Origin of the sequence: Robiginitalea sediminis (assembly GCF_002198115.1) — a bacterium.
Lineage (GTDB): Bacteria > Bacteroidota > Bacteroidia > Flavobacteriales > Flavobacteriaceae > Robiginitalea > Robiginitalea sediminis.
Window position 1 is genome coordinate 701,586 of the sequence record NZ_NGNR01000002.1, and the last position, 56,222, is coordinate 757,807.

Here is a 56,222-nt window from a genome sequence, read left to right on the forward strand (position 1 = left end):
CGAAGCTATTAGCGTTCTCATGGAATTTTTCGGTTTCGGGGCATTCCGATCGTTATCGACTAACGGCACGGAAAGAACGACAAAATACAAAATTTGGCCTGGCGCCGGCACCCCCGGGATGCGCTTCATAGAAATTAACAATTTTTTAACGTTTATAGTCGGATTTCCCCCTTTGACATGCTTTTTATCATTGTTTATTTTTGAAGGAATTTCTATTGCTATGATTTTGGAAAGAACCAATATTGAGTCCCATCTGCAAAAACTGCGGGAGCGCGACCTGAAGGACAACCCCCTCTTATCCCTCCTGGAAGCCCTCCACATAGAGGGAAGCAGGGAGGAAACCCCGGAAAACGCCTTTGAACTGGACCTGTTGGAACCGGGCAGGATTTACCATCTGAACCAGATCCGTGAAATCTGCGTGGATTTCCGGCTACGGTTCCTGGACCTGAAATACTTCAAGCCCCAGCTGCCTGAGGATGCCCGGGAAGCCATCCACCACCTGGAGGATGCCCATGGAATAACCCTGAAAGGGCTTAAAATAATGGCTCCCTCTCGGCTGTTTAAACTGGAAGACAAGGACGATCCCTTGCTGATGGCCCCCCTGGGCAATGGCTATTACTACCTAGTCCACAAGTGGGGTAACGACCTGCATCCGTTGCGCAAGTTGATGGTATGGCCTTTTCGGAATATCGGAAACCTGACGCTGGTAGTGCTTGCGGTGAGCTTCCTGCTTACTATGCTCATCCCGTCGGGCCTCTTTTCCAAGTCGGATTCGGCCGGGGAATTCTGGATGTTGTTCTTCTTTATGTTTAAGTCCCTGGCGGCCGTGGTGATTTTTTACGGCTTCGCCCTGGGGAAGAACTTCAACCCGGCTATCTGGGACAGTAAGTACTACAACGCCTAAGGGCAAAGCAGGACATGCCTTAACCCCGGGACTGTTAGGCCGGTACCCCGTAAAGTTTGTTGCGCTGCTCCCGGATGGAAGGATCTGTCATATAGTCGTCGAAGCTCAGGTACCTGTCCAAAGTATGGGTGGGGGTCAGTTCCACAACCCTGTTGGCAACGGTCTGCGCAAACTCATGGTCGTGAGTGGTGAAGATAACCGTCCCCTTAAACTGTTTCAGGGAGTTATTGAATGCCGTGATAGACTCCAGATCCAGGTGGTTGGTGGGTTCATCCAGCAGCAAGACATTAGCCCGTAACAGCATCATCCGGCTGGTCATACAGCGCACTTTCTCGCCCCCGGACAGCACCGTGCATTTTTTAAGGGCCTCTTCTCCGCTAAACAGCATTTTGCCCAGGAAGCCCCTGAGGTGCACCTCTTCCTTTTCCTCCTGGGTTTTGGCCCATTGCCGCAGCCACTCCACCAGGTTCAGGTCCTGGTTAAAGTATGAGCTGTTGTCCGAAGGCAGGTACGCCTGGTTGGTGGTTACTCCCCAGGAAAAAGTTCCCTCGTCGGCTTTGCGGTTACCCGCGAGGATCTCATAAAAAGCGGTTGTGGCTCTGGAGTCCCTGGAAATGAGGGCTACCTTATCCCCTTTGGCCAGGTTGAGTTCGCCCTTGCGGAAAAGCCAGTCCCCTTCTTCGCTCCGGGCGGCCAGCTGCTCCACATGTAAAATCTGGTCTCCGGCCTCGCGTTCCTGTTCGAAAATAATGGCTGGGTAACGCCGGCTGGAAGGTTTAATATCCTCCACCCGCAGTTTTTCGAGCATCTTTTTACGGGAAGTAGCCTGTTTGCTTTTGGCGACGTTGGCGCTGAAACGCTGGATAAACTCCTGCAACTCCTTGGCCTTCTCCTCGGCCTTGCGGTTCTGCTGGGCCCGCTGACGGGCGGCCAGTTGGCTGCTCTCGTACCAGAAGCTGTAATTGCCACTGTACAGGTTTATTTTTCCGAAATCTATGTCTGCAATACTGGTACATACGGCATCTAAAAAGTGCCTGTCGTGGGAAACCACAATAACCAGGTTCTCGTAGTCTGCCAGGAATTGCTCCAGCCACTGGATGGTATCGTAGTCCAGGTCGTTGGTAGGTTCGTCCATTACCAATACGTCAGGGTTTCCGAACAAGGCCTGGGCCAGAAGCACCCGAACTTTCATCTTGCCTTCCATCTCGGACATGGGCGTATAATGGTAATCTTCATGGATCCCGAGGGTAGAGAGCAGGGCAGCCGCATCGCTTTCCGCATTCCATCCGTTCATCTCCTCGAAGGCCACCTGCAATTCCCCTATCCTTTCCGCATTGGAATCGTCGTAATCCGCATAGAGGGCATCCATTTCCGTCTTGATTTCAAAAAGGGGTTGGTTGCCGCGCAGGACGGTTTCCAAAACCGGATAGGCGTCATAGGCGTTGTGGTTCTGCTCCAGTACAGACATCCGCTTGCCCGGCTCCAGGACCACTCTCCCCGAGGTGGGCTCTACATCCCCCGCGAGGATTTTCAAGAAAGTGGATTTCCCTGCCCCGTTGGCACCAATTACACCATAGCAATTGCCCTGGGTAAAGGTTACATTAACTTCGTCGAAGAGGACGCGCTTGCCAAACTGGACGGAAAGATTGGATACAGATAACATGCCGGGTCTTTTAAAATTTTGGCAAAAGTACGGTAAAGCGCCGGAATAGCCCGGATTCCAATAGTCGTATTTAAGGAAACCTTGGTCTATTTTAACGCCCTCTTAACAGCTGTGGCTACGGGGTTTCTTTAGTTTTGTTCCTATTCATGAGGTGCTGAATTTATGAGGAACTATTACTTCGGTAGTTTAGTACTCGCCCTGCTCTATGCCTGCGGGGGAGACCCACAACCCAAACATTCCTTTTACTTTGGCGGCGAAATTGTGAACCCGACGTCAGAGTATGTGGTCCTGTTTAAGGGGGAAACACCTGTGGATTCCGCAAAACTGGACGCATCCGGCCGTTTTGAACTCCGCCTGGATACCATCCAGAATGGGCTCTACCACTTCTTTCACCGCCCAGAGTACCAATATCTCTACCTGGAACCCGGGGACAGCCTTCAGATCCGCCTGAATACAGTAGCATTCGACGAATCTCTGGTCTATTCCGGACAGGGAGAGGCGGTAAACAACTTCCTGATGGACCTTTTCCTGGAGGCCGAGGGGGAGGATCCCATTATCCGGGATGGGTATACCCGTCTGGAGCCCGGGGTTTTCCGGCATCGCCTGGATTCCCTGCTGGGGCGCAAGCTCGGCAAGCTGGAGTCGCTTTCCGGAGAGGAACCCCTGTCTGAAGGGGCGCGGGAGGTGGCCTATTCCACTATCCTGTATAAAAATTACTTCTATCGAGAAAGTTACCCCTTCTGGCACCGCAAGTTCAGCGAGGACAAGACACTCCACCCCTTGCCCGGAGACTTTTACGACTACAGGAAGGAAATATCCTATAACGATCCGGATCTGGCTTTCCTGAGGCCTTATTACGACTTTATGAAATTCCATATCGCCAATATTGCGTATATGGGATGCCAGGAGGCCTGCGACGAAACGAAGCTAGGGCTTTCCAAGACGCTGCATTTTAACAGGCACCAATTATCCATTATAGACAGCCTGGTGAGCCAGGAGGAATTGCGGGACAACCTGTTCCGCACGGTCGCCTTCGATTATCTGTTGAAGAATGACACAGAAGCCCATTTTGAGATTTTCATGGAGGATTTTAAACTCCGAAGCGCCAATAACCGGCACCTAGGGGAAATCCAGGATCTCAGGGAAGGTATCCGCAACCTGCGGGCCAACAAACCCCTCCCACCGCTTTATGTGCGCAACCAGGAGGGGGATTCTCTGCTGTTGGGAGATCTTTCCTCAGGGACCGGAAGTACGGTATTCTATTTCTGGTCTGGGCCGGAGCCCCGCCACTTGCGCAATATTTCCCAAAAGGTACGGGAACTACAGGCATCCTATCCCCAGCACCGTTTTATCGGGATTTGCCTGCGCACCGAATGGGATCGGTGGAACGAACTGGTAGACACCTACGGGCTAAACCCGGAGCAACAATTCTGGGCACGGGACTTCGAAGAGTTTGCCCATACCTTGGTGGTGTATCACCCCTTTAAAAGTATCATTGTCCGGGACAACCGGATCATTGATGGTTTTGCCAACCTGAATACCTCCTTCTGAGAGGCCCTGCGGCCTTATCCGTTTCCTTTGCGGTAATCCTCCAGGAATTTTTGCAGTCCGATATCGGTTAGCGGGTGCTTAAGCAACCCCTCAATGGCCGAAAGCGGGCCGGTCATGACGTCTGCCCCGATTTTTGCGCACTCAATAACATGCATGGTATGGCGGATAGAGGCAGCCAGGATTTCAGTACCAAAGCCGTAGTTGTCGTAAATCTCGCGGATTTCAGAAATAAGGTTAAGCCCGTCGGTAGAGATGTCGTCCAGACGGCCGATAAAAGGCGAAACGTACGTGGCCCCGGCCTTGGCCGCCAGCAGGGCCTGGCCAGCCGAGAATACCAGGGTGCAGTTGGTCCGGATTCCCTTATCTGAGAAATACTTGAGGGCTTTCACCCCATCCCGGATCATGGGGACTTTCACTACAATCTGTTCATGGAGTTCGGCCAACTCCTCCCCTTCCCGAACCATGCCTTCAAAATCTGTGGCAATAACCTCAGCGGAAACATCCCCGCCCTCCACGATATCGCAGATGGCTACGTAGTGCTTCAGGATGTTGTTTTTGCCGGTAATGCCCTCTTTGGCCATCAGGGATGGATTGGTGGTTACCCCGTCCAGGACCCCTAGGGCCTGGGCTTCGCGAATCTGGTCCAGGTTGGCGGTATCGATAAAAAATTTCATTTTTCGGTAATGGGTTTGGGTGAATAGGTTCCGATTGGTTCGGTATAAAACTACAACTTATAATGATTCCGAAGGAGGCGTTCATACCAGGTGTCGGGCAACAACTGCTTCAGCCGGACAGAAAGCCGCTGCAGGGGGCTTCCCACGGTGTAGTGCACTTTCGGGTTGCGCGATGAAAGGATACGATATACAGCCCGGGCCACCTGGGTGGGGTCTCCCCCGTCCTTTACATGGGTATTCATCAATTCCAGGGACTTCCCATAACTCTCGTAATAGGCCGAACCCTCCCGCAACGGGCTGTGAAACCTCCCGGCAGCAATGTTGGTGGCATAGTCGCCCGGGGCCAGGGTGGTTACACAGATCCCAAAGGGCCTAACCTCCATCCGGTACGCCTCCGAGGCGATTTCCAGGGCACCTTTGCTGGCCGAATAGACCCCCCTGAAAGGCAGTCCCATATACCCGGCGATGGATGTGACATTCAGCACCATCCCGCTTCCTTGCTCGCGCATGGCCGGCAAAACCGCCTGCATAACCCGCAACGGACCGTGAAAATTTGTCTCCATGGCATTGCAAACGGCTTCATAAGGCGTTTCCTCCATGGGGCCGGTGATCCCTACCCCCGCGTTGTTGACCAATATGTCGATACGGCCTTCCCGGGAAAGCAGGGCATTTACGGCATGGGACACGGATTCCTCCTGCTGCACATCCATGGCCAGAAGCGGAAACGACTTGAAATCGGGATAGCGGGATGGGTTACGGGCCGTGCCATAGACCCGGTACCCCCGGGCTGCCAGGAATTCCCCTGTAGCCTTCCCCAGGCCGCTGGACGCCCCGGTAATGAGTACAACCTTTGGCTTATGCATGGCTGAAAATTACTGATTTTCCTGAATTCCAGGGTCTCCCGAATGGGTTTCCTCCTTAAATAGAAGGCATAAAAAAACGGCAAGCTACCTACATCGCACCGCTACGACCGCGTACCCTTGCTGCGTTCCCGCCCTGGGGGGTTCTGCAGGAGCTGGTCGTGTAGGACTTGCCGCGTGCAAATATACAACCTTTTCGCATTTGGGACAATGCCTGAGGGGCCTTACCTTAGCGGGAAGAACCCGGGCATCCGGGTAAGCCGAATCAAAAAAAGCGATAACGTCATGAGCTATTGGAAATTAGGGCTGGCAGGAATTTTTATGAGTATGTTCCTGGGGTGCGGGGAGGAAGATCTTTCCCGCATGCTGAGCCTGGAAACGGATGGGAGTTCCGGAAAGTGGCAGCTGGGTTCCGAAATAGGGATACGCGTAGAAAACAAATCCGGGCAGCCCATCGATTCCGTCCATTATTTCCTGGGGGATACACCCCTGGTGGTGCGAGATGGGAAAACCCGGATAGAAGGCAGCAGGCTCGGCAATATAGCATTGCGCGCCACGGTATTCCTCCAGGGCCGGGAGGTGCCCCTGACCAGGAATGTGGTGGTCCTGGCCAAGACGGCTCCTGAGGTCTATACCTATGAGATTGTCAATACCTATCCGCACGATATTGAGGCCTTTACCCAGGGCCTGGAATTCCGGGGGGATACCCTCTATGAAAGCACCGGCCAGAAAGGCGCTTCCAGTTTGCGCAAGGTCGATTTCCGCACTGGCGAAATATTGGAGCAAACCAATCTGGAACGGCAGTATTTCGGGGAAGGGATCACCCTGGTGGGAGATAATCTCTATATGCTGACCTGGCAAAGCAAGACCGGGTTTATCTACAACCCAGAAACCCTGGAGCGCAAGGGTCAGTTTTCCTACGGCCAGAGCCGCGAGGGCTGGGGTCTCACCAACGACGGCACCCGGATCTTCAAAAGCGACGGGAGCGAACGCATCTGGATCCTGGACCCTGAAACCCTCCAGGAAGTGGACTATATCGAAACGGTTACAGACAAGTCCGTGTTCAATAAGGCCAACGAACTGGAATACGTCAACGGGAAGCTGTATGCCAACGTATGGCAGAAACCCAGTATGATGATCATCGATGCCCAAAGCGGTGCTATTGAAGGCGTTGTGAATTTTGGTGGCCTGGAGAAACAGGTCACCCAGCACGAACGCCTGGATGTCCTGAACGGGGTGGCCTACCACCCGGCGCGGAACACATTTTTTGTAACCGGAAAACGGTGGGATAAACTCTTTGAAGTCCGCATTATCCCAAGGGGCGAATGAAGACTTATACCCTTCAAAAGACCGTAGCCCAGACCAACCTGGACGACCTGAACCACGTTAACAACGTCCAGTACCTGTACTGGGTTCAGGAAATGGCACAGCTGCACTGGGAATCGGTGTGTGAGCCGGAATGGGCAGAACGGTATATCTGGGTGGTGCGCAGCCACCATATCGAGTACTTCAAACCCGCAGTGTTGAGAGATGTCCTGGAACTGACCACCTATGTCCGGGAGTCCGCAGGGCCCATATCGGTCCGGATCGTTGAATTCCGAAAGGCGGGCAGCCCTGAAATCACCGTATCGTGTACAACGCGTTGGTGTCTGCTGGATGCTGACACTTTCAGGCCACTGCGCATCCCGGAGGACCTTGCCGAGCGGTTCCGCCCCTAATGCCTCCCTCCCTTTTTTGGTCGTTACAAGGTTTAAAAATGAAGGAGTTACGGTGTAAACCCTACAAAAACTATGGTTTTTATATAACGGTTATTTTAATGGGAGCCCTATTTTGTCCTCAAATACCGAAACGTGGAGTTCGCCTTCGGAATCATAGACCCGGATGCCGCCTCATACCTTCAGCTACAGCACTTCCTGGAGGAATTTGAGGGGTTTAACCCGGTATGGCATGAACTCGACACTTCGGGCGGACTCAACAGCATCCTGAAATTCAATACAGACCTGGTCTTTGTCAACCTTGGGGCCCTGGCAAACCCGGCCTTCGAAATGGTACGGGAATTGGGGCAGTACACAGACACCCAACCCCAGTTCATCGGGGTGGCCCCGTCTGAAAAGCACGCCTACCAGGCCCTTAAACACCAGTTTTTCGATTACTGGATCCAACCCTTTTCGGAATTGGAAATGCGCAAGACCCTGGGCAAGTTTCGGAAGCAGCACGCCAAACCGGTGCAATCCCCTACCCTTTGCCTGAAATCCTACAAGGATTACCACTACCTCAATACCGATGAGATCCTGTACCTGAAGGCAGACAACAATGCCACGGACTTTTTCCTGAGGGACGGCTCCTGCGTGAGTGCCTTTAAAACCCTTAAGAGTTTTGAAGACCAGCTTCCCGGCAATTTTGTGCGCATCCACCAGAGTTTTATCCTCAACCGCGATTACATTTCCCGCATCAATTACGGCAAAAGCCGCTGTACCCTGCGCTTCGGAAAGGCCGAACTCCCCTTCTCCCGCGGGTATAAACCCAATGTGGACGCCCTCAAAGAACTCCTGACCCAGGCATCTATCAGCGGCAGGTCCTGACCGGATTCTCGCAAATCTGCACCGGATACTTCCAAAACCTCACCGAATACTAATTGTAGGTCTTTTCGTATACGACGGGCCGTTCATCCCTGTAATTTGGCGGTAGAGAACAGAAAAACTTTTAACCCTTCTAACCTATATGATTATGAAAAAAGGACTGACACTATTGGCTCTTGGAATGTTTATGTTCGGACTGACCGCCTGCGAATCCGACACGGCTAGCGCAGAGGGGCTGTACGAAGCAGAATGCACCACCTGCGACGATATTGATATGGGGGATTCCGAATGCACCACCTGCGACGACATCGACATGGGGGACTCTGAATGTACCACCTGCGACGACATCGATATGGGAGGTAACTAGGTTTTGGATAAATTCTGAAGATAAGCCTTGCTTTGCGCGGGGCTTTTTTTTTATTTCAGGGTATTATGCCTCATAAGATGAACCCAAGAGTTGATTTTGGATTGCTGGCCATCCTGCTTGTACTTGCCCAGGCCTGTAATACCCCTGATGCCGGCAGCAACGCCTTAAGCGAGTCCCAAGAGCTGCAGGAGCGCATGGAGGAGGTACTGAATTCCGATCTGGACCCGGAGAATAAACTGGTTGGACTGGAGCCCCTACGCCAGTACTTACTGCAAAGTAATGACGACAGCGTGCAGCGGGACAATGTGATCGCCATGTTAAACGCCATTCAAAGCCTACCGGCAGAAAAGGCTTACAAGGAACTTATGGAAAATGCCCTGGCGGCCACTCGGCAAAGAGGAGACAGCTTGTCCCTAGCCTATCTGCATCAGGAATTGGGGGACTATTACTACCGCAAATCCGTAAGGGATAGCGCCTTTGCCCAATTCCAGACCGCTTACGAGCTTTTCAGGCGGATGGATTCGCTGTATCCCGCAGGAATAAATCGGTATAACATGGCCCGGGCACTATTCTTCAATCTGGATTTTGTAGGCGCCGAAAGTGCCCTGGTGGAGGCCATAGACCTGTTCGAGAGATCCGAACATCCGGATGCCACCTTGAGTATTGCCACTTGCTACCGCGTCATGGGCAGTATTTCCTCTAATCTCGAATTGTACGACAATGCTCTGGAATACCAGCAAAAAGCCATTGATTACATTAGTGAAACCCCCGAGAGTGATGGCAATATACTGAGCATATACAATAACATGGCCTCTGTCTTTATTTCAAAGGAAGATCATGGAAAAGCCATGGAATACCTGAATACTATTCTCAGGGATAGCGTCCAGGCTACAGAAATCACATTGACCTTGGCGTGGATGAATCTCGGACGTTCTTATCTGGGTCGTGGACAACTCGGCGAAGCCCGATTTGCCCTGGAGCAGGTGCTGAAACGGATTCAGGAATCAGGAAGGATGGAGAACAGGCTACCCCGGACCTACTATTACCTGGCCGAAACCTCCCTGAAGCAGCGGGATACCCCAAATGCCCTGCATTACATCAGCCAGGCCCGGCAAATGGCAGAGGCGTATCAGGAAACCGATGGGCTGCAGGACATCCTTATTCTGCAATCCAAAATCGACCCGGGAATGGCTCCGGGAAATATCGAAAGGCTGGACCACATACGGGACAGTATCTTGCTGGTGGAGCGTTTAAGCCGGAATAAAATTGCGCGGATAGAACTGGAAACCGACCAGTACATTGAACAGAACCGCCAGCTGGCGCGGCAGCAGGCCCTCTGGATCGGGGTGGCCGGGGGGGTGCTCTTACTGGGGGCCTCGGTCCTGATCATCATTACCCAACAGGTCCGCAACCAGAAGCTGCGGTTCCAGCAACAACAGCAGGAGGCCAACCAGGAAATCTTTAACCTCATGCTTTCCCAGAATGAAAAGGTGGAGGAAGGCAAGCACGAGGTGCAAAAGCGGATTTCCGAAGACCTCCACGACGGGGTGCTGGGGGCCATGAACGGGATACGGATGGTCCTGTTGGGGCTCAATGGGAAAAATGACCCGGACTCCGTGCGCCTGCGGGCCGATGCCCTGGAAAAACTAAAGGAATTGCAGGAAGAAATCCGCGGCATTTCCCACGAGCTCAGCGATGCCGCATACCAGAAATTCCATAACTTTATGTTGTCCATTGAGGATTTGGTGCAGACCTTCTGCCAATCGGCCCAGATGGAATGCAACCTGGAATACGACAAGGAGGTGGACTGGGACAGCCTGTCCGGGGAAGTCAAAATAAACCTGTACCGGATCATACAGGAATGCCTTCAGAACACCGCCAAACACGCCCGGGCAAGCCAGGTAGACGTCATCCTCGACATATCTGGAGAGGACTTGCTGGTGAGCATCCGGGACGATGGGGTTGGCTTCCCTTCGCGCAAGGGCAAGAAAGGGATCGGGCTGAAAAACATCGAATCCCGGATCAAAAAAGTAAATGGCCGGTGGGAACTCCAGTCGGCCCCGGGAGAAGGCACCCGGTGCCTCTTCCACATCCCGTACCATAGTACGCTGAAAAAGACAGCAAAAGGAGTAGGAGTACATGCAGTATAAATCAGAAAACACCTGTCTTATGGAAGACATCCAAACCATCAGGGTCCTCGCCGTGGACGACCACGAGATGACAACCCTGGGATATAAGTTTATCCTGGAAGATTACAGTTTCAACGGCTACCGGATCCACATGGATACCGCCAAGTCCTTTGAGGAGGCCGAAACTAAAATCCGGCAGTCCGTCACGGGGTTGCCCTACCATATTTTCCTGCTGGACATCCAGCTGTCCAGCGGGCGGGAAGGACCTGTGAAATCCGGGGAGGACCTGGGGATCCTGGCCCGGGAAATCTGCCCGGATGCCCGCGTGGTATTCATGTCATCCTTCAGCGACAACTACCGCATTAACAGCATTATGCAAAGCGTAGACCCGGACGGGTATATGGTGAAGACGGAAATTGACGAGGAATCGCTCCGCGCCATGGTGGAAACCGTCCTGCACAACCCGCCCTACTACACCCAAAAGGCCCTTATGGCCATCCGGAAAAAGATGGCCAACAGGATTGAACTGGACGATAACGATAAGCGGATCCTCTACCACCTTTCCATAGGTACCAAAACCAAGGATATGGTGAACCACATCTCCCTTTCACTGCCGAGTATCGAGAACCGCAAGCGCCATATCAAATCCCTCTTCGGTATTGAAAAACAAAATGACCAGGCCCTTATCTCCGAGGCCCGAAACCGCGGTTTTATCTAAAAAAGTGATGTAATTCGTTTAAATTGAAGGTTTTAGAAGAAAAACCATATAAACTTTATGGTTTTTCTATAACCCGGTGCGTGCATTTCTCAATAGTTTTACTTTGAGGAAAAGTATCCCCTAAGCGATTGAAATGATGATGAGACCGGAGAATTCTAATTACCTCACCTGCGCCATTAGCCAGAAAGCCATAATTTCCGGGCTTTCGGATTTTAAGAACGGACTGGAAAAACAATTCTTTGCAGCTGCCGAGGTGCGTTTCAGCCATGCGGTAAACGGGAAAGGACAACTGATCCTGGAGTTGCGCTGCCCCCTGCCATTTATAGAGGCACTCTACCATTTCAAACAAGGAACCTGGGGGGTATCCAGTACTCCTTGCACCCCCGCCTCCCTCAATACGGGCCTCTCCGCCTTGATGGAACAGCTCAATTCCCGAAATGAAGAAGCCTTTGAGATTTCGGAGATTACCCTGGAATTTACCGATATGCTCTTGGTACTCCAGCCCGCCGGACTGCAACCCCTGCATTCGGTCCTCCCGATAATCCTGGAACAGTTATCCCGCCACTACATTGCCCTGAGCCACGGGATGCAAACGCCTCCGGAAGAAATCTATATCCCTGTAGCCCCGTTTGCGTCGGACGCCGGGCAACCCACATGGCCGGATGCAGGCTCCCCCTACCGCTTTTGGGCCCTTTATTACGAAGATGCTGTAGAGGGCGAAGTATACGACAGCCTTACCGGAGAATGGATCCGCGGGGATATTTCCCTGATCTCCCCTACGGAGGCCTTACCGGAATAAGCCTCAGGCGGTAAATAAAGGCCGGTGACCCATAAGCTCTCGGACATCCTGGCGTACCGCTGCAGCCACCGATTCGGAATCCGGTTGTGAGATTACCCGGTCAATCAGGTCCACCACCTGCTCCATATCCCCTTCTTTGAGGCCTCGTGTTGTAATGGCCGCTGTACCAAAGCGAATCCCGGAAGTCACAAACGGAGATTTATCATCGAAGGGCACCATGTTCTTATTCGCCGTAATATCTGCACGCTCAAGGGCTTTTTCGGCATCCTTGCCGGTAATATCCTTATTGCGCAGGTCTATGAGCATCATATGGTTATCCGTACCCCCGGAAATGAGATGGTAGCCCCTGGCAACAAAGGCGGCTGCCATGGCCTGGGCGTTTTTCTGCACCTGCAGGGTGTAATACAAGAAGTCATCGGTCAGGGCTTCCCCAAAGGCCACGGCCTTTGCGGCGATAATATGTTCGAGAGGACCGCCCTGGTTCCCGGGGAAAACCGCCAGGTCTATCAGGGAAGACATGCTGCGCAGATTACCGTTTTTCAGCTTCAGCCCGAACGGGTTCTCGAAATCAGTACCCATCAGGATCATCCCGCCCCTTGGCCCCCTCAGGGTCTTGTGGGTGGTCGTGGTCACAAAATGGCAGTGGGGGACCGGGTCCGAAAGGATTCCCTTGGCAATGAGACCGGCCGGGTGCGAAATGTCCGCAAGGAGAAAGGCCCCTACAGAATCCGCGATTTCCCGGAAACGCTTAAAGTCCATGTCCCGGGAATAGGCTGAAGCCCCGGCAATGATCAGCTTGGGTTTTTCCTCCAGGGCCACTTCGGCAATCTTGTCGTAGTCCAGGCGCCCGGTTTCCCGGTCTACACCGTAAAACACAGGGCGGTAGAGCTTGCCGGAGAAATTCACCGGGGACCCGTGGGTTAGGTGCCCCCCATGGGAAAGGTCGAACCCCAGGATGGTGTCACCGGGCTTCAAACAAGCCTGGTATACGGCCGCATTGGCTTGGGACCCGCTATGAGGCTGCACGTTTACATATACCGCCCCAAAAAGGGCCTTGGCCCGCTCAATGGCCAGGGTCTCCACCTTATCCACCACCTGGCAGCCGCCGTAGTAGCGTTTTCCTGGGTACCCTTCGGCGTATTTATTGGTCAGGACAGATCCGGAAGCCTCCATAACCTGCGGGCTGGTAAAGTTTTCCGAGGCAATAAGCTCGATACCATTAATCTGGCGCTGTTTTTCTTCCTGGATCAGGTCGAAGAGTTGCTGGTCTCTTTCCATGCGTTTGTGGGAATATAAGATTTACGTTCCAGGCCTCTTGACGGCGCTTTGACCCGTCGGTTACCCGATGGGGAAGCGGCTTTGGGAGCGGCCATTGCAATAAGCGGTAAAAGTACAAATTGGGGGGCTCTAAACCAGATATTATGATATCTTTGATTGGGAACTTATCAAACGAAAATTAACAATATCCTATGGCTATTTTTGCAAATGACCCTACCCGTACCTCCTGGCTCGATGTCCCGGCTGACTCCGATTTTCCCATCCAGAATATCCCCTTCGGGGTATTCCTGACCCGGGACGACATCATCACCATCGGTACCCGGATTGGCGACACCGCCATAGACCTGGGGGCCATGCACCAGCTGGGGTATTTCAGCAACATCCCCTTAACCGACGATATCTTCCTGCAGGACAGCCTGAACGATTTTATATCCGATGGCAAAAACACCTGGAGGGCCGTCCGGAACCGGATCGCGGAAGTTTTCGATAACGCCAACCCCGAATTGAGGGATAACCCGGAGCACCGCAGTATCATCCTCTTTGACCTGGACGAAATTGAAATGCAGCTACCCGTGCATATCGGGGACTACACGGATTTCTACAGCAGCCGCGAGCATGCCACCAATGTGGGCAGTATGTTCCGGGACCCTGAAAACGCACTTATGCCCAATTGGTTGCACCTCCCCGTAGGTTACCATGGCAGGAGCTCCACCATCATACCCAGCGGAACACCTATACGCCGCCCCAATGGCCAAACCATAGCACAGGGTGCAGACCGCCCGGTTTTCGGGCCCTCCAGGCGTGTCGATTTCGAATTGGAAATGGCCTTTATCACCACAGATGCCAACTCTATGGGGGAACCCATTCCCATTGAGGAGGCCGAAGATTATATTTTTGGCCTGGTTCTCTTTAACGACTGGAGTGCACGGGATATCCAGAAATGGGAATACGTACCGCTTGGACCCTTCCTTGCCAAGAGCTTTGCGTCCTCTATTTCCCCATGGATTGTAACCCTAGAAGCCCTGGAGCCTTTCCGGACCAGCAGCCCGGCTCAGGAGCCCCAACCCCTGCCCTACCTGAGGCAGCCCGGCCCGGGGAGTTTCGATATCAATCTCGAGGTGGATCTCATCCCGGAGGAGGGCGACCCGACCACCATATCGAGATCGAACTTCAAATACATGTACTGGACCATGGCTCAGCAATTGGCCCATCATACCAGCAACGGCTGCAAGGTAAACAGCGGAGATATGATGGGCAGCGGGACCATTTCCGGCCCAACCCCGGATTCCTACGGCTCTATGCTTGAACTGGCCTGGGGGGGTAAAAGGCCCCTGGAATTGCCCGGGGGGGGCACCCGGACCTTCATCGAAGATGGGGATACCGTGGTGCTGAAAGGCTACAGCAAGAAGGACGGGCTCCGCATTGGCTTTGGGGAAGTCCGTACTCGGTTGCTGCCCGCGATTTCCCTGTAAAGCCTTTTGGAAAGATCCTGTTTTTCGGCGGTTTTATACGATATGTAGTCGAAAAGCGTTCTAATGATGGCCGGTTTTGGCACGACCCTTGGAAAGGTTTTGTCAAACCCCTAAAAAAACCATCATGAAAAAAGCACTACTCTACGGATTTGCAGCCGCACTTGCCTTTTCGTGCGGAGGCGTGAAAAAGACACAGGAAGCCGTAAATACAGGCAATTACCAGCAGGCGATCTACCGCGCGGTAGACAATCTGGTAGACAACAAATCCAAAAAAGGAAACCAGGCCTATGTGGTCCTGCTCGAAGAAGCATTCGACAAGTATACCGAGCGGGAATTGCAGGAGATTGCCTTTTTGCAGCAGGACGGCAACCCGGCCAAGCTGGAGACCATCTATAAAAAATACAATCAGTTAAAGGACATCCAGAACCGGATCCGCCCCTTGCTTCCGCTACCCATTTACGATGAAAACCGGGACGCCCGCTTCCGTTTTGGCAATTACGATGCCGATATCCTGGAAACGAGGGATGCCCTTTCGGCCTACCTCTATGACAATGCCAATGCACTCCTGGCCTCAGCCAAGACCAAGTTCGATTACCGCGCGGCGTTCGACGATTTCCGTTACCTGGAGGAAATCAACCCCGGTTATGCCAATACCCGCGAACTCATGGAGGAAGCCCACCAGAAGGGTATCGACTATGTGAAAGTGAGCGTGGTTAACGATACCCAGCAAATCATCCCGGAACGCCTGGAAAGCGAATTGCTGAATTTCAACACCTACGGCCTGGACGACCTGTGGACCCTATACCACACCAATCCGGTTAGCGAGGTCGATTACGATTACGAAATGCAGGTGGCTTTCCGGGACATCGTGATTTCCCCGGAGCAGGTAAGTGAACGTCAGATTATCAAGGAGCGCCAGATAAAAGATGGAAAACAACTCCTGTTGGACGAAGAGGGAAATACGGTTAAGGACAGCCTTGGGAACCCCATCGAAGTGGACCGGTTCCGTACGGTACGGTGTAACTTCTACCAGTTTACCCAGCAAAAAACAGCCCACGTCAATGGGACGGTAAATTTTTTGGACCTTCGCACCCGCCAGCCCGTAAACAATTACCCCCTGGCCAGCCAGTTTATCTTTGAGCACGTTTACGCCAATTACGATGGCGACCGGCGCGCCCTGGACAATGACCTGGTGGCCCTGTTGGACCTGGCAGCTGTGCCTTTCCCTTCCGATGAGCAGATGGTTTACGATGCCGGGGAGGATCTTAAGGCCCGCCTGAAAAATATTCTGGTCCGGCAGAAATTCAACTGATTACGAGACCTATGAAAATTACAACCCCGGCCTGTAGCCGGGGTTTTTTTATTCCTGGGGTATTGCGAGATCGGGAACAGCCCCATGGGATGCCGATGCCAGGAGTTTACCCTTATCTACAACCAGAACCTGAGGCGATTCGTGACGCAACCCGAAGTGCCGGGCAATATGGCTAGACAGGTCCCTGTGCGCTATGACATCCAGGAAATGAAACCCCACAGGATAGGCCAGACCCGACCACCGGGCCTCGAAGCGACGCAGCACCATAGCGCTGAAACCGCAGCGTTTGCTGTGTTTGAAGATCACCTGGGGGGTACTGTGGCTCTGTTGAAGCAAGCCCTCCCATTGGGCCTCCCCCACCAGCGGTTGCCAGGGAATACCTTCCCGGCCCTGGCCGGATGTCTCGCTCCCCCGTCTTCCAAATGCGTTAAAAAGCCCTTTTACCACCTGTCGAATTGTCTGTTATAAGTTGGTTTTGCGCGCCATAATGACAGGTAAAGTGCCTTGGTAAGATTCTTGACCTGTAATTCGCGAACGTAGTAATTGACGACCATGAACATAAATAATTTTACCATAAAATCCCAGGAAGCCATCGGAAGGGCACAGCAAATTGCCCAGGAATCGGGTCACCAACAGGTTGAAAACGAACACCTGTTTAAGGCCATTTCCGAGGTGGATGAAAACGTGTTGCCCTTCCTGCTTAAGAAACTTCAGGTAAATACAGGCCTGTTGCAGCAAATGCTGGAAAAAGAACTGGAGTCCTTCCCCAAGGTATCCGGCGGTGACCTCATGTTCTCCCCTGAAGCAGGGCGCACCCTGAATGCCGCATCCGGTATTGCCAAGAAAATGGAGGACGAATTTGTATCGGTGGAGCACCTGCTGCTGGCCATCCTGGCCTCCGGTTCGCGTATCGGCCGGATGCTGAAGGACCAGGGGGTAACCGAAAAAGACCTTCGCGCAGCCATTGACGCGCTCCGAAAAGGTGGTAAGGTTACTTCCCAAAGCGCGGAAGAAACTTACAACGCCCTTGAAAAATACGCCCGCAACCTCAACGCCCTGGCGGACCAGGGTAAACTGGACCCGGTTATTGGCCGGGACGATGAGATCCGCCGCGTCTTGCAGATCCTCTCACGCCGGACCAAAAACAACCCGATGCTTGTAGGGGAGCCCGGCACAGGGAAAACAGCCATTGCCGAGGGTCTGGCCCACCGTATCGTTCAGGGAGATGTCCCGGAAAACCTCAAGGACAAGACCCTGTATTCCCTGGACATGGGCGCCCTGATTGCAGGGGCCAAGTACAAAGGCGAATTCGAGGAGCGGCTCAAATCCGTAATCAAGGAAGTGACCGGCTCTGACGGGAATATTATCCTGTTTATTGACGAAATCCACACCCTGGTAGGCGCCGGGGGCGGACAAGGGGCGATGGACGCCGCCAACATCCTCAAACCTGCGCTGGCACGGGGCGAGCTCCGCGCTATAGGGGCTACCACCCTGGACGAGTACCAGAAATACTTTGAGAAAGATAAAGCCCTTGAGCGCCGCTTCCAGAAGGTAACCGTCAGCGAACCCGATACGGAAAGCGCCATTTCCATCCTCAGGGGTATCAAGGAGAAATACGAAACGCATCACAAGGTCCGTATCCGGGACGAGGCGGTTATTGCAGCTGTGGAACTCTCCCAGCGGTATATCACCAACCGCTTCCTGCCGGACAAGGCCATTGACCTGATGGACGAGGCAGCATCCAAGCTCCGGATGGAAATAAACTCCAAGCCGGAGGAGCTCGATGCCCTGGACCGCCGGATCATGCAGCTGGAGATCGAAATAGAGGCCATCAAACGGGAGAATGACACCGACAAGCTCAAGGCGCTTAACATAGAGGTGGCCAACCTGAAGGAAGAACGCAATGAGCTCTTTGCCCAGTGGGAAAGCGAGCGGCAGGTGGTGGATACCATCCAGAAAACCATGCTCGAAATAGAAGCCTTCAAGGCCGAGGCCGAAAGGGCCGAGCGCAATGGCGATTACGGCAGGGTAGCCGAATTGCGGTATGGCAAAATCAAGGAAGCCCAGGCCCGCCTGGAAACCCTGCAGGAGGAAATGGAGGCCCAGCAGGCCGGGGGAACCCTTATCAAGGAGGAGGTAACCCAGGAGGATATTGCCGAGGTAGTGGCCAAATGGACCGGTATTCCGGTACAGAAAATGCTGCAGAGCGAGCGCGACAAATTACTGAAGCTGGAGGATGTCCTCCATAAAAGGGTCGTGGGGCAGGACGAAGCCATTCAGGCCGTATCCGACGCCATCCGGCGCAGCCGTGCCGGCCTGCAGGACAGCAAGCGCCCCATTGGTTCCTTCCTCTTTCTGGGGACCACCGGGGTAGGTAAGACCGAGCTGGCCAAAACCCTGGCGGAATACCTGTTTGACGATGAAAACGCCCTGACCCGCATAGACATGAGCGAATACCAGGAGCGGCATGCAGTAAGCCGGCTGGTGGGGGCACCCCCCGGATACGTGGGGTACGACGAGGGCGGACAACTTACAGAAGCCGTGCGCCGCAGGCCGTATAGTGTGATCCTGCTCGATGAGATCGAGAAGGCCCACCCGGACACCTTTAACATCCTGCTTCAGGTCCTGGACGAAGGCCGCCTGACGGATAACAAGGGTCGTGTGGCGGACTTCAAGAACACCATCATCATCATGACAAGCAATATGGGAAGCCATATTATCCAGGAGAAATTCGAGGGTAATGCAGACCTGTACAGCGCCACGGAAGCCGCTCGGGTAGAGGTGCTGGGGTTATTGCGCAAAACCATTCGCCCAGAATTCCTGAACCGGATAGACGACATCATCATGTTCACCCCGCTCAACCGGGAAGACATCCGGCAGGTAGTCCGGCTGCAACTGGAGCAGTTGCGCCGCATGCTGGACCGCCAGCACATCAGCATCGATGCCACCGAGGAGGCCATTGCCTATCTGGCGGAAAAAGGCTTCGACCCCCAATACGGGGCCAGGCCCATCAAAAGGACCATCCAGCGGGAGGTGCTCAACCGGCTTTCTAAAGAGCTGCTCAAGGGTACCATTAAAGCAGACAGCGCCGTACTGATAGACAGCTTCGACGACGCCCTGGTGTTCCGAAACCAGGACGAGTTGGTAGAATAAAACCACAGGCTGAAAGCCCCCCGGTTCCATACCGGGGGGTTTTATTTTGCCCCGGCCTCATATACCTTTCCGTATCAATTCATATATTCGTAACAAATTACCCCTGAATGACCACCAAAGCCGAAAGGACTACCGCATTTATTATCGAGACGGTTGCGCCTATCTTCAACAGACAGGGCTATGTGGGTACCAGCATGAGCGACCTCACCGAAGCTACCGGCTTAACCAAGGGGGCGCTCTACGGAAATTTCGAGAACAAGGAGGCTTTGGCCCTCGCCGCTTTCCAACACAACAGCAACCGGCTCCTGGAAGGGCTCGATGCAGTGGTGCAATCCGAAGGAAGTGCACGGGAACGCCTTGAAGCCCTAATGGATTTTTACCGGCACTACGACCAGTTCACCCATGATATGGGGGGCTGCCCCATCCTGAATGTCGGGGTAGATGCCCAATTCAATCACAGAAAGCTCGCGGCCGCTGCACGGGAAACCGGCCAGCACGTGGAAGGGAAGTTTGCCCTGGTGCTGGAAGAAGGGATAAAAGCCGGGGAATTCCGGCTATCTGTGCCTCCCCTGCCCTTTGCGCGTCAACTCTTTACCATGATTATGGGTGCCGTATCCATGGCTACCCTTACAGCAGACCGGAAGTACCTCCACAACACGGTCAGTTACCTGGAACTCCTCCTTAGCCGGGAGTTAAAGCCCGCATAGGCAGAACGCCGGGCATCCTGGCCGGGGTCGTGCAACATCCTCAGAACAAGTTTTAGATTACTTAACCCGGAAGATCCATAGTTCTCCCGTATAACGCCCGCCAAAACGGCTGTCCCGGGCCCGGCGCGCCGCTTCTATGGAGTCGTACCGCTCCAGGTACACGTAATTGAAGGAATTCGCCTCCCGGTAGAAGGATTTGGGTTGCAGCCCCTGGTCCGCCAGGTTCTTCATAAAGGCCTCGTAGTACCTTTTGGTGCCAAAGACGTTGGCAATGAGGTAGAATCCGGGCTGGAGTCCGTCTTCCGCGACCACTTCCTGATACCGCTCCCCTTCCCTGGGTTTCACCTCTTCCTTCAGTGCCAAGGCGGCCTCTGCCCGGGCAATAGAATCCCGTTTGCGCTCTGCATCCGCCAATTCAGCTGCCCGCGCGACCTGCGCAAGGGAATCCCGGGTGCGTTGTTCAGCCAGTTGGCGCGCTGCCTCGGCAGCCTGCAGGGAATCCCTCCGGCCCGCTTCCATCTCAGCTTCCCGCCTGGCCTGATCCATCGCTGCCTCAGCCTGCAAGTCTTCCTCGATATCGAAACCAACCACCTTTTTGCGTTTGTCTGCCTTGCCCATATCATAGGAAGCTACCAAACCGTAGGTAAGGGACTCATCTTCCGGGCTGTTGGAGGAGGCAAACTCCAGCATCCCGCCGAGGCTCAGGCGGCCAAAGAAAACCCCACCCAAGCCGGCAGAGGCCCCATAAAAGCTGTTGTAACCACCTTGAATCCAGTACCGGGAGCCCATCCAAAGGGCATTCAACCCAAATTGGGTATCATACCCCGGGATACGCTTGGCATAAACCAGGGGGCGCAGGTACTGCCCATCCCCCGTCTCGAAGGTATAGTGTAGCATCCCAGCAAGGATCTTCTCATTGGATTCGGTAACCGCACCGCTACGCGTAATATTGAAGTCGAACAGGTTCTCCGATGTTACTGCCACCCCCAACTGGTCGTAGTTGAACCGGATGGCCGGGGCCAGTTGCAATATAAACTCATCTCTCCCATCCGAAAACGGCAGGATGGGTTCATTGATAAAAAACCGGTTGTCCGCAATCTCTTGCATAAACCCAAAGAGGTTGGCACCAAATGAGATGCTGGCCTTGTCAGAAAGCGGGATGTCGAAGGCGTAGTTAAGCACCCCTCCCGTCTGTTTATAAACGCCGGTATTGTGTTGGAAGAACCCGCCACCGTACGCCACGGTTTCTTTTGAGGCTGAATAGGTCAGGAAAATAGTGGTGGGGTCTGCATCGATGGTTTGCCACTGCCAGCGGGACCAGAACCCAATACGGTGGGGGCTTTCCTGGTCCAGGCTGAAAACGGGGTTCATCAGGCTGGCATTGATGTATTGCAGGTTTTGCTGCCTCAGGTCGGGCGGCAGGAGCGCATCCTGGGCATGCAGAACGGCTGTAGCCAAAAAGAGCAAAAAGGCCCCGAGTCTTTTTCCCATAGTGTGTCCCCCTTATAACGACGCCTATATACTATATTTGCTCAAAGGCTGTTTTAGTTAAGGCGAAAAGGAGTCAAATTTACATAAATCGCACCATTATGAAAACTTTTCAGACAGCAATCCTAGGAATTGCTTTGCTCTTTCTGTCCTCCTGCAAAGAAGAACCCGTGGATCGCGTGGTGACGGCAACCCAGGAAGTGTCTACCTTTTATTTCATCCGTCATGCGGAAAAAGACCGGACCAACCCGGACAACCCGGACCCGGAACTCAACCAAAAAGGGCTTGGGAGGGCTATGCACTGGGCGGAGATCCTACAACCAGCCGGTCTGGATGCGATTTATACCACCGACTATGAACGCACGGCCATGACGGCAGCACCGGCGGCGGTCAAACAGGATATCACGGTCCAGTATTACGACCCTGCCACCCTGGATATTGCCCAATTCAAGGCCGATAATCTGGGTAAAAACGTCCTGGTCGTTGGCCACAGCAACACCACCCCGGAGCTGGTGAACCGCATGGTTGGCGAGGAGAAGTACCCTGCTATGGACGATACGGACAACGGGAGTCTGTTCCTCGTGACCGTGATCGGGAACCAGGCTACGGCTACCCGCCTGTATTTTAATTGTAACTGCCCGGAGTAACCCGGATATCCTTGAGTTCCACCCGGGAGAGTTCCTCCAGCTTCCCTGCCAGGAAGAGGCTGTCCAGCGCCTCCACGGAGGCTTCCTTGTCTGCTTTGTAGTTGATGTAATCCTGGAACCGGATTCCCCCCACTACCCGTGGGTTATAGGCTTTCCGGAATCGCAGCCCCCCTCCGTTGGTATGGTAGGCATATGCCAGGTAGTCCGGCAGGTGGGTACGGGTGTTGAACCAATAGACAAAAACGTCATCGAAATCGGTACCACCACCTTCGCTGTCGAAGGTCACCCGTACTTTATAATAACGTTCCCCTTCCAGTTCGGACTCCCCAAGCAATTCCCGGTTAACGGCCGGGTCATTGAGGCCGAATGGGAGGTAGGCAAAATAATGGACCGAGTTTACTGAATTCCCATAAGCCAGTTGCAGGCTGTCCGGCAGTGGCACTTCCCGATCCGCAACCTCCCGACGGAAGTTCCCACCATGAAGGATATCGCGCACCAGGCCGGAATCCGTCTGGGTGAGTCGTTCATATACCCGTTGCCCACCATCCCGGTAGTAGCGGTATTCCCTGTCCCGGAAAACAAAGGAGACCTCGCTGGTACGGTACAAGTCCCCTCCGGAGGAATCGATGGCGCGGGTTACCACCTGGTCGGCCGTCAGGGGTTTGGACGGTTTTTCGGAACAGCCGGCAAGGGCGAATAAAAAAAGAGTTACAGACAAAAAAGTTAGGGTATGACGCATATGGAATGAACGGTTTCGGGTTCTAGGTCGCGCTAGCCGCCTCAACCTTTCGGGGAAAGGGGGTTACCGCGGAAATTGTACTATTTTTGCGGTGCATGAACAAGCGCATCGACATCAAAAACAAACGGGCCAGATTCGATTACGAAATCCTGGACACCTACCAGGCTGGGATTGTCCTTTCCGGGACAGAAATCAAATCCATCCGGGAAGGCAAGGCGTCCATTGCCGAAAGTTTCTGCGAATTTAATGAACGCGGTGAACTCTTCGTCATCAATATGAACGTAGAGGAGTATTCCCATGGGACCCACTACAACCACAGGCCCAAGGCTTCCCGCAAATTATTGCTGAACAAAAAGGAACTCCGGAAATTGCATAAGGAGGTGAAGACTTCCGGGAACACCATTGTCCCGCTCAAACTGTACATCAACGACCGGGGACTAGCCAAGATGCAGATCGCCCTGGCAAGGGGTAAAAAACAGTACGACAAAAGGGAGACCATCAAAGACCGGGAATCCAGGAGGCATCTGGACCGCGTCAAAAAGGCCTTCAACAACTAATCAGTTCTTGTCCTGTAACATGGGGACGAAGCGGAACGCCCCGCAATCCTGCTTTTCGAATTCCTTTTCCGAGGTCCTGCGCACCAGCATCATGGTCTGGTTTTCCTCCCCAACCGGTATTACCATCCTGCCGCCAACCGCCAGTTGAGCCAGAAGAGTCCTGGGGATTTCCGGTGCCCCTGCTGTAACGATGATGCCGTCGAAAGGGGCTTCTTCCGGCAACCCTTTGTACCCATCCCCAAAAATGAATTTTTTGGGACGGTATCCCATTTTCTTAAAAAAAAGGTTAGCCTTTTTAAAGAGCTCCAGTTGGCGCTCTATGGTAAAAACCCTTGCCTTTAAATGGAGCAGGGCTGCGGTCTGGTATCCGCTTCCGGTGCCGATCTCCAGGATTTTCTCACCTGGCTTGGGGTCCAGCAGGGCGGTCTGGAACGCCACGGTATAGGGCTGGGAAATAGTCTGTTCCGCCGCTATGGGAAAGGCTTTGTCCTGGTAGGCATGGTCCTCAAAACTACTGTCCATAAACAGGTGTCTGGGAATGGCTCTGATAGCCTCCAAAGCGCCCTTGTGTTGGATGCCCTTGGTTTCCAGTTCCCTGGCCAGCAGGTTGCGTTTTCCCTTATGTTTCAGGGTATCTTTCAAGGTGTCGGCATTTCTGCGAAGGTAAAAAAAGAGGGGCAAAAGGCACCCGGTAAAGTCATGGGAAATCGGGAAAATTACCAACAACCCCCTTGCCTGGATAAATAGGCCCTTGGGGCCTACCGCTTCTCGTAAAGTATGCCTATTTTTGGGCAAAATTCCCATTCCATGATTCGAGCTGGCGTATTGGGTGCCGGGCACCTGGGTAAAATACATATCCGATTATTGAAAGAGTCGGACCGCTATGAACTAGTGGGTTTCCACGACCCGGACCAGATTTTGGGCAAACAGGTCTCCCAGGAATTCGGGATTCCCTATTTCGATAACATCAATGACCTGATACGGGCATGCGATATGGTGGATGTGGTAACCCCCACCCTCTCCCATTTTGAATGCGCCAAAAAAGCCATAGAAGCGGGCAGGCATGTGTTTATCGAGAAACCCGTAACCCATACCCTGGAAGAGGCTGAGTCCCTGATGACCCTGATGGAAACTCATGGGGTAAAGGTACAGGTTGGGCATGTAGAGCGCTTTAACCCGGCCTTTACAGCGGTGGCCGGCCTGCTGGACAGCCCCATGTTTATCGAGACACACCGCCTGGCAGAGTTCAACCCCAGAGGTACGGATGTACCTGTGGTTCTGGACCTGATGATCCACGACATCGACATTATCCTGAGTGTGGTCCCCTCCGAGGTTCGCGACATACAGGCCAGTGGGGTATCGGTTATCAGCCAGTCCCCCGATATCGCAAATGCCCGTATCGCTTTCGAAAATGGGTGTGTGGCCAACCTTACGGCCAGCCGGATTTCCCTGAAAAGCATGCGAAAATCCCGGTTTTTCCAAAGGGATGCCTATGTCTCGGTGGATTTTCTTGAGCGGAAGGTGGAGGTGGTGCGCATGAAGGATGCGCCCCAAACCCCGGGGGATTTCGATATGATCCTTCAGAATGCGGAAGGGGTGCGCAAGCAAATCTATTTTGAAAACCCGGATATCCGGCCCAACAATGCCATCCTGGACGAACTTGAAACCTTTGCCGAGGCCATAACCACCAACAGTACCCCTGTGGTAACCCTTCAGCAGGGTACTAAGGCTCTGGACGTGGCCCTGAGGATCATTGCGGCATTTGAAAGCGACGGCCAATAGATGTAATTTAAAATACAGCATGAAACAAATAACGGTTATAGGTGCAGGAACCATGGGCAATGGTATTGCCCACGTATTTGCACAACACGGCTATGAGGTGATGCTGGCAGACCTCTCCGAGGAGCGCCTGGCCAAAGCCCTTGAGACCATTGGTAAAAACCTGGGGCGGCAACAGGCCAAGGGCCTGCTTACCGAAGAAGAGGTGGCAGCTACCCTGGGGCGTATCCGCACGGGCACTTCCCTGCAAGACGGAGCCTCCCAGGCGGACCTGGTGGTGGAGGCCGCCACGGAGAATGCAGTCCTTAAAAAAGAAATCTTCCGGGAATTGGATGCCCTTTGCCCGGCTCATACCATCCTTGCGACCAACACCTCCTCCATTTCCATTACGGAAATTGCAGCCGTGACCAAACGGCCTGGCCAGGTCATCGGGATGCACTTTATGAACCCCGTACCTGTTATGAAGCTGGTAGAAGTCATTAGGGGGTATAGCACCACCGACGCCGTTACCGAAACCGTGGTAGCCCTTTCCCGCAAGCTGGGGAAAACCCCTACCGAAGTAAACGATTACCCCGGCTTTATCGCTAACCGCATCCTGATGCCCATGATCAACGAAGCAGTGGAAAGCCTTTTTCAGGGTATCGCGGGGGTAGCCGAAATCGATACGGTCATGAAACTGGGCATGGGCCACCCTATGGGGCCCCTCCAGCTGGCCGACTTTATCGGGCTGGACGTTTGCCTTTCCATCCTCGAAGTAATGCACCAGGGATTCCGAAACCCGAAATACGCCCCCTGCCCCTTGCTGGTTAAAATGGTAACCGCCGGAAAGCTCGGTGTGAAGTCCGGCGAAGGGTTCTATGATTATTCCGAGAGCCGGAAGGCCGAAAACGTATCTGCACAATTCCTTTAATACCTACCCCCTGTATGAGTGACATTGCCCGGCAGCTAAAAGCCATACGCGAGGAGCTACCCCAAGGGGTGGTCCTGGTGGCTGTATCCAAGACCAAAAGCGAAGCGGCCATCATGGAAGCTTACGGCGCGGGGCAGCGAGTCTTCGGGGAAAACAAGGTCCAGGAACTGGTGGCTAAACACGAAACGTTGCCCGGGGACATCGAGTGGCACATGATCGGGCACCTGCAGCGCAACAAAGTCAAGTACCTCATCGGTTTTGTAAGCCTTATCCACGGGGTAGACAGCCTGCGGCTGCTCCAGGAGATCGACAAACGCGCCAGGGGTGCCGGCCGGGTGGTAGACTGCCTGTTACAGGTTCATATCGCCGAGGAAGAAACCAAATTCGGCTTCGACGCGCCGGAGCTGCTCGCCCACCTGGAGGAAGGCACCTTCGACGCCTTTAAAAATGTACGAATCCGGGGACTCATGGGGATGGCCACGTTTACCGATGATACCGAGCGGGTACGCCGGGAATTCCGAAGCCTTAAAACCCTTTACGACCGCCTGCAGGAAACGTGGCCCGGGGTGGATATCCTCTCCATGGGAATGAGCGGGGATTACCCGATAGCCGTGGAAGAAGGCAGCACCATGGTCCGTATCGGAAGTAGTATCTTTGGGGCAAGAAACCAAGCTTAGGCAGATGTACGCAATCCTGGATATCGAGACCACCGGGGGCAAATTCAACGAAGAAGGTATAACCGAGATCGCCATCCACCGGTTTAACGGCACGGGGGTGGAGGATACCTTTATCAGCCTCATTAACCCGGAGCGGGATATCCAGCCCTATGTGCAGAAACTCACCGGCATCACGCCCCAGATGGTGCGCAGCGCCCCCAAATTCTACCAAGTGGCAAAACGGGTTGTGGAAATTACCGAAGGTTGCGTCCTGGTAGCCCACAACGCTCCCTTTGACTATCGCATCCTGAGGACGGAGTTCCGGAGGCTGGGCTTTGAATTTGAGCGCAAAACCCTTTGCACCGTAGACCTCGCCCAACGCCTGATCCCGGAAGCGGAATCCCACAGCCTGGGCAAGCTGGTCCGCTCCCTGGGGATCCCGATTAGCAACCGACACCGGGCGGACGGGGATGCCACCGCCACCCTGAAACTCTTTCAGGTACTGCTCAGCCGGGATACCTCCAAAAGCATCCTTGGGGAAACCATCCGCCCGGAGATGCTTGGGGAATTGTCCGGGAGGCAACTCAGCCTTGTGGAACAAGTACCTGTGGAAACCGGGGTCTATTACCTCTACAACAAGGAAGGGGAAATCCTGTACCTGGATGCCAGCACCAATATGAAACGGGAAGTGAACCGCCACTTCACGGGGGCGGGCAAACATACTCAGGCCCTTCGTAAATTAACGCGGGACGTGCGCTTTGAGACCACCGGGAGCGAACTTACTGCCCGGCTAAAGGCCTATAACGAGCTGCGGGAAATCCGTCCGCGGTATAAGCCCAAATCCCTGCGGATTAAAGGAGACCTGCCGCGTTCCCTGGTCTTTGCAGACCAGGAGTACCCCGTTCACAACCGCCAATGGCTGGTGGTTGATCGCGGGCGTGAAGCCTCGGAGCGCTCGGCCTTCTGGGTGCGCAATGGGGAGCTTCGAGGTTTCGGATATTACGGGCTGAACCACCAAATCCAGAATATTCATATCTTAGAATCGCTTATCACCCCAATGCGCGATCCTGAAGGAGGCCTGATTCTGCTGGCGTCCTACCTGCAGCAGAAAAAGGTGATGAAAGTACTCGAAATCTAGGATTTGCCTATGGCACAAAGCCCCGAAAATATAGGCTGGCGAAGGAAACTTCACGAAATCATTTATGAGGCGGACACCCCCATGGGAAAGTGGTTCGACCTGATCCTGTTTTTTGTTATTATCCTAAGCGTGGTGCTGGTCATGCTGGAAAGCGTGAAGGAGTTCGATGCCCGCTACCACAAGACGCTCCTGGTACTGGAATGGGTGGTGACCATCTTTTTTACCATAGAGTACATCGCGAGGGTGATTAGTATCCGTAAGCCCAGCCATTATATTTTCAGCTTTTACGGCATCATCGATTTTATCTCCACCATCCCCCTGTATGTCTCCTATCTGGTGGCCGGTTCCCAGGTTTTCCTGGCCGTTCGGGCCTTCCGACTGCTGCGGATTTTCCGGATTCTGAAACTGGTACAGTTCATTGGCGAGGCTTCCCAACTGCGGGAGGCCCTGAAGGCCAGCCGGGCCAAAATCCTGGTTTTTATCTATGTGGTGCTGATCCTGTCTGTTATTATGGGGACTATTATGTACCTGATAGAAAGCGATGAGGCGGGCTTTACCAGCATCCCAAGGAGCATCTACTGGACCATTGTGACCCTGACCACTGTGGGCTACGGGGACATTGCCCCCCAGACCAACGTGGGCCAGCTACTGGCCACCATAATTATGATCCTGGGATATGGTATCATTGCCGTCCCCACGGGGATTGTGACCGTGGAGTTTTCCCGGCGCGGGGGCAAAAAGACCACTGCCACCTCCGATATTGCCGTACACCTCAATACCCAGTCGTGTCCGAATTGTTCCGCAGAAGGCCACCGGGACGGCGCCAAGTATTGCTTTAACTGCGGGGGGACCCTCTGATGGAAAAAACCCTGCTGAGCATCAGTGGCCCCACCGGTATTGGGAAAACCTCCTGGGCCATTGGCCTGGCCCGGCATTTCCGAACGGAGATCCTCTCATCGGATTCGCGGCAGTTTTACCGGGAAATGCGGATTGGCACAGCTGTGCCCGATGCCAGTGAACTTCGGGCCGCCCCCCATCATTTTATCGGACACCGCTCCATACACCAGCCGTATTCGGTTGGGGATTTCCAGTATGATGCCCTTGCCTTGCTCCGCACACTATTCAGCAAGCATGACATCCTTATCCTGGTAGGCGGCAGCGGGCTTTATACCGATGCCGTCACCCAGGGGCTGGATGCTTTTCCTCCCGTGGCGGAAGGGGTTCGCGAAGCCCTGATGGCCCGGTATGAGGCCAATGGGCTGGAAGGCCTCCAGGCAGAATTACAGCAGCGGGACCCGGACTATTATCGCGAAGTGGATCTACAAAACCCGCATCGGGTTATCCGGGCGCTCGAAGTATGCCTGAGCAGCGGAAAACCCTTCAGCAGCTTCCGCGGCAAAAGCACCCCCCCGGACTTCTTCCGGCATATCCCCTTGGGTGTTACCGGACCGCGGGAGGTTATCTACCACAGGATTGAGGCCCGGGTAGATGCCATGATGGAAGCCGGGCTGCTGGAAGAAGCCCGGGGTTTGTTTCCCTATCGCCACCTGCCTGCCTTACAGACCGTAGGCTATCAGGAGCTCTTCGGGTATATGGAAGGGAAATGGGACCTGGAAACGGCTATAAACGAAATAAAAAAGAATACCCGGCGCTATGCCAAACGGCAGCTCACCTGGCTGCGCAAATCCGGGGACATCCTTTGGATTGAGTATGATGCGCCCCTGGAGGAGGGCATCTCAGAAGTAGAAATCGCACTAAAATAAGGCCGATGGAGCAGATAGACTTCCCGAAAATCTATGTGGTAATGGGTGTCTCCGGCAGTGGCAAGTCCACTGTGGGAAAAGCCCTTGCGGCCCACCTGGGACTCCCGTTTTTCGATGGGGACGACTTCCACCCTCCGGAAAATGTAGCAAAAATGGCCGCGGGAAACCCCTTGGACGATACAGACCGGGAAGGATGGCTCCGGCGGTTGAACCAACTTGCGGTGGAACACCTCCCAAAAGGGGCGGTAATCGCCTGCTCCGCCCTGAAGGAATCCTACAGGGGACTGCTGGAGGCCGGGCTGGAAGGCCGTGTGGAGTGGGTGGTCCTTTTAGGTTCATATGAACTGATCCATAAACGAATGGCAGCCCGCAGCGGGCATTACATGCCCCCTGCCCTTCTAAAATCCCAGTTCGAGGCACTGGAAGTGCCGGCATACGGCATACACCTGGACATAGGCCTCCCACTGGAGGAAATGATGGAAACCCTCCTCAAAAAGAAAGGGCCGGAAAAACCCGGCCCCAAATAGTTCTGTCCTCCTACCTTCAGGATTTTTCCGAGTCTGTCTTAACGACCAACCGGAAGCCTTCCCCGTGGATGTTCAGGATTTCTACGGATTCGTCCCGCTTTAAATACTTGCGCAGCTTGGCGATATAGACATCCATACTGCGGGAGGTAAAATAATTGTCGTCCCTCCAGATCTTGGTCAGGGCCAGTTCCCGCGGCATCAGGTCGTTCTCGTGCAAGGCCAGCAGGCGAAGCAATTCGTTTTCCTTGGGAGAGAGTTTCATCGGCTCTTCGTCCTTAAACTTCAGGAACCTCAGTTTGGAATTCAGGTGGAAATTGCCAAAGGTAAACTCGTGTTGCTTGCTGTCCGCAAGGTTATCCGAAGCCTTCCGCTGCAGGATGGCGCGTAATTTCATCAGCAACACCTCAGAATCGAAGGGTTTGTTCAGGTAATCGTCGGCCCCTGCCTTATAGCCCTTCAGGACGTCTTCCTTCATGGTTTTGGCCGTAAGGAAAACAATCGGGACATTCTCGTTTTTCTCGCGTATTTCCTTGGCCAGGGTAAACCCATCCTTGTAAGGCATCATCACGTCCAGGATACAGACGTCATAGTGTTCCTTCTTGAATTTTTCGAACCCTTCCATGCCATTCTTGGCCAGGGTTACATCAAAATCATTCATGGAGAGGTAATCCTTGAGTACAATCCCGAAATTCGGGTCGTCTTCTACCAATAGAATTTTCTTGTTTTCAGTATCCATACTACACTTATATTAAGGGGAGCTTTATAAAGAAGGTACTTCCCTTCCCCTTCTCGCTCTCGGCGTAAACCTCGCCCTGATGGTCCTCTACTATTTTCTTGACATAGGCCAGACCCAGCCCGTGCCCTTTTACGTTATGTATGTCTCCGGTGTGCTCCCGGTAAAATTTTTCAAAAATGCGCTTTAACACCGCCTTGGACATGCCGGCACCCTGGTCCTGCACCCGGATGACGATGGCGTTTTTCGCCATCTCCGTATACACATCTATCATGGGCGCCTCGGGGGAATATTTTACGGCGTTGTCCAGGATGTTGACAATCACATTCTTCAGGTGCATCTCATTGGCCAGCACCTCGGAACGCTCGGATTCCAGGTGGGGCTTCACATATCCTCCGCGGTCCTTTACAATGAGTTCCACATGGGCAATGGCCCCTTTGATAATGTCGTGGACATCCAGCCGTTCCTTACTGATGTCCAGTTGGTTCTTCTCCAGTTTGGAGATGCGCAGCACATTTTCCACCTGTGCGTTCATACGCTTGTTCTCGTCCCGGATCATCTGGAGGTAACGGCTTGTTTTCTCGATATCTCCCAGCACCTTGGGGTTACGGATAGCCTCTACGGCCAGGTTAATCGTTGCGATGGGCGTCTTGAACTCGTGGGTCATGTTATTGATGAAATCGGATTTGATTTCCGAGATCTGTTTCTGACGGATGAGCTGGTATAAGGCGCTGGCATAGGCAATCATGATAATCAGGGTGAACAACAGGGAGAGTGCTGCCATACCTGAAACGCTCCCCATAATAAACTTCTTTTCCCTGGGAAAGGAAAGCAAAAGGGCATAATCCGTATTGCCCTCACTATCCCGGAAAAGGGGTGCCTTGTAAAAGTTGCCCGCTTCGTACTTGAACCGCCGCGATTTGACCTTGGTCGGCAGGCCGCGGCTGTAGACCCCATATTCATAGTCGATATCGATGTTGTGGTCCTCCAGTTCCCGGCTGAGCAACATTTCGATTTCCTCTTTCCCTACCCGCTCGTGGATCGGGACCTTTTCGGCATATTCGCGGTAGACATCGTCGAACATGGCTTTTTCCATGGCGCCCAGGCCGCCTACCTTTTCCCACCGCTCTACCGGGTTTAGGCGGTAGGCCTTGCCGTCCAGGCCAAATTCCTCCCGGAAAATGGTTTTGGACCGGCGACTGGTGTAACTCTTGATAAGGGCTGTATCCGCTATATTGCCGCTGTCAAAGAACGTAGATGCGATATTGTAATCCTCCTCGAGTATTCCGTGGGAATACACCATGATTTCATTGGAGTTCAGGTCCCGGTAACTGAAGAACATCTCACTGAGGTGTGACCCCTTCAACTCCCCAACGCTGTCCTTGAGGTTCAGGAATTTCTCGGAATAATCCCGCATTTCCCGTTCCTCAATCTTGTCGGACACCCGGGTAAGGACATCTGTAATGACGTTGGAAAACTGCTCTTCCTTATCGGCTACCGAACTCCGGATCCAATAAATCTGAACTGCAATGATCCCGATAAGTGAAAGACTCATCAGGATGACGAGCAGCACAAATAACTTCCTATTCATCGTTAGGGTAAAAGTAAAAATTTAACATTTAGGCCCTGGGTGGTTTAACCTAAACTTAACAGTCCCCAGGCCCCGCAGAATATGACAGTTTCAGAAGTTGGCGGTGTAGCTGCTCAACCTGTTGCCGGGTATGGGGCAGGGTGAGGTTGTGCACGACAAAGTCTGCCAGAGCTGCTTTGCGTGCGTCGTCCCACTGCCGCTCCATGCGCACTCGTACGGCTGCCTCCGCTGCTCCGTCCCGCTGCATTACACGCCGGATGCGCTCCTGTTCCGGTGCGGTGACCAGAATAGTATGATCCATATTCCGGTAACCTCCGGTTTCGAACAAGATGGCAGCTTCCTGAATCACGTAAGGGGTTTGTTGTTCCCCGGCCCAGCGGTCGAAATCCTTTCGGACAGCGGGGTGTACCAGGGCATTGAGGGCGCCCAGGCGTTCCGGGTCCGGAAATACCTGGCTGGCAATGTATTCGCGGTTGGGCAGGCCCTCCGTGAAGGCTTCTTCCCCCAAAAGGCCGATAATCTCCTTTTGCAGAGTCTTGTCTTCGGCCATAAGAGCCTTGGCCTTGGCATCGGAATTGTATACCGGAATCCCCAGGTCTTCGAAAAAAGCGGCCACGGTGCTTTTGCCGCTGCCAATCCCCCCTGTCAGGCCCACGCGCATCATTCCCGGCGGATAATAAATTCCACGGAAGTCTCCAGCAGGCTGGTTTCATAAACACCCGCAGGTTCGCGCTCCAAGCTCAGGGGAAGCCTTCCGGTTTCCGGATCGGGCCGGGCGTAATCGGCAACTATGGTAAAATCGGCCGGGGTAATGGCCTTAAGGGCTTCTACCGTCCCCCGGCACAATACCCCGATGGTTGTGGGAAAGGTCCTGATATCCAGGCTTTCAGGAATGTTTACAACCCGTACAGGGACATCCACCACCGTTTCGGAAAACCGGAGTACCGGGGCAGAAACAACCACTTCCGTTGCCGAGAACTGGGTGTATTTAAGGCGGGAGGCAGCGCCGAGGGCCAGTTTAGTTCGAATGGTATCGCGAACGTCGGTAAACCTGGCCGGCAGGGTCCGCAATTCCCGGATGGTATCGATTTCCTCGGGTGGTCCCAATAGGTGGATACGCGGCGGGTTCACCTGGAGGCTTCCCTGGATCATATAGTTCTGTGCTAGTTCTACCTCTATGTCCGCCACTACGGGGACAGTCCTGGATTGTAGGCGCTGGAAGTCCAGGTAAACCGTATCGGAAGGGAGTTCCAGCAAGGCCATCCCATTATCCATCTGCCGCTCTACCTGACTGCGGAAGACCCCTGGGTCTATAAAATAGCGGCCAGATGCCCTTCGGGATGCGGCCATATCGATATAAACCTCCTTCGGGCTTACCTGGTAGGCCATAAGTTTAAACCCGCTGGCCCGGACCCGGACCGGGAGGGTAGCCGGGGGCTGCTCCATCAGGATTAGGCTGTCCGGAGGCTGTTGGTACGCGACCCGGAACGCTATCTCATGGGTATAGGTTTCTGACAGCTTACTGATAAGCCAGGCCGCCACGGCCAAACATAGGAACAACAGGAAGGTCCTGACCTTGGGTTGTGTAATGCCCGATTTTAGCTTCTTAATCAAAGGTTACGGCTTAAAAAACAGGCCGGGGAACAGTACCTCGGGTTTCTTGTTACTAAAGGTAAGGAAGCTCGTGGATTTTAGAAAGCCCAGGCCGTAGCCCCAGAACTGGACCATCACGGCGTAGGTGGCAAGCCACCCTACCCGCACGCTTCCCGTCTTCCAGGCGGCCGTACCCCCTATCAACACCAGGTACATTACCAAGCCTCCTAAAGGAACCCATGCCAGGGCCGAGGCCCAGACCCAGGGAAGGGCCAATGCCAGGATAGTGACCAGGACAAACAAGGTGGGAAGCCAGAAGGTCGGTTTTCCGGTTCCCGGATGCCAACGGCTGAGGATGGGACGGGCCAGGCCAAAGCGGTACACCTGACGGAAAAAGGATGGGAAGTCGATGCGTCGCTTATGGTATACGATCACTTGCGGCAGATATCGGATGGTAAAGCCCAATTTTACGAGTCTCAGGCTCAGGTCAGGATCCTCCCCCGGGTGGATGTTCCCAAACCCCCCGCTCCTGGAAAAAGCGGCCTTGGAAAGCCCCATGTTAAAGCTCCGGGGTTGAAAATCCCGTTGCGGCCCTTTGCCTCCGCGGATCCCACCTGTGGTAATGGGGGCGGTCATGGTGTAACTTATGGCCTTTTGCATCGCGTTAAAGGAAGGGTGAGCGGCGTCCCGCCCCCCAAAACAATCGCTATAGCCCTCCGCAAGAGCCTCATCCAGCATGTGCAGGTAGTCCGGGGGCAGAATACAGTCGGAGTCGACCAGGATAAAATAGGTGCCCCGGGCGTGGCGCATCCCGAAATTACGAGAATCGCCGGGCCCGGTATTGGGTTTTTTCAGGTACTGTATGTCCAGAAAATCGGCATATTGGCCCACTACCTCACCAGCTTCCTTTTGGGAACCGTCTTCCACCACAACCACCTCAAAAGGCTCGCTATAGGATTGCAGGCGGAGGCTTTCGAGGAGTTCCCTCAATTCCTCCGGGCGGTTATACACCGGGACAACTATGGAGAATTTCTGCGCCACAGGCCTATAAAAAAGCCATCCGGACAGGGATGGCTGTTGGCAAAACCCACAAGGGTTTAGTTATCGAAATGCTCAATCACTTCCTGGCTCACCCCGGTGCTGGAGAACCCTCCGTCGTGGAACAGGTTCTGCATGGTAACCTTGCGGGTCAGGTCGGAAAAGAGCGTAATGGTATAATCGGCACAATCCTGGGCGGTGGCATTGCCCAGGGGAGACATTTTTTCGGCGTAGGAAATAAACCCGTCAAAGCCCTTGACTCCCTTGCCTGCCGTAGTTGGCGTGGGCGATTGGGAAATGGTGTTGACGCGCACCTGTTTGTCCTTGCCAAAGAAATAACCGAAACTGCGGGCAATGGATTCCAGATAGGCCTTGTTGTCTGCCATATCGTTGTAATCCGGGAAGGTACGCTGGGCAGCCATATAGGTCAGGGCCACAATGCTCCCCCAGGGGTTCATGGCATCTTCCTGGTAGAGCGTCTTACATACCTTGTGAAAGGAAAGTGCGGAAACGTCCCACCCCTTGGCCGTCCAGTCGTAGTTCTGGTCGGTGTAGTGCTTGCCTTTGCGGACATTCACAGACATCCCTATGGAGTGCAGGACAAAATCCAGTTTGCCCCCGAGGAGTTCCATGGCACGGGTTACCAAAGCTTTCAGGTCCTCTTCGCTGGTGGCATCGGCCGGGATAATCTCAGACCCGGTTTTATTGGCCAGCTCCTGGATCTGGCCCATACGCATGGCAATAGGTGCGTTGGTCAGTACAAAGTTGGCACCTTCCTCATGGGCGCGCTCGGCGGTTTTCCAGGCGATGGAGTTTTCGTCCAGGGCCCCGAAAATGATGCCCCTTTTTCCCTTCAATAAGTTATAAGACATGTGTAATGGGTTTGGTATTACGGGTCAAAGATATTCAAAAAAAGGCGAAAGCCCCCACCCAGTCGGGTTTCTCGGGGCCTTTAATTCAGGAGGTCACGGGCATGGGTCAGGGCGGAATCCGAAATTTGGCTGCCCCCCAGCATCTGTGCCAGTTCTTCGATACGCGCCTCCCCTTCGAGCTGCTGCATACGGGTATGGGTCCGGGAGGGTCCCACTTCTTTATACACCCTGAAATGCTGGTCGCCCTTGGAAGCTACCTGTGGCAGGTGGGTAATGGCAAATACCTGCATATGGCGGCTCATCTCCTGCATGATTTCCCCCATCCGGCCGGATATCTCTCCGGAAACCCCTGTATCGATCTCATCGAACATCACTGTGGGGAGGGCTTCGTACTGCGCCAGGATGGATTTTATCACCAACATGATGCGTGAGAGTTCCCCTCCTGAAGCGGTTTTCTTTAAAAGGCCGTATGTACCCCCTTTATTGGCCGTGAACTGCAGCTCCAGAAGGTCGGTTCCCAAGGGGCCGAAATCCTCCCGCCTATGCAGGAGCCATTTAAAGGAGGCGTGGGGCATGCCCAGGCGCCCGAGTTGTTCAGACAACTGACTGGTAAACCGGGGCAGGGTCTTTTCCCGCCGCTCCCGCAACTGGCCCGAGAGGGTCTGCAAGCTTGAACGCAGGCGTTCGGTTTCTGCCTCCAACGCTTCAATGGTCTCATCCAGAATGGCCGTGTCGCTCACCTTCCGGGCCAGTTGGTCCCGAACCTCGAGAAGCCCGGCCACATCGGATACATGGTGTTTGTGTTGCAGGTCGTAAATCGTTTGTAACTGGACGTTGACCTGTTCCAGCTCGGAAGGGTCCGCCTCTATATCGGAAGCCAGCTGTTCCAGTTCCTGGGCGATGTCATCCGATTCTATGTAAAGAGATTCCACCCGCGAGGCCAGCGCCTCATACTTAGGGGCCATCCCGCGGAGCCTGGAGGATATCTGGCGCATCCGGGCCAGCAAAGCCAGCAGCCCATGCCCTTCGGCATCGCATATCTGGAAACCCTCCGCAAGGAGCTCGGCAATCTGCTCGGCATTGCTGAGTTCGGCCTGGCGGGATTCCAGGCGGGGCTGCATCTGCGGTTCCAACCGGGCTTTTTCCAGTTCCTCCAGCAAAAACTCATTGTAATCCTGTTCCCGGAAGGCGGCGTCCCGCTGCTCTTGCAACCGCCCCAGTTCGCGCTCCGCCTTGCGGAAGTCTTCCCGGACCTGTCGGTAACGCTCCAGGAGTTCGCGGTTATCGGCCAGGGCATCTACCACCCGCATCTGGAAATCGTGCTGGGTGAGCTCCTGGGTCTGGTGCTGGGAGTGCACGTCGATCAGCAACCGGCCAAGGGCCGAAAGGACCTCCAGGGTTACGGGGCTGTCATTGACAAAAGCCCTGGATTTCCCATTGGGGCGGATTTCCCTTCGCAGCAGGGTCTGGGGTTCAAAGTCCAGGTCCGCCTGCTGGCAGAAGTCGTGGATAGCCGGGTAGGCAGAAACCTCAAACTCCGCCTCAATGACGCATTTTGAATGCTCATCCCGAAGGGCGGTGCGGTCTGCCCGGTTGCCCAAAACCAGGCCGAGGCCTTCCAGCAATATGGATTTCCCGGCTCCGGTCTCGCCGGTTATGGTCGTAAAACCCCTGCCAAAAGAAACCCGCAGGTCGTCTATCAGGGCGTAATTCCGGATGGTGAGTTGAGTGAGCACGTCAGGTTCCGATTAACCCGGTAAAGATAACGGAATCGGCGCAAAAACGATGCGCCCTAATACGTGATTTGGTTCCAGGTACTGGCGTAGAAAGGCGCCACCCGGTTCAGGGTCTCCTTGAGCTGGACGATATCGATTTTGGGACCGTCCGAAAAGATGTTCTGGATTTCCTCGGCTTTAGCATCGAAAAAGGTCTGGATCAGGAAGGCATTGGGCCTGCGTTGGATCAGGGTCTCAAACAGCCGCAAGGAACCTGCAATGATCTGCTTTCCGGTGCTGTTGTTGTCCGCCAGGATATCCAGGCCTTTGCGGTGGTAGTTGTACAGGGCTATGCGGTATTCGCGGAAGGTGTTCGAGAGGAGGTTGTCCACCAGCTGGAACCGGGTTCGGTTGTCCGAGGCGGTCTGGCCCCATCCGGGATACCCGGCACCCTGGGCCTGGGTTACGATGGCCTGAGCCTTCTTGAAGTGGTCGGTGCCCCCTTCCAGCTGAAATGTGTCGGCATCGAGTCCAAGCATGATATAAGCATAAAAGGAAATAACCCCTACCAGGTTGGAGTCGAAGACATTTTCGTTAAAAACCAGCGGCTGGAATTCGATATACTCAAAATTGAACTGGTTGTCCTTGTAGTTGAAAACCGGAGATTCGTAGGAGGTGTTGAATACAGGCCGGGAAGACTGCATCTGCAGGGTTGCCTCGAACCGGCTGGATTCAAAACGGGTAATAGTGACAAACAGCCTGCAGTTGATGCGTTCGCTTTCCTTAAAGACCCGGTTGGTCCACCGCGTCTTGTTTACCAGATCTGCCAGGGAGCGCTCCAGGGTCCTGAAAACCTGCTGGTTGGTCTGTCCTACCTGGTCGGAGTTTACGGTAACGGTACAGTTGAGCTCCTGGGCCCAGACTACCCCCAGTCCAACCCCCAACCAGAGGGCAAGAACCTTAATTCCCGATGCGAATCTGAATCTCATGAAGAATATCCCGCGCGGCCTCCGCCTTGCTTTTTAATGCAAACGGTTTTATCTGCGAATTCTTGTCTATGAATGTGATTTTATTGGTATCCCCGCCAAACCCGGCCCCGGGGTCCTTCAGGGAGTTCAGTACGATGGCATCCAGTCCCTTCCGCTTTAATTTGGATTGGGCGTGTTCCAGCTCGTTCTCCGTCTCCAGGGCAAAACCAACTACAAACTGCCCCGATTTCCGTGCTGCCAGGGTTTGAATAATGTCCGGGTTGCGGACCAGTTCCAGGGAGCGGGTATCCTCCCCCTTCTTGATTTTTTCCGGGGCTGCAACCCGCGGCCTGTAATCCGATACGGCCGCTGCCCCGATAACGATATCCGCCTGGTCGAAATGCGCAGAGGCCTCCTCCAGCATCTGCTGCGCGGTACCCACGCGGATGCAGGTTATGCCGGGGTCCCGGGGTTGAAGGTGGGTGGGCCCGGTAACCAACACGACCCGGGCTCCCAGGGCCGCCGCGGCTTCCGCCAGCTCAAAACCCATACGCCCGCTGGAATGATTGCCTATGAACCGGACCGGATCTATGGGTTCGTAGGTGGGCCCGGCGGTGATCAGGACATTCTTGCCCGTCCAGGGCTGTTGCCGGGCAAACCAAGTAGTGATCGCAGCGAGGATATCTTCCGGTTCGGCCATACGCCCTTCCCCTTCCAGACCGCTCGCCAGTTCCCCCGAGGCTGCCGGAATGAGAATGTTTCCGAATCCCTCCAGGGTTTCAATAGCGGTTTTGGTGGCCGGGTGCCGGTACATATCCAGGTCCATGGCCGGAGCAAAAAATACAGGGCACTTGGCAGACATATAACAGGCGAGCAACAGGTTGTCGCATGTTCCCGAAGCCATTTTGGAGAGGGTATTGGCCGTAGCCGGTGCCACGAGCATCAGGTCTGCCCATAGGCCTAACTCCACATGGTTATTCCAGTCGGTCTCCCCCTCCTCTTCCCGAACGAAATCCTTAAGGACCGGGTTTTTGGAAAGGGTGGCAAGGGTAAGGGGGGAAACAAATTGGCCGGCGCTGTCGGTCATCACAATGCGGACCTCAGCGCCGGCCTTAATCAGTAAACGGGTCAGGAAGGTGGTCTTGTACGCGGCAATTCCCCCGGTAATGCCCAAAAGGACGCGCTTAGACCCTAACATCCTATTCCTGGTCTTTCTCCGTGTTTCGGTGGTAGATCTTGTCCTCAAGCCACTCCTGTACGGCCAGGGCATGGGGCTTGGGCAATTTTTCATAGAACTTGGAGACTTCAATCTGCTCCTTGTTCTCGAACACTTCCTCCAGGCTGTCGCTGTAGGTTGCGAACTCTTCGAGCTTTTCCAGCAACTCCTTCTTGATTTCGGAATTGATCTGCCCGGCGCGCTTGGCCACGATGGAAATGGCTTCGTAGATGTTTTCCGTGGGCCTGTCGAATTCTTCCCGGTTAATGGTGACGGTCGTTACCGGTGCCTGGGAATTTTTAAGATCGTTCATAGTTAACGTGATAGAGATTGTTCTAATGCTTCAAATGCTTCTTTTTCCTTCAGGATGTCCTCATACAGCTTGCTGACATCCTTTAAAAACTCGCTCTGCGGATAGTACCGCATAAAGGCGTTATAGGCCGCTTCTGCCTCATCCAGCCGCTCCCGCTTCTTGCTGAAGGTACTGTTGAGCGCCAGTTTTGTAGCCGCCTCCACCTTCCGGAAATACGCTTCTTCCCGGTATCTGGAACCCGGGTGGTCCGAGATAAAGTTATCGAGGCTTGCAATGGCAGAAACGTTGTAATCCAGGGTATAGTATTTCCCCAATTTCACAAACTGCTTGGCGATTTCAAAAGCCTTCTTCTCCTTCTTGGCGGTGAGTTCCTGGGCCATTTCGTTAGCCTCAGGCAGGAATTCACTGTCCGGATAGGTATTGATAAACTGCTGTAATTTGGCGAGGGCCTTGTCTGTGTCGGTCTGGTCCAGGGAATACCTGGGCGATAACAAATAATAGCTTTTGGCTCCCAGGAAACCTGCCTCGGCAGCTTTGTCGCTCTTTGGGTAGGATTTCAGGAAACGCTCAAACTGGTACCCACTGAAGTTGTAATCCCCGATCTGGTAGTAGGAGTCTGCCAGGAAATATAGCACGCGCTCGCCCTGGGGTTTGCCCACATAGCGCGGGGCGATCTGTTCCAGCAGGCGGTTGGCACGGCGGTAATCTTCCTGTTCGTACAGGCGCTGGGCCAATTCGTACTTGGGACCTATCTCCGTATCTTTCAATACCTTCTGGTATTCACTACAGGAGAACAGGGCCGGGAAGCACAAAAACAGGCCGATCCGTTTGACTTTCAAAAGCATTGGGCAAAATTAGAGATAATTCGCAAGATTAGAAAACGAAAAATAAGCCAACGGAGGCACTCCCCGGGTAGTCCCATCCCTTTTTAGGCAAAATTTAACGCCCTGCGGCCAGTGTAGCCTGAAGCGCGTCCAGATTCCGGGCCAATTCCAGGGCCAGGGCCTCTGAGGCCTCTACAAGCGGGAGTCGGACATAAGGGCCACAAACCCCAAGACGGTGCAACAGGGCCTTGATCCCGGCCGGGTTGCCCTCTTTGAAAATGCTTTCCATAAGTAGGGTCAGGGTTCCTGCCTGTGCCTGGGCATCCTTCGATGCCCCGGAGGCAGCCAGGCGCATCATGCCACTAAAAGGCCCCGGGACCCCCTGTCCTAAAACCGAGATGACCCCTGCCCCGCCCCTCAGGACGGTGGGAACCGCGGTAAAGTCGTCCCCGGAGAGCACCAGAAACCCTTCCGGGGCCTCATCGATCAGGCGCCCGATTTGCTGCATTTCGCCACAAGCTTCCTTAATCCCGATGATCCCGGGACATTCCCGGGCCAGGCGCAGGGTGGTTTCAGGCAACATATTGCTTCCGGTACGTGCCGGAACATTATAAGCCAGAATCGGCAGTGGGCAGTGGGAGGCCAGGACGCTGAAATGACGGTAAATACCCTCCTGGGTGGGTCGGTTGTAATAAGGGGATACCGACAGTACCGCCTGGTAGCCCTCCAGGGGGGTGGACCCCAGCTGCCGGGCCACTCCGAGGGTGTCGTTTCCGCCAATCCCGATAACCAGGGGCAGACGTCCGGCATTCTCCTCCCGAACCACATTTCGGATGATATCCTTCTCCTCCGGGCTCAGGGTAGCTGTTTCGGCCGTGGTCCCCAGCACCACCAGGTAATCCACGCCGCCTTCAGTCACGTGGCGCACCAGCGCCCCCAGGGCCTCCAGGTCCAGGCTTAAATCTTCTTTAATAGGAGTGACCAGGGCTACCCCGGTTCCTGTAAACAACTCGTTCATGGCAATTCGTTCAATACCCGAAGGTACTTTTTCAATTCCGATGTAAACAGCCTGAAATCGGACATGGGGCATTCAAAAATCAGGTCGTTGAATGCCGGGTCGGGTCCACCAAGCCCGGCACGGATCCGGGCCTGCGTTTTCAGGCTTACCAGTTGCATAGGCAGGTTGTCTTCCTGGAAATAATTGATCAGCAAATCGTATTCCCTTCCCAGGAACTCCAGCACATAGCTGTTCTCCACCTCTCCTTTCCAGCCCAGGTCCTTATCTGAGAATACCGGGGTGGCATATGGGGAGTTCTTGTCGTAGAACTTCTTATATCCCAACACTTTAACCGCATTGGGCCGAAGTCCCAGGGTATCGATAATCCCAAAAAAGGCCTCTGTGTCGGAAAAGGCATCCAGGTCTGCCAGAATCCCGACAGCATGGATACCCCGTTTCCGGCTGGGTGCAGTCCGGGGCTGACGAAGTTCCTGCCGGAGGTACTTCAATCCGGATTTGTGCTTAAATTTGTCTTTAAGGCCCTTGAAGAACATCTACCTTCTCCTTTCAGACAAAGGTAGCTAATCTGCCTGCATTTGCTCGACAAAGATACTTGGGATGCGAAATTTATATTATCAACTTTTTGTTATAATTATAACATTTAGTTTTTTAAGTTGCCGGCCGGAAGACAGGCACCTTTCTGCCATATCCACCAGCCAACATGCCATTGACAGTACCCTCCAGGCTGAAGATTCGGTTGAGGCCTTCCTGGCTCCCTACCGCCGTCATGTGAATGAAGTCCTGGACAAACCCCTGGCTTATGCCCCCATTACTTTAAGTAAGACGGATGGTAAACGCAATACCTCCATAGGCAACCTCATGGCAGACATCGTCCTGCTGGCGGCCGATTCGGTCTCCCACCTGCAAAATGGCCCGACCGTGGATATGGCCCTGCTCAACCATGGCGGCATACGTGCCGTAATCTCCCAGGGGCCCGTGAGTGCCCGAACAGCTTATGAGGTAATGCCCTTTGAAAATACGATTGCCCTGGTACGCCTGCGGGGTAGGGAAATCCGTGAAATGGTCCGTTTTCTGGTAGATGCAAACAGGGCACATCCCATAGCGGGAATTCGTATCCGCCTGGATGCTGACGGCCGCCTGGAATCGGTACATGTGGGGGAGGAACCTCTGGATGAAAACCGGGAATACTGGGTAGCCACTTCGAATTACCTGGTGAGCGGGGGGGATAATATGCGGTTTTTCGGAGACGCCCTAGAAATACGGGATACTGGGTACCGTATCCGCAACGCCATGATCGATTATTTCACCACGGCCGATACCCTTCGGGCCACGGTCGACGACCGGTTTACACAACAGCTACCATGAAACGGAGATCTTTCATCAAAACCGGCATGGCCGGTGGTTTGGCCGCCGGGTTTGGCGGTATGAGCTTGTCCGGTTGCCTGGGGACTTCCGAACAGGTCCTCACTGTACTGCACACCAATGACGTCCACAGCCATATTGACCCCTTCCCCCATTCACATGCCGCATACCCGGGGATGGGTGGGGCCGCCCGCAGGGCCAGCCTGATCCGTTCTGTACGCGAGGCCAACCCCAACACCCTCCTGCTGGATGCCGGAGATATTTTCCAGGGCACCCCTTATTTCAATTTTTACGGAGGGGAACTCGAATTCCGGCTGATGAGCCGGATGGGGTACGATGCCGCCACCCTGGGCAACCACGACTTCGATAACGGGCTGGAGGGCCTGCTGGCCCAACTGCCCTATGCCGAATTCCCTTTTCTGAGTGCCAATTACGATTTCACCAATACCATCATGGACGGGCAGGTGGAACCTTATCGTGTTTTTAATCGGGGCGGGCTTCGCATCGGGGTCTTTGGCCTCGGCATCCGCCTGGAAGGCCTGGTAGACCCTGCACTCTATAAAGAAACGAAGTACCTAAACCCCTACGAACAGGCGCTGGATGCCGCCCGCCGCCTGCGGGAAGAGGAAGCTGCTGACCTGGTCATCTGCCTATCGCACCTGGGTTACCGCTACCGGGATGCCGATCGCCCGAGCGATGTAAATCTGGCCCTGCAGACCGAAGGTATTGACCTGATTATTGGCGGGCACACCCACACCTTTATGGAAAAGGCAGAGGTATATAACAACAGGAAGGGAATGCCCGTGGTGGTAAACCAGGTGGGGTGTTACGGCATCAACCTGGGGCGGGTGGATTTTACGTTCAGTAAAGGGAAGGAGGCCCCTGAAGGCCAGGGCGTTTCCATTACTGTTTAAACTCAGAAATCGGACTACCCCGCTTCAGGAAAGCACATGCGCTACCAGGAGCCTGAATTCTTCCTCCAGTCCTATTTCCGGAAACGGCCTGCCTGCACGGGAATACCAATACCCGGCATTCCAGCGGTCGCCTTCCTTGCGGTGCAAATAGGCGTGGATCCAGCTCCCGAGATTCCCGGGCATCTCCTGGGCGATGTCATGAGAGGCTTCCCAATTCCCATTCCCGTCATACCACAGGGCCCTGAGGCTGTCCGGCCACCCCGGATTGGGCCCGTCATCCTGCTTCAGACTCTGCCAAAAAGCTTCTCTTGTGGGTAAGGCATCCATAGTTATGGGTTTCAGGCATCTAAAAGGGACAGGAATTCTGCTTCGGAAAGGATCGGAACCCCCAGGGACTCGGCTTTGGCCCGCTTGCTGGGCCCCATATTGGCTCCGGCCACCAGGTATGTGGTTTTGGAAGAAACAGAAGAGGCCACCTTCCCGCCATTGTCCTCGATGCGTTTTTTGAGTTCGTTGCGGTCCAGGGTCTCAAAGACCCCGGATACCACAAAGGTCTGCCCCTGCAGCAGGTCTGTCTGCCCCTGCAGCTGCGCTTCGGAGAGGGAAAACTGCAGGCCATACCCCCGCAGGCGTTCCACCACTTCCCGGTTTACCGGGTTGGCAAAGAATTCTGTAACGCTGGCGGCAATGCGCTGGCCAATTTCATCTACCTGCATCAATTCCTCTGCAGGGGCCGCCATCAGGGCATCGATATTTTTAAAGGCCCTGGCCAGTTTCTTGGCAACGGTTTCCCCTACATAGCGGATCCCCAGGGCAAAGAGCACCCGCTCGAAGGGCACCTGTACGGATTCGGATACTCCCCTGACGAGGTTCTCGGCAGATTTTTCCGCCATGCGCTCCAAGGGGATCAACTGCCCGGGGGTCAGGGTATATAAGTCCGCATAGTTCCCTATGAGGCCCTCTTTGAAGAGGAGTTCCACGGTTTCGGCGCCAAGGCCTTCAATATCCATGGCCTTGCGGCTGATAAAATGCTGGATCCGGCCCGTAATCTGTGGGGGGCATCCGGTATCATTCGGGCAGAAATGCTGTGCCTCCCCGGGTTGGCGTACCAGCGCCGTGCTGCATTCCGGACATTCCGTTATGTAAGCAACAGCCAGGCTCCCTTCCGGGCGCTGGCTGAGTTCCACCCCGGTGATTTTCGGGATGATCTCCCCTCCTTTTTCTACATAGACCCGGTCACCCACTCGCACGTCGAGTTTCGCTATCTGGTCCGCATTGTGCAGGGAAGCCCGTTTCACTACCGTACCTGCCAGCAAGACGGGTTCCAGATTGGCTACCGGGGTAATAGCCCCTGTCCTGCCCACCTGGTAACTAATGGAGTTCAGGCGAGTAAGGGCCTGTTCGGACTTGAATTTATAGGCCATGGCCCAGCGGGGCGATTTGGAGGTAAAACCTAGTTCTTCTTGCTGCTGGAGGCTATTGACCTTTACCACTACCCCATCGGTTTCATACGGGAGTTCGTGTCTGTGGGTATCCCAATACTCCAAAAAGTCCAGGACTTCTCCGATGTTGGCGCATAGCCTGGCCGTTTCGGGCACCTTAAAGCCCCACCCCCGCATGGTTTGCAGCATCTCCATCTGGCTGTTAACCCCCAGGTTCCGACCCACCATCCCGTAGAGCAGACAATCCAGAGGACGTTCTGCCACCAGAGCGCTATCCTGGAGCTTCAGGCTTCCCGATGCCGTATTCCTGGGGTTCATATAGGGGTCCTCCCCGTTTTCCAGGCGCTCCTTATTCATCTGCGCGAACCCTTCCAGCGGGAGGATGATTTCCCCCCGGACGTCGAAGCGTTCGGGCGCCTGCCCTTTCAGGCGTAACGGGATGGAGCGGATGGTTTTCACATTGGTAGTCACCTCATCGCCCTGAACTCCGTCCCCCCGGGTAACGGCACGCAACAACACCCCATCCTGATAGGTCAGGTTGATGGAGGCCCCGTCGTATTTTAACTCGCAGGTAAAGGCAATGGGGGCATCCCCCAGGAGCCGCTTCAGACGGGCTTCCCATTCCACAAGTTCTTCCGTGGAATAGGAATTATCCAGCGAATACATCGGGTAGTCGTGGGCAACCGTATTGAATTGTTTGGTTATCCCACCGCCCACGCGCTGGGTGGGAGAGGCAGGATCGGCATATTCCGGGTGCAGGGCTTCGAGCTGCTGCAATTCCTTGAGTTTCATATCGAACTCGTAGTCCGATATAGAGGGCTCATCCAGTACATAATACCGGTAGTTGTGTTCCTGGAGTTCCTCCCGCAGTTCCTCAATGGTCTTTTCTACCTGGGTCATGGATTAGTTTTGCTTCGGTTGCTGGCAGCCCCGGACCATCCGGGGGTTCCCAAAAATATCCTTTTTCAATTGAATGCCGGTCAAACCAGCCTCCCGGAAAAGCCCGCAAACGGCGTCGGCGTAATCCCGGTGGACTTCGGCATAGACCCAGCCCCCATCCTTCAGGCTTTCCGCCGCCCGTGCCACCATGCAGGCGTAAAAATGCAGGGGGAGGCCCTCCGGGGCAAACAGGGCGTTATCGGGTTCCTGCCCCTGTACATGGGCGTCCAGGCCAGGCTTATGATCCGCGGGAATATAGGGTGGGTTGCTCACGATAAGGTCAAAGGGTTCAGGGTCCTGCAAGGGTTGACACATATCTCCCTGTTGGAAATGAACCCCAACACCCAGGGCCCGGGCATTGGATCCGGCAGTCTCCAGGGCTTCTGCAGACAAATCCATACCCAATACCATCGCCCCGGGCCATTTGCGGGCCAGGGCCAGGGCAATACAGCCACTGCCGGTGCCCAGATCAAGGACCCGGCCATGGCTGAAATCGTGAGAATCTATAATCCAGTGAACCAATTCCTCGGTTTCGGGCCTTGGGATAAGCACCGACGGATTCACGTTCAGGACCATGTTCATAAAATGGGCCTGCCCGATAATATACTGGACCGGTTCATGCTCCTTGAGGCGGGCCAGGGCCTCGAACAGGGGTTGTTCCCCCTCCCTGTGGAGTACCTTTTCCGGTTCCAGACCCAGCACAAAACGCGGCAATTGCAGGTAGCGGTCCAGCAACCGGTAGAATATTTCATCCGTTTCTTCCCGGCTATAGAATTGTTGCAGTTCCCTGCGGTAGGTTTCCCGAAGTTCACGGAGCAGCATAGTTCCTAAAGTTTTTTTTGCATCCAAACCTGGCAGGCCGTGTGCCCGGTGTTCCCCATGGGAGTGCCAAGCGTTTCAAAACCGAGCTTCTTATAAAGGTAAAGGGCCCGCTCCATGTAAGGCATGGTCTCCAGGTAGCAGTACGTGTAACCCATTTCCCTGGCCGACTGAAGCGCCTTATCCAAAATGGCTTTTCCCAGTCCCTGGCCGCGGACAGCGTCCCGGAAATACATTTTCTGCAGCTCGCACGTATCCGGGCCAGCACCGGCAAGGGGGGCAAAACCGCCCCCGCCCCAGATGGCTCCCTCCCCTTCCACTACCCAATACCGGCAGCCACGGGATGTGTAGGCGTCATACATATGGTCCAGAGAAGCATCCTCGAGGGCCGTACCCATAGAAGGCACTCCAGATGCCTGCAAAACCTCCCGGATAAGCGCCCCGAGTGCAGGGTCGTCCGAAGGCTGGATTTCGCGGATCCGGAAAAGGGGACTGTTCATGCCTAATGTGCTATTTTTGCCGGGTGAAGATACACGAAATATACCTTTCGCGCTGCCTGGAACTGGGGGAAAAAGCCCTCGGGCGATCGGCCCCGAACCCTATGGTTGGCGCCGTTTTGGTAGCCGAAGGGCGCATCATTGGCGAGGGGTATACAAGCGCCTACGGAGGTCCTCATGCGGAAGTGAATGCCATCCGCTCTGTAAGGGAAAAAGAATTGCTTGCATCGGCGACCCTCTATGTAAGCCTCGAGCCCTGCAACCACCACGGGAAAACACCCCCGTGTACCGACCTGATCCTTCAATCCGCCATCCCGCGGGTGGTTGTCGGGGTACAGGATCCGCATGCCCTGGTCAATGGCAGTGGGATAGACCGGCTCAGAAATGCCGGGGTGGAGGTCATCACCGGAGTAATGACCGCGGGTTGCCGCCACCACCACCGCCGTTTTCTGACCTTTCACGAACAGCAACGGCCTTATATTATATTGAAATGGGCCCGCAGCGCCGATGGGTTTATGGCCCCGCCTGCCGGCAATCGGGGCGTGGAAGCAGCACCCTACTGGATAACCGGGGCCCGCTCCCGCCAATTAGTACATAAATGGCGAACCGAAGAACAAGCTATCCTGGTAGGTTCCGGAACCGCAAGGGAAGATAACCCACGACTCACCAGCCGCTCCTGGTGGGGACCCAACCCCCTTCGGTTGGTCACGGACAAAGCACTCGCACTGCCAAAGGACCTCCATCTCCTGGATGGGAATACCCCTACCTGGGTCTTTTACCATGCAGGGTTGCAACCCGAACCCCTGCCCGGAGTACGTCATCTGCAGGTTTCCCCTGAGGAGGCGTGGCCGGAAGCCATATGTAAGGGCCTGCACGCCGAAGGGATTACCAGCCTCCTTGTAGAAGGGGGTGCCCAAACCCTGGAGGGATTTATCCGCATGGGTTTATGGGACGAGGCGCGCGTCTTTACCGGGCCGGAGCCCCTGGGCGGTGGCCTGCCCTCCCCTTGCCTTACCGGTCATCGCGCTTCGGAAAGGATGGTAGGCCGGGATCAACTTCAAATCTGGTTCCGTGATTGAAAACATCATTTTCGACTTCGGGGGTGTCCTGATCAACCTCGACAAAGCGGCCGTACCCAGGACTCTGGAACAATGGGGTAGCTCCGAAACGGACCCAGTCCTGCTTGACCTGAGCTATCGGTACGAAAAGGGATTCCTTGCCAGTGAGGCCTTTGTTTCGGAAGTCGTAACCCACTTGGGGTGTGTAACGCCCCTACAGGTGGAAACGGCCTGGAACAAGACCATCCTGGACCTGCCCGAAGACCGAATTGTCTTCCTGGAAAGACTTCGTGACCGCGGCAGCCACAGGACCTTCCTGCTTAGCAATACCAACGACCTGCATATGGCATGTGTTCGGGAACGCCTGGGGCTGGACACCTATAACAGGTTCCAGCGGTGTTTCGAACAATTTTACCTGTCGTATGAAATGGGAATGCGCAAACCCGACCCGGAGATATTCCTGCACGTCCTTAAGGAAAACGGGCTGGCTCCCGAAAAAACCCTTTTCATAGACGATACGGATGAGCATGTGCTGGGGGCTGCCAGCGTGGGTTTGCAAACCTGGTTGTTCCAACCGGGGTGTGAGGAAATCTCCGAACTCCTGGAACGGTTGTAAGATGACGGACCTGCTGCTGAGTATTGGGTGTTCGAGCCTGATCTTCGTGATCTTCAGGCTGTATAAAACCTACGGGGTCCATACCCCGACGGCCATTGTGGGCAATTACTATACCGCTTTCTCAACAGGCCTGGCCCTAGCCCCGGAGGTAGCCGCTCCGAATGCGTGGGCCAGCAAACCCTGGCTGTTGCCTGCCCTTATGCTGGGAGTTTTGTTTGTTGTCATTTTCAACCTTATGGCTCGCTCGTCCCAGAACCTGGGGGTTTCGGTTACCTCGGTTGCCACCAAAATGTCTCTGGTAATCCCCGTTACCCTGGGGATATACCTGTACGGGGAGCACTTGAGTTTCCTGCAGGGGTTTGGGATCGTATTGGCGCTCTGGGCTGTTTATTGTACCTCCCGGCCGCCCCGGGGAATGGTCCTGCGCAAAGGCGTACTGGGGCTGCCCCTCCTGGTGTTCCTGGGTTCGGGGATCATCGATGCCAGCCTGAAATACCTGGAGGAACACCGGGTACCTGCCGCCGAATTCCCGATATTTTCAAGTACGGTGTTTTTCGCTGCCGGAACCTGCGGATTGCTTTCCCTGTTGCTGCGCCCGCATTCAGATAACCGGGGCAGCCTTCCCCGGAACCTGCTGGGCGGGTTGGCCTTGGGGGTCCCGAATTTCTTTTCGGTATACTTCCTGCTTCGAGCCCTGACCTCAGGCGTCTGGAACAGTGCAGTGGTCTTTACCCTGAACAACGTGGCCATCGTATTGCTAACCACCCTCCTTGGGGTCTGGCTGTTCCGGGAACGGTTAAGCCGATGGAACCAAATCGGGATCGTGTCTGCCGTAATCAGTATCCTCCTGGTAAGCCTGTAAATATGGAATCCGCTGCCGCGTCCTTTAAAACCCTCTACAGACCAAGCGGTCCCTGCCTGCTTAAGGAACGCAAAAGCAAGTTTATCGGGTATGCGTATCCCGTGGCTTCGGCCGAAGCCGCCCAGCAACAGGTGCAGGCACTCTGGAAGGAATACCCGGATGCTACCCATATCTGTTACGCCTACCGGATTGGGAATGACCCTCCCCAAATCCGGATTAACGATGACGGGGAACCCGCACATTCCGCAGGATCTCCCATTTTCGGGCAGATCGAAGCCTTTGATCTTCAACATGTATTGATTTGTGTGGTTCGGTATTACGGGGGGACGAAACTGGGCGTAGGCGGGCTTATCCAGGCTTATCGCGAATCGGCTCGCCTCTGCCTGGAGCAGGCCGATATCAGGGAGGTCCGCCCACAAACCCTACTTACCCTGTCCTTCGAATATGCGAGTCTGGACGCTGTAATGCGGGTCATTTCCCAGTATCAATTGGAAATCCTGGACCAGCAGATGCACCTGAGTTGTACCATCAAACTGGCTGCCATCCCTGAAAACCTCCCGGCTATCCTGGAAGCCTTCGGCCCACTCTCCGGTGTGGACCTACGCGTGCAAAATGACATGGGATTCAGGTAAGCCTCTCGAGGATAGAAGCCGGGCAGCGCATCGGCCTTCGGGTATCCCGGTCCAGAAACGCCAGATCGGTCTCGGCAAGGGCTAAAATGTCGCCATTTTCGGACCGGATTTCGTAGTCAAAAGATATCCGAACGGTAGGTATTTTTTTCAGCCGTGTAACCACAGTAATCTCCTGATCATAAACGGCCGGTTTTTTATATTGGATTGTAAGATTTATAACCGGCAAAATGCAGCCGGATTCTTCCATCTCTTTATAGGATATTCCTAGGGCCCGCAGCCACTCTACCCTTCCCATCTCCATATATTGCGGGTAGTTTCCGTGGTATACCACTCCCATCTGGTCGGTCTCCCCGTAGCGTACACGTACTGAAATTTGATGTTCGAACATAGGTTAGAGGAGAATTTTTTGGTATATTTAAAAGGGTGAAGACAGGGCGCAGAACTTCTGAAAAAAAAAGCAGAAATTCAACCCGCTTTGGATTTTTTTTTTAGGTTTTTTGTGCACATATTTGTCTCACTCAGAAAGGACAGATTAGCTGTCCTTTTTTCTACCGTACTAACTCACGCTAACCAACCGAAAGACAAGCTTCGTAATGAGTGTTTCTGCTATTTCCGTTTGGGAAAACTGTCTTGCTTTTATCGAAGACAATATTCAACCGCAGGCATTCAAAACTTGGTTCCTTCCCATTAAGCCCGTAAAGCTTACCGACAAGTCTCTGAGTATACAGGTCCCCAGTAAATTCTTTTACGAATGGCTGGAGGAGCATTACGTCAAATTGTTAAAGGTGGCACTTACCCGGGAGTTAGGCGAGGGTGCCAAGCTGGTGTACGTCATCAAGATGGAGAACACCTACGGCAACCGAGAACCTTTTACTGAGAAAATACCGAGTTCCAACCGCGGGCAGATGGGGCCCCAGGAAATGGATGTGCCCATTAAATCGAAGAGCCCCGAGCTGAAGAACCCATTCGTGATTCCGGGCATCCGGAATATCAAGATTGAGTCCCAGCTCAACCCGAACTATAATTTCGATAATTTCCTGGAAGGGGACTCCAACCGGCTGGCGCGTTCTGCGGGCCTGGCAGTAGCCAATAAACCGGGCGGCACTTCTTTTAACCCATTGCTGATTTTCGGAGGGGTGGGTCTTGGAAAAACCCACCTGGCGCATGCCATCGGGGTGGAGATTAAGGATAAATACCCGGAGCGCACCGTATTGTATATCTCAGCTGAGAAGTTTACCCAGCAGTATATCGAGTCGGTCAAGAAAAATACCCGAAACGACTTTATCCACTTCTACCAGCTTATAGATGTTTTGATTATAGACGATGTCCAGTTCCTTTCCGGGAAATCCGGAACCCAGGATGTCTTCTTCCATATTTTCAACCACCTGCATCAGAACGGCAAACAGGTGATCCTGACTTCAGACAAGGCACCGGTGGATATGCAGGATATAGAGCAACGCCTGCTCTCCCGCTTCAAATGGGGCCTGAGTGCCGAACTGCAAAGCCCGGATTTCGAAACGCGTATTTCCATCCTGAAGAATAAACTCTACCGGGATGGGGTGGAGATGCCCGAGGAGATCATCGATTATGTAGCCAAACACATCAAATCGAATATCCGGGAGCTGGAAGGAGCCATTATATCCCTAATTGCCCAGTCTTCCTTTAATAAAAAGGAAGTTACCCTGGACCTGGCCCAGCAGGTGGTGGAGAAGTTTGTCAAAAACACCAAACGGGAAGTTTCAATCGATTACATCCAGAAAGTGGTTTCGGATTACTTCGAGATGGACGTAGCCACCCTGCAGTCCAAAACCCGCAAGCGCCACATTGTACAGGCCCGTCAGCTGGCCATGTTCTTCGCCAAAAAATACACCAAGGCATCCCTTGCCAGTATCGGCTCCCAGATCGGGAAACGCGACCATGCCACAGTCCTTCATGCATGCAAAACCGTGGACAACCTGGCCGAAACGGACAAACAGTTCCGGAAATACATCGAAGACCTCACCAAGAAATTTTCCTGAGACCCATGCCGGTAAAGGTACTGATGGTCTGTCTGGGGAATATATGCCGCTCTCCTTTGGCAGAGGGTATCATGGCGTCCCTGGTACATCCTGAGGAGGTGTTCGTGGATTCTGCGGGGACAGCCGGGTACCACGTTGGGAACCCACCCGACCCAAGGTCCATTGCCGTGGCACGGGAAAACCAAATCGATATCAGCCACCAACGCTGTCGCGAATTCCAGGCAGCGGATTTCGAGGAATTTGACTATATTTTCGCTATGGACCTCGAGAACCTCGCAAATATCCATGCCCTGGCGCCAACCCAGGCGCATCGAAAAAAAGCCAGGCTGCTGCTGGAGGCCGGGGGGATGGGCACCAGGGAAGTTCCCGACCCATACTATGGCGGAGCTTCCGGATTTACCCATGTGTACAGCCTTATCGAGCAGGCCTGCAGCCGTATCCTTTCCGAAATCCTAAGAACGCCATAGGGTGGAAACAAATCCGACATCCAAACCCGGTAATCTGTACCTGATTCCAACCTTACTAGGTGATAACGAGCCCCTTGAGGTACTGCCGCTGACCATCAAGCGGGCCATTGAGAATATCGATGCCTATATTGTTGAGAACGAACGGAGTGCCCGGCGGTTCATCAAAAAAATCACCCCGAGAAAATCCCAGTCTTCCCTGGAGTTATTCCTGTTGAATAAATATACCGACACCGAAATGCTGCCGGAATTCCTGCAGCCCTGCCTTGAGGGTCGGGATATGGGCCTTTTATCCGAGGCGGGTTGTCCGGCAGTGGCAGATCCCGGGGCAGCCATTGTGGAACTGGCCCACGAAAAAGGCATCCGGGTGGTGCCCCTGGTAGGGCCTTCCTCTATTTTACTGGGGCTTATGGGAAGCGGGCTGAATGGTCAGAGTTTTGCCTTTAACGGCTACCTGCCCATTGAGGGTGCCGAAAGAAAAAAAGCCATCAAGGCACTGGAAAAACGTTCGGCAGAACTGGGGCAAACCCAGATTTTCATGGAAACCCCTTACCGGAACGATAAATTACTGGAAGAACTCCTGAGAACGCTAAAGCCACAGACCCGTTTGTGTATTGCGGCGGACCTCACGCAACCTACGCAGTACATACAAACCCGACAGGTAAGCGCCTGGAAGCAGCCCCTGCCCGATTTACATAAAAGACCTGCTGTTTTTTTACTCCTCGCCTGAAGCAGCAACCGGAAAAGCCTCTATCCGGGGGTTCTTCACAGGGGACACCGGGGAGGTGTCGTACCCACGGAACGCCCGGAGATAATGGGAAATACTGGTGCCATAGGCATCGGTAACGTCCAGTTGGCCGCCAGAACGCAAGTATTTTTTGACATTGCCGGCCCCTGCAAGGTGCGCAGCTGCCAGAATACCCGACTCCGTTACCTCAATACCATTAATGCGGCGCCCCACAAAGCGGGGTATATCACGGCGTAAAATCCATTTATTGCGGGAGAGGTTGATGTCGAAAACCTTTTCCTGTAATTCCGGGGAACCCAAAAACTGGGCAGGATTGTGAATCCCCATCAATTGGAGGGTAGTGAGCCCGAACTGATATTTCCCGAGATAGCCGAGGGTATTGGTCGTAAAATAGTCCCCTCCCGATTCCTTGAATGCGAGGGCTTCCCGAAACCCTATATACCCCTTGCCCAGAAACGGGGGCCGCAGGCCATATTGGTATGTGTCGGGGGATAAAGCTGGCAAATGGGCGTATTCCGCTTCTGTGACCGAAAGGGATTCCGGCAGCTGTGACGATTCGGCTCCCGAAGGATTAAGGCCGAAATTCACAAAGGTAAAGAGCATGATTAGAGGGCTCAGGTATCCGATCCACCTTTTCATATAAGTGTTTTCGTAAGCTTGAGAAAGCGCGAACACTTTCACTTACATTACTGGCGCAAAGATACGGGCCCCTTCAAAAAGAAAAGTCAAGAATTTCTTAAAAGGGCCCAAAAACCGGGTATATGGTCCGAAATCAGGGATTAAAGGCTACCTGCGGATATTTTGTGCATTGATCCACCGGATGTACTGCTCCTTATTCCGGTTGTGTTGCGCGAGGGACTCCGCAAAGACGTGATAGCCGAAGTTCTGGGTATCCACTACAAAGTAGAGGTAGTTGTGCTTTTCCGGGTTTAAAACTGCACGAATGGCAGACATGTCGGGCATAAAAATGGGTCCGGGCGGAAGCCCTTTGTTCCTATAGGTGTTGTAAGGCGAGGCGATTTCCAGGTCCCGGTAAAGGACCCGCTTAATCACAGTATCGTAGCGGCCTGTTTCCTTCTTGATGGCATAGATGACCGTCGGGTCGGCCTGCAGGGGCATTCCCAGCCTCAGGCGGTTCAGGTAAACGCCTGCTACCCTCGGGCGTTCGTCTGCCTTGGCGGTTTCCTTGTGGACAATGGCTGCCAGGGCAATGACCTCTTCCGGGGTCATCCCCATGGAACGGGCTGCCGCTTTTCGCTCCTCGTTCCAGAAACGGTCGTATTCCGCGGCCATCCGATCCCGGAAACCGGTTGCGGAAGTGTTCCAGTAAAATTCATAGGAGTTCGGAAGGTAAAGCGCCATAGCCTGATCCTGGCTCAATCCCCTGGATTTCAAGAATTCAGGATCTGTCATAGCGGTAACCAGGGCCGCGCTGTCTGCTTCGATTTGCTGGGCCACCCGCCCCGCCAGGGTGGCGATGCGCTCCTGGTTGTTGAAGGCCAGGGTAACCGGGGTATTCCTGCTGCGCAGGGCATTCACGATATCGTTGTTGTTCATATCCCGCAGGATGGGATACCGGCCTGGCCGGACATTTTCCACA

Annotated in this window: 60 protein-coding genes and 1 other RNA gene (2 of these 61 cut by a window edge); 31 read left to right on the forward strand and 30 right to left on the reverse strand. The window is 54.1% G+C overall.

Annotated features, from left to right (window positions below):
* A protein-coding gene (locus tag CA832_RS15030; RefSeq protein WP_158211910.1) for a fasciclin domain-containing protein crosses the window boundary here: on the reverse strand, positions 1-21 show its start. 507 nt of this gene lie to the left of the window's left edge; 21 of the gene's 528 nt are visible here — the first part of the coding sequence; it begins with the start codon at positions 19-21; the stop codon falls past the left edge of the window.
* 199 nt (positions 22-220) lie between these two features.
* Between CA832_RS15030 and CA832_RS09355 the strand changes: the two genes are divergently transcribed.
* A complete protein-coding gene (locus tag CA832_RS09355; protein WP_198944463.1) occupies positions 221-904 on the forward strand; it encodes a hypothetical protein in 684 nt (227 codons plus the stop codon).
* Positions 905-938: 34 nt separating this feature from the next.
* On the opposite strand, the gene CA832_RS09360 is transcribed toward CA832_RS09355, so the two are convergent.
* Positions 939-2,567, reverse strand: a complete 1,629-nt coding sequence (locus tag CA832_RS09360; RefSeq protein ID WP_088341308.1) for an ABC-F family ATP-binding cassette domain-containing protein — start codon at positions 2,565-2,567, stop codon at positions 939-941.
* 162 nt (positions 2,568-2,729) lie between these two features.
* On the opposite strand from CA832_RS09360, the gene CA832_RS09365 reads away from it, so the two are divergent.
* Positions 2,730-4,118, forward strand: coding sequence for a transaldolase (locus CA832_RS09365; protein WP_088341309.1), 1,389 nt, complete (start codon positions 2,730-2,732; stop codon positions 4,116-4,118).
* Positions 4,119-4,132: 14 nt separating this feature from the next.
* Here the strand turns inward: CA832_RS09365 and fsa are convergent, their stop codons facing one another.
* The 3 genes from fsa to ffs all read right to left on the reverse strand — a co-directional run bounded on the left by fsa (position 4,133) and on the right by ffs (position 5,828).
* Entirely contained in the window at positions 4,133-4,792 is a 660-nt protein-coding gene (gene fsa, locus CA832_RS09370; RefSeq protein WP_088341310.1) for a fructose-6-phosphate aldolase, read from the reverse strand.
* A gap of 50 nt (positions 4,793-4,842) precedes the next feature.
* Positions 4,843-5,655, reverse strand: coding sequence for an SDR family oxidoreductase (locus tag CA832_RS09375; RefSeq protein WP_088341311.1), 813 nt, complete (start codon positions 5,653-5,655; stop codon positions 4,843-4,845).
* 74 nt (positions 5,656-5,729) lie between these two features.
* Positions 5,730-5,828: signal recognition particle sRNA small type (gene ffs / locus CA832_RS09380), an RNA gene on the reverse strand.
* A 109-nt stretch (positions 5,829-5,937) separates the two neighbouring features.
* Between ffs and CA832_RS09385 the strand changes: the two genes are divergently transcribed.
* The 7 genes from CA832_RS09385 (at position 5,938) to CA832_RS09415 (ending at position 12,244) form a co-directional block, all read left to right on the forward strand.
* Positions 5,938-6,981 carry a glutaminyl-peptide cyclotransferase gene (locus CA832_RS09385; RefSeq protein ID WP_088341432.1) on the forward strand — a complete coding sequence of 348 codons (1,044 nt, stop codon included), beginning with the start codon at positions 5,938-5,940 and terminating at the stop codon, positions 6,979-6,981.
* Complete coding sequence (locus CA832_RS09390; protein ID WP_088341312.1) at positions 6,978-7,370, forward strand: acyl-CoA thioesterase; 393 nt, start codon at positions 6,978-6,980, stop codon at positions 7,368-7,370. The genes CA832_RS09385 and CA832_RS09390 overlap by 4 nt, the downstream gene beginning before the upstream one ends.
* A gap of 132 nt (positions 7,371-7,502) precedes the next feature.
* Positions 7,503-8,234 (forward strand): LytR/AlgR family response regulator transcription factor, encoded by a 732-nt coding sequence (locus CA832_RS09395; RefSeq protein WP_088341313.1) that lies wholly within the window; start codon positions 7,503-7,505, stop codon positions 8,232-8,234.
* Between the two features lie 184 nt (positions 8,235-8,418).
* Entirely contained in the window at positions 8,419-8,598 is a 180-nt protein-coding gene (locus tag CA832_RS09400; protein ID WP_143542365.1) for a hypothetical protein, read from the forward strand.
* A gap of 77 nt (positions 8,599-8,675) precedes the next feature.
* Entirely contained in the window at positions 8,676-10,748 is a 2,073-nt protein-coding gene (locus tag CA832_RS09405; RefSeq protein WP_158211911.1) for a tetratricopeptide repeat-containing sensor histidine kinase, read from the forward strand.
* 19 nt (positions 10,749-10,767) lie between these two features.
* Positions 10,768-11,445 carry a response regulator gene (locus CA832_RS09410; RefSeq protein ID WP_317042278.1) on the forward strand — a complete coding sequence of 226 codons (678 nt, stop codon included), beginning with the start codon at positions 10,768-10,770 and terminating at the stop codon, positions 11,443-11,445.
* A gap of 133 nt (positions 11,446-11,578) precedes the next feature.
* Complete coding sequence (locus CA832_RS09415; protein WP_088341316.1) at positions 11,579-12,244, forward strand: hypothetical protein; 666 nt, start codon at positions 11,579-11,581, stop codon at positions 12,242-12,244.
* Between the two features lie 3 nt (positions 12,245-12,247).
* Here CA832_RS09415 and glyA read toward each other — a convergent pair whose 3' ends face one another.
* On the reverse strand, positions 12,248-13,522 hold the full coding sequence (gene glyA / locus CA832_RS09420; protein ID WP_088341317.1) for a serine hydroxymethyltransferase: 1,275 nt from the start codon (positions 13,520-13,522) through the stop codon (positions 12,248-12,250).
* 191 nt (positions 13,523-13,713) lie between these two features.
* Between glyA and fahA the strand changes: the two genes are divergently transcribed.
* Positions 13,714-14,994, forward strand: a complete 1,281-nt coding sequence (gene fahA, locus CA832_RS09425; RefSeq protein WP_088341318.1) for a fumarylacetoacetase — start codon at positions 13,714-13,716, stop codon at positions 14,992-14,994.
* 124 nt (positions 14,995-15,118) lie between these two features.
* Complete coding sequence (locus CA832_RS09430) at positions 15,119-16,306, forward strand: hypothetical protein (protein ID WP_088341319.1); 1,188 nt, start codon at positions 15,119-15,121, stop codon at positions 16,304-16,306.
* 48 nt (positions 16,307-16,354) lie between these two features.
* Here CA832_RS09430 and ytxJ read toward each other — a convergent pair whose 3' ends face one another.
* On the reverse strand, positions 16,355-16,753 hold the full coding sequence (gene ytxJ / locus CA832_RS09435; protein ID WP_158211912.1) for a bacillithiol system redox-active protein YtxJ: 399 nt from the start codon (positions 16,751-16,753) through the stop codon (positions 16,355-16,357).
* 105 nt (positions 16,754-16,858) lie between these two features.
* Here ytxJ and clpB point away from each other — a divergent pair, with 105 nt between their 5' ends.
* Positions 16,859-19,459: an ATP-dependent chaperone ClpB gene (gene clpB, locus CA832_RS09440; protein WP_088341321.1), complete on the forward strand. Its 2,601-nt coding sequence runs from the start codon at positions 16,859-16,861 to the stop codon at positions 19,457-19,459.
* Between the two features lie 107 nt (positions 19,460-19,566).
* Positions 19,567-20,166, forward strand: a complete 600-nt coding sequence (locus CA832_RS09445; RefSeq protein ID WP_088341322.1) for a TetR/AcrR family transcriptional regulator — start codon at positions 19,567-19,569, stop codon at positions 20,164-20,166.
* A gap of 57 nt (positions 20,167-20,223) precedes the next feature.
* Here the strand turns inward: CA832_RS09445 and CA832_RS09450 are convergent, their stop codons facing one another.
* Positions 20,224-21,657, reverse strand: coding sequence for a PorP/SprF family type IX secretion system membrane protein (locus tag CA832_RS09450; RefSeq protein ID WP_088341323.1), 1,434 nt, complete (start codon positions 21,655-21,657; stop codon positions 20,224-20,226).
* A gap of 98 nt (positions 21,658-21,755) precedes the next feature.
* On the opposite strand from CA832_RS09450, the gene CA832_RS09455 reads away from it, so the two are divergent.
* Positions 21,756-22,301 carry a SixA phosphatase family protein gene (locus tag CA832_RS09455; protein ID WP_088341324.1) on the forward strand — a complete coding sequence of 182 codons (546 nt, stop codon included), beginning with the start codon at positions 21,756-21,758 and terminating at the stop codon, positions 22,299-22,301.
* On the opposite strand, the gene CA832_RS09460 is transcribed toward CA832_RS09455, so the two are convergent.
* Entirely contained in the window at positions 22,279-23,019 is a 741-nt protein-coding gene (locus CA832_RS09460; RefSeq protein ID WP_088341325.1) for a DUF6503 family protein, read from the reverse strand. The genes CA832_RS09455 and CA832_RS09460 overlap by 23 nt on opposite strands.
* 116 nt (positions 23,020-23,135) lie before the next feature.
* Here CA832_RS09460 and smpB point away from each other — a divergent pair, with 116 nt between their 5' ends.
* Complete coding sequence (gene smpB, locus CA832_RS09465; protein WP_088341326.1) at positions 23,136-23,597, forward strand: SsrA-binding protein SmpB; 462 nt, start codon at positions 23,136-23,138, stop codon at positions 23,595-23,597.
* On the opposite strand, the gene CA832_RS09470 is transcribed toward smpB, so the two are convergent.
* Complete coding sequence (locus CA832_RS09470) at positions 23,598-24,239, reverse strand: protein-L-isoaspartate(D-aspartate) O-methyltransferase (RefSeq protein ID WP_088341434.1); 642 nt, start codon at positions 24,237-24,239, stop codon at positions 23,598-23,600.
* A gap of 165 nt (positions 24,240-24,404) precedes the next feature.
* On the opposite strand from CA832_RS09470, the gene CA832_RS09475 reads away from it, so the two are divergent.
* From CA832_RS09475 to CA832_RS09505, 7 genes are read left to right on the forward strand one after another with little or no spacing between them, the layout of a single operon-like run.
* A complete protein-coding gene (locus tag CA832_RS09475) occupies positions 24,405-25,379 on the forward strand; it encodes a Gfo/Idh/MocA family protein (RefSeq protein WP_088341327.1) in 975 nt (324 codons plus the stop codon).
* A gap of 19 nt (positions 25,380-25,398) precedes the next feature.
* Positions 25,399-26,286 carry a 3-hydroxyacyl-CoA dehydrogenase family protein gene (locus tag CA832_RS09480; protein ID WP_088341328.1) on the forward strand — a complete coding sequence of 296 codons (888 nt, stop codon included), beginning with the start codon at positions 25,399-25,401 and terminating at the stop codon, positions 26,284-26,286.
* A gap of 14 nt (positions 26,287-26,300) precedes the next feature.
* A complete protein-coding gene (locus CA832_RS09485; protein WP_088341329.1) occupies positions 26,301-26,963 on the forward strand; it encodes a YggS family pyridoxal phosphate-dependent enzyme in 663 nt (220 codons plus the stop codon).
* A 4-nt stretch (positions 26,964-26,967) separates the two neighbouring features.
* Complete coding sequence (locus CA832_RS09490; RefSeq protein WP_088341330.1) at positions 26,968-28,080, forward strand: exonuclease domain-containing protein; 1,113 nt, start codon at positions 26,968-26,970, stop codon at positions 28,078-28,080.
* A gap of 9 nt (positions 28,081-28,089) precedes the next feature.
* Positions 28,090-28,938 carry an ion transporter gene (locus CA832_RS09495; RefSeq protein WP_088341331.1) on the forward strand — a complete coding sequence of 283 codons (849 nt, stop codon included), beginning with the start codon at positions 28,090-28,092 and terminating at the stop codon, positions 28,936-28,938.
* Positions 28,938-29,843, forward strand: a complete 906-nt coding sequence (gene miaA / locus CA832_RS09500) for a tRNA (adenosine(37)-N6)-dimethylallyltransferase MiaA (protein ID WP_088341332.1) — start codon at positions 28,938-28,940, stop codon at positions 29,841-29,843. The genes CA832_RS09495 and miaA overlap by 1 nt, the downstream gene beginning before the upstream one ends.
* A gap of 5 nt (positions 29,844-29,848) precedes the next feature.
* Positions 29,849-30,370 (forward strand): gluconokinase, encoded by a 522-nt coding sequence (locus CA832_RS09505; RefSeq protein ID WP_088341333.1) that lies wholly within the window; start codon positions 29,849-29,851, stop codon positions 30,368-30,370.
* Between the two features lie 16 nt (positions 30,371-30,386).
* On the opposite strand, the gene CA832_RS09510 is transcribed toward CA832_RS09505, so the two are convergent.
* From CA832_RS09510 to CA832_RS09570, 13 genes are all read right to left on the reverse strand, one after another.
* Positions 30,387-31,106, reverse strand: a complete 720-nt coding sequence (locus CA832_RS09510; protein ID WP_088341334.1) for a response regulator transcription factor — start codon at positions 31,104-31,106, stop codon at positions 30,387-30,389.
* A 7-nt stretch (positions 31,107-31,113) separates the two neighbouring features.
* Complete coding sequence (locus tag CA832_RS09515) at positions 31,114-32,694, reverse strand: sensor histidine kinase (protein WP_198944464.1); 1,581 nt, start codon at positions 32,692-32,694, stop codon at positions 31,114-31,116.
* A 55-nt stretch (positions 32,695-32,749) separates the two neighbouring features.
* Positions 32,750-33,358, reverse strand: coding sequence for a dephospho-CoA kinase (coaE, locus tag CA832_RS09520; protein ID WP_088341335.1), 609 nt, complete (start codon positions 33,356-33,358; stop codon positions 32,750-32,752).
* The gene (locus CA832_RS09525; RefSeq protein ID WP_088341336.1) at positions 33,355-34,308 is read right to left on the reverse strand and encodes a YbbR-like domain-containing protein; all 954 of its coding nucleotides are present in this window, start codon (positions 34,306-34,308) and stop codon (positions 33,355-33,357) included. Before CA832_RS09525 ends, coaE begins: the two co-directional genes overlap by 4 nt.
* A gap of 3 nt (positions 34,309-34,311) precedes the next feature.
* Positions 34,312-35,328, reverse strand: coding sequence for a glycosyltransferase (locus CA832_RS09530; RefSeq protein ID WP_088341337.1), 1,017 nt, complete (start codon positions 35,326-35,328; stop codon positions 34,312-34,314).
* A gap of 56 nt (positions 35,329-35,384) precedes the next feature.
* Positions 35,385-36,197 carry an enoyl-ACP reductase FabI gene (locus CA832_RS09535; RefSeq protein WP_088341338.1) on the reverse strand — a complete coding sequence of 271 codons (813 nt, stop codon included), beginning with the start codon at positions 36,195-36,197 and terminating at the stop codon, positions 35,385-35,387.
* Between the two features lie 80 nt (positions 36,198-36,277).
* Positions 36,278-37,933, reverse strand: coding sequence for a DNA repair protein RecN (recN, locus tag CA832_RS09540; protein WP_088341339.1), 1,656 nt, complete (start codon positions 37,931-37,933; stop codon positions 36,278-36,280).
* Positions 37,934-37,989: 56 nt separating this feature from the next.
* Positions 37,990-38,901, reverse strand: coding sequence for a type IX secretion system protein PorD (gene porD, locus CA832_RS09545; protein WP_088341340.1), 912 nt, complete (start codon positions 38,899-38,901; stop codon positions 37,990-37,992).
* The gene (gene coaBC / locus CA832_RS09550) at positions 38,873-40,078 is read right to left on the reverse strand and encodes a bifunctional phosphopantothenoylcysteine decarboxylase/phosphopantothenate--cysteine ligase CoaBC (RefSeq protein WP_088341341.1); all 1,206 of its coding nucleotides are present in this window, start codon (positions 40,076-40,078) and stop codon (positions 38,873-38,875) included. The genes porD and coaBC overlap by 29 nt, the downstream gene beginning before the upstream one ends.
* A gap of 1 nt (position 40,079) precedes the next feature.
* Entirely contained in the window at positions 40,080-40,409 is a 330-nt protein-coding gene (locus tag CA832_RS09555; RefSeq protein ID WP_088341342.1) for a DNA-directed RNA polymerase subunit omega, read from the reverse strand.
* A 2-nt stretch (positions 40,410-40,411) separates the two neighbouring features.
* Positions 40,412-41,254: an outer membrane protein assembly factor BamD gene (locus CA832_RS09560; protein ID WP_088341343.1), complete on the reverse strand. Its 843-nt coding sequence runs from the start codon at positions 41,252-41,254 to the stop codon at positions 40,412-40,414.
* 94 nt (positions 41,255-41,348) lie between these two features.
* Positions 41,349-42,251: a 4-hydroxy-tetrahydrodipicolinate synthase gene (gene dapA / locus CA832_RS09565; protein WP_088341344.1), complete on the reverse strand. Its 903-nt coding sequence runs from the start codon at positions 42,249-42,251 to the stop codon at positions 41,349-41,351.
* Complete coding sequence (locus CA832_RS09570) at positions 42,248-42,784, reverse strand: DUF6913 domain-containing protein (protein WP_088341345.1); 537 nt, start codon at positions 42,782-42,784, stop codon at positions 42,248-42,250. Before CA832_RS09570 ends, dapA begins: the two co-directional genes overlap by 4 nt.
* A 235-nt stretch (positions 42,785-43,019) precedes the next feature.
* On the opposite strand from CA832_RS09570, the gene CA832_RS09575 reads away from it, so the two are divergent.
* A complete protein-coding gene (locus CA832_RS09575; protein WP_233131778.1) occupies positions 43,020-43,616 on the forward strand; it encodes a 5'-nucleotidase C-terminal domain-containing protein in 597 nt (198 codons plus the stop codon).
* Positions 43,613-44,527, forward strand: a complete 915-nt coding sequence (locus CA832_RS09580) for a bifunctional metallophosphatase/5'-nucleotidase (RefSeq protein WP_088341347.1) — start codon at positions 43,613-43,615, stop codon at positions 44,525-44,527. The genes CA832_RS09575 and CA832_RS09580 overlap by 4 nt, the downstream gene beginning before the upstream one ends.
* A 24-nt stretch (positions 44,528-44,551) precedes the next feature.
* On the opposite strand, the gene CA832_RS09585 is transcribed toward CA832_RS09580, so the two are convergent.
* The 4 genes from CA832_RS09585 to CA832_RS09600 are packed head-to-tail and all read right to left on the reverse strand — an operon-like array spanning position 44,552 to position 48,227.
* Complete coding sequence (locus CA832_RS09585) at positions 44,552-44,854, reverse strand: hypothetical protein (protein WP_088341348.1); 303 nt, start codon at positions 44,852-44,854, stop codon at positions 44,552-44,554.
* Positions 44,855-44,865: 11 nt separating this feature from the next.
* Positions 44,866-46,869, reverse strand: coding sequence for an NAD-dependent DNA ligase LigA (ligA, locus tag CA832_RS09590; protein ID WP_088341349.1), 2,004 nt, complete (start codon positions 46,867-46,869; stop codon positions 44,866-44,868).
* A 3-nt stretch (positions 46,870-46,872) separates the two neighbouring features.
* On the reverse strand, positions 46,873-47,730 hold the full coding sequence (gene prmC / locus CA832_RS09595; protein ID WP_088341350.1) for a peptide chain release factor N(5)-glutamine methyltransferase: 858 nt from the start codon (positions 47,728-47,730) through the stop codon (positions 46,873-46,875).
* Between the two features lie 5 nt (positions 47,731-47,735).
* The gene (locus CA832_RS09600; protein ID WP_088341351.1) at positions 47,736-48,227 is read right to left on the reverse strand and encodes a GNAT family N-acetyltransferase; all 492 of its coding nucleotides are present in this window, start codon (positions 48,225-48,227) and stop codon (positions 47,736-47,738) included.
* 23 nt (positions 48,228-48,250) lie between these two features.
* Here CA832_RS09600 and ribD point away from each other — a divergent pair, with 23 nt between their 5' ends.
* From ribD to CA832_RS09620, 4 genes are read left to right on the forward strand one after another with little or no spacing between them, the layout of a single operon-like run.
* Positions 48,251-49,303, forward strand: coding sequence for a bifunctional diaminohydroxyphosphoribosylaminopyrimidine deaminase/5-amino-6-(5-phosphoribosylamino)uracil reductase RibD (gene ribD / locus CA832_RS09605; RefSeq protein WP_088341352.1), 1,053 nt, complete (start codon positions 48,251-48,253; stop codon positions 49,301-49,303).
* Positions 49,296-49,898, forward strand: coding sequence for an HAD family hydrolase (locus CA832_RS09610; RefSeq protein WP_158211913.1), 603 nt, complete (start codon positions 49,296-49,298; stop codon positions 49,896-49,898). Before ribD ends, CA832_RS09610 begins: the two co-directional genes overlap by 8 nt.
* Before the next feature lies 1 nt (position 49,899).
* Entirely contained in the window at positions 49,900-50,760 is an 861-nt protein-coding gene (locus tag CA832_RS09615) for an EamA family transporter (RefSeq protein WP_088341354.1), read from the forward strand.
* 2 nt (positions 50,761-50,762) lie between these two features.
* Entirely contained in the window at positions 50,763-51,392 is a 630-nt protein-coding gene (locus CA832_RS09620) for an IMPACT family protein (protein ID WP_158211914.1), read from the forward strand.
* Here CA832_RS09620 and CA832_RS09625 read toward each other — a convergent pair.
* Positions 51,385-51,780, reverse strand: coding sequence for an acyl-CoA thioesterase (locus CA832_RS09625; RefSeq protein ID WP_088341356.1), 396 nt, complete (start codon positions 51,778-51,780; stop codon positions 51,385-51,387). The two genes, CA832_RS09620 and CA832_RS09625, sit on opposite strands and share 8 nt — an antisense overlap.
* Before the next feature lie 205 nt (positions 51,781-51,985).
* Between CA832_RS09625 and dnaA the strand changes: the two genes are divergently transcribed.
* Genes dnaA through CA832_RS09640 form a run of 3 tightly spaced genes read left to right on the forward strand, consistent with a single transcriptional unit; the run spans position 51,986 to position 54,604 of the window.
* Positions 51,986-53,410, forward strand: coding sequence for a chromosomal replication initiator protein DnaA (gene dnaA / locus CA832_RS09630; protein WP_088341357.1), 1,425 nt, complete (start codon positions 51,986-51,988; stop codon positions 53,408-53,410).
* Between the two features lie 5 nt (positions 53,411-53,415).
* On the forward strand, positions 53,416-53,877 hold the full coding sequence (locus tag CA832_RS09635) for a low molecular weight protein-tyrosine-phosphatase (RefSeq protein WP_088341358.1): 462 nt from the start codon (positions 53,416-53,418) through the stop codon (positions 53,875-53,877).
* A gap of 1 nt (position 53,878) precedes the next feature.
* Positions 53,879-54,604 carry an SAM-dependent methyltransferase gene (locus tag CA832_RS09640; protein ID WP_088341359.1) on the forward strand — a complete coding sequence of 242 codons (726 nt, stop codon included), beginning with the start codon at positions 53,879-53,881 and terminating at the stop codon, positions 54,602-54,604.
* On the opposite strand, the gene CA832_RS09645 is transcribed toward CA832_RS09640, so the two are convergent.
* Together CA832_RS09645 and mltG are read right to left on the reverse strand one after the other, a co-directional pair.
* Entirely contained in the window at positions 54,590-55,261 is a 672-nt protein-coding gene (locus CA832_RS09645) for a hypothetical protein (protein WP_088341360.1), read from the reverse strand. The genes CA832_RS09640 and CA832_RS09645 overlap by 15 nt on opposite strands.
* A gap of 147 nt (positions 55,262-55,408) precedes the next feature.
* On the reverse strand, positions 55,409-56,222 hold the 3' portion of the coding sequence (mltG, locus tag CA832_RS09650; protein WP_088341361.1) for an endolytic transglycosylase MltG. It continues 230 nt past the right edge of the window; only the last 814 of its 1,044 coding nucleotides appear in the window; its start codon lies beyond the right edge, outside the window — the gene reads right to left on this strand; the stop codon is at positions 55,409-55,411.

Excerpts from the sequence above, each read along its gene's own strand:
- CA832_RS09390 (WP_088341312.1), top strand. The coding sequence starts at position 6,978 with ATGAAGACTTATACCCTTCAAAAGACCGTAGCCCAGACCAACCTGGAC.
- CA832_RS09410 (WP_317042278.1), top strand. The coding sequence starts at position 10,768 with ATGGAAGACATCCAAACCATCAGGGTCCTCGCCGTGGACGACCACGAG.
- coaE (WP_088341335.1), bottom strand. The coding sequence starts at position 33,358 with ATGATGCGCGTGGGCCTGACAGGGGGGATTGGCAGCGGCAAAAGCACC.
- smpB (WP_088341326.1), top strand. The coding sequence starts at position 23,136 with ATGAACAAGCGCATCGACATCAAAAACAAACGGGCCAGATTCGATTAC.
- CA832_RS09580 (WP_088341347.1), top strand. The coding sequence starts at position 43,613 with ATGAAACGGAGATCTTTCATCAAAACCGGCATGGCCGGTGGTTTGGCC.
- glyA (WP_088341317.1), bottom strand. The coding sequence starts at position 13,522 with ATGGAAAGAGACCAGCAACTCTTCGACCTGATCCAGGAAGAAAAACAG.
- CA832_RS09405 (WP_158211911.1), top strand. The coding sequence starts at position 8,676 with ATGAACCCAAGAGTTGATTTTGGATTGCTGGCCATCCTGCTTGTACTT.
- CA832_RS09515 (WP_198944464.1), bottom strand. The coding sequence starts at position 32,694 with ATGAATAGGAAGTTATTTGTGCTGCTCGTCATCCTGATGAGTCTTTCA.
- CA832_RS09485 (WP_088341329.1), top strand. The coding sequence starts at position 26,301 with ATGAGTGACATTGCCCGGCAGCTAAAAGCCATACGCGAGGAGCTACCC.
- CA832_RS09415 (WP_088341316.1), top strand. The coding sequence starts at position 11,579 with ATGATGATGAGACCGGAGAATTCTAATTACCTCACCTGCGCCATTAGC.
- CA832_RS09400 (WP_143542365.1), top strand. The coding sequence starts at position 8,419 with ATGTTCGGACTGACCGCCTGCGAATCCGACACGGCTAGCGCAGAGGGG.
- CA832_RS09645 (WP_088341360.1), bottom strand. The coding sequence starts at position 55,261 with ATGAAAAGGTGGATCGGATACCTGAGCCCTCTAATCATGCTCTTTACC.
- CA832_RS09620 (WP_158211914.1), top strand. The coding sequence starts at position 50,763 with ATGGAATCCGCTGCCGCGTCCTTTAAAACCCTCTACAGACCAAGCGGT.
- CA832_RS09455 (WP_088341324.1), top strand. The coding sequence starts at position 21,756 with ATGAAAACTTTTCAGACAGCAATCCTAGGAATTGCTTTGCTCTTTCTG.
- CA832_RS09355 (WP_198944463.1), top strand. The coding sequence starts at position 221 with ATGATTTTGGAAAGAACCAATATTGAGTCCCATCTGCAAAAACTGCGG.
- CA832_RS09560 (WP_088341343.1), bottom strand. The coding sequence starts at position 41,254 with ATGCTTTTGAAAGTCAAACGGATCGGCCTGTTTTTGTGCTTCCCGGCC.
- CA832_RS09495 (WP_088341331.1), top strand. The coding sequence starts at position 28,090 with ATGGCACAAAGCCCCGAAAATATAGGCTGGCGAAGGAAACTTCACGAA.
- CA832_RS09430 (WP_088341319.1), top strand. The coding sequence starts at position 15,119 with ATGAAAAAAGCACTACTCTACGGATTTGCAGCCGCACTTGCCTTTTCG.
- CA832_RS09375 (WP_088341311.1), bottom strand. The coding sequence starts at position 5,655 with ATGCATAAGCCAAAGGTTGTACTCATTACCGGGGCGTCCAGCGGCCTG.
- porD (WP_088341340.1), bottom strand. The coding sequence starts at position 38,901 with ATGAGATTCAGATTCGCATCGGGAATTAAGGTTCTTGCCCTCTGGTTG.
- dapA (WP_088341344.1), bottom strand. The coding sequence starts at position 42,251 with ATGAACGAGTTGTTTACAGGAACCGGGGTAGCCCTGGTCACTCCTATT.
- CA832_RS09360 (WP_088341308.1), bottom strand. The coding sequence starts at position 2,567 with ATGTTATCTGTATCCAATCTTTCCGTCCAGTTTGGCAAGCGCGTCCTC.
- CA832_RS09570 (WP_088341345.1), bottom strand. The coding sequence starts at position 42,784 with ATGTTCTTCAAGGGCCTTAAAGACAAATTTAAGCACAAATCCGGATTG.
- miaA (WP_088341332.1), top strand. The coding sequence starts at position 28,938 with ATGGAAAAAACCCTGCTGAGCATCAGTGGCCCCACCGGTATTGGGAAA.
- clpB (WP_088341321.1), top strand. The coding sequence starts at position 16,859 with ATGAACATAAATAATTTTACCATAAAATCCCAGGAAGCCATCGGAAGG.
- fahA (WP_088341318.1), top strand. The coding sequence starts at position 13,714 with ATGGCTATTTTTGCAAATGACCCTACCCGTACCTCCTGGCTCGATGTC.
- CA832_RS09475 (WP_088341327.1), top strand. The coding sequence starts at position 24,405 with ATGATTCGAGCTGGCGTATTGGGTGCCGGGCACCTGGGTAAAATACAT.
- CA832_RS09510 (WP_088341334.1), bottom strand. The coding sequence starts at position 31,106 with ATGGATACTGAAAACAAGAAAATTCTATTGGTAGAAGACGACCCGAAT.
- dnaA (WP_088341357.1), top strand. The coding sequence starts at position 51,986 with ATGAGTGTTTCTGCTATTTCCGTTTGGGAAAACTGTCTTGCTTTTATC.
- CA832_RS09445 (WP_088341322.1), top strand. The coding sequence starts at position 19,567 with ATGACCACCAAAGCCGAAAGGACTACCGCATTTATTATCGAGACGGTT.
- coaBC (WP_088341341.1), bottom strand. The coding sequence starts at position 40,078 with ATGTTAGGGTCTAAGCGCGTCCTTTTGGGCATTACCGGGGGAATTGCC.
- CA832_RS09615 (WP_088341354.1), top strand. The coding sequence starts at position 49,900 with ATGACGGACCTGCTGCTGAGTATTGGGTGTTCGAGCCTGATCTTCGTG.
- CA832_RS09625 (WP_088341356.1), bottom strand. The coding sequence starts at position 51,780 with ATGTTCGAACATCAAATTTCAGTACGTGTACGCTACGGGGAGACCGAC.
- CA832_RS09585 (WP_088341348.1), bottom strand. The coding sequence starts at position 44,854 with ATGGATGCCTTACCCACAAGAGAAGCTTTTTGGCAGAGTCTGAAGCAG.
- CA832_RS09535 (WP_088341338.1), bottom strand. The coding sequence starts at position 36,197 with ATGTCTTATAACTTATTGAAGGGAAAAAGGGGCATCATTTTCGGGGCC.
- CA832_RS09385 (WP_088341432.1), top strand. The coding sequence starts at position 5,938 with ATGAGCTATTGGAAATTAGGGCTGGCAGGAATTTTTATGAGTATGTTC.
- ligA (WP_088341349.1), bottom strand. The coding sequence starts at position 46,869 with ATGACCCAGGTAGAAAAGACCATTGAGGAACTGCGGGAGGAACTCCAG.
- CA832_RS09600 (WP_088341351.1), bottom strand. The coding sequence starts at position 48,227 with ATGAACAGTCCCCTTTTCCGGATCCGCGAAATCCAGCCTTCGGACGAC.
- CA832_RS09490 (WP_088341330.1), top strand. The coding sequence starts at position 26,968 with ATGTACGCAATCCTGGATATCGAGACCACCGGGGGCAAATTCAACGAA.
- CA832_RS09480 (WP_088341328.1), top strand. The coding sequence starts at position 25,399 with ATGAAACAAATAACGGTTATAGGTGCAGGAACCATGGGCAATGGTATT.
- CA832_RS09635 (WP_088341358.1), top strand. The coding sequence starts at position 53,416 with ATGCCGGTAAAGGTACTGATGGTCTGTCTGGGGAATATATGCCGCTCT.
- prmC (WP_088341350.1), bottom strand. The coding sequence starts at position 47,730 with ATGCTGCTCCGTGAACTTCGGGAAACCTACCGCAGGGAACTGCAACAA.
- CA832_RS09450 (WP_088341323.1), bottom strand. The coding sequence starts at position 21,657 with ATGGGAAAAAGACTCGGGGCCTTTTTGCTCTTTTTGGCTACAGCCGTT.
- fsa (WP_088341310.1), bottom strand. The coding sequence starts at position 4,792 with ATGAAATTTTTTATCGATACCGCCAACCTGGACCAGATTCGCGAAGCC.
- CA832_RS09555 (WP_088341342.1), bottom strand. The coding sequence starts at position 40,409 with ATGAACGATCTTAAAAATTCCCAGGCACCGGTAACGACCGTCACCATT.
- CA832_RS09505 (WP_088341333.1), top strand. The coding sequence starts at position 29,849 with ATGGAGCAGATAGACTTCCCGAAAATCTATGTGGTAATGGGTGTCTCC.
- CA832_RS09365 (WP_088341309.1), top strand. The coding sequence starts at position 2,730 with ATGAGGAACTATTACTTCGGTAGTTTAGTACTCGCCCTGCTCTATGCC.